Here is a 57,671-nt window from a genome sequence, read left to right on the forward strand (position 1 = left end):
TCGTGCCTGAATATTTTTGCTAATAATTTCGTCAACAGTTTGTGCTTGTGTAGTTAAGGAAAAACAAAACAAAATTAATGTGAATAAGAAAAGTTTCTTTAACATAGAAACAATTACCTTTTACCTTTCAATTAGTTAATGGATTATCTTGGATGAAATATTATCTTGCTCTACGTTCTCTAACAAGTGCTAGTTCATCAACATTAGCAGGATGTTTGCAGCTTTTAAGTTGTTTGTCTAGGTACATAAGAAAAGCTTTTTGATGTAAAATTACCAAACATTTCTAATTAAAACTTATAGGTTGACTAAAATAATGATAAAAAAGAGGTTACCAGTACAGCTAATTTTACTATTTGCTATTTTATTTAGTTTTAATAGTTTAGTAACTAGTAAAGTTGTATTAAGTAGTCAAAACAAAACTGCTAATAAAACCTCTAATCAGGCAGCAAAAAAAGCTAGTGCTATTCCTAAGCTAACAGTATTACTTGTTGTTGATCAGTTTCGTGCTGACTATTTAACTAGACTTAAAGGCTTATTTGGACAAAAAGGCTTTAATCGATTAATTGATCAAGGTGCTAATTTTACTAACGCACATTATGCTTACTCTAATACTTATACGGCAGTAGGACACACAACAATAGTTACAGGATCTCTTCCATCAATACATGGAATTGTTGCTAATAAATGGTTTGATAGAAAAGAAAATAGATTAGTGCGTGCCTCAGAAGATGATAAAACTACCCCTTTAGGTGGTAAAGAAGGCGCATCACCCCAACAATTATTAACTACTACTTTTGGTGATCAGCTAAGATTAAGTAATAATTACCAATCTAAAAGCATAGGTATTTCAATTAAGGAGCGTTCAGCCGTTTTTATAGCTGGTCGTCGTGCAACAGGAGCTTACTGGTTTGATGGTAGCCAAGGAAATATGAGTTCAAGTTCTTACTTTATGAAGGAATTACCAGAATGGGTAATAAAATTTAATAAAGAAGGCTTTGCTGATGAGTATTTTCAAAAAAACTGGGATCGGAAATTACCTATAGAAGCTTATAATATTGCTGATAAAGATGATGCTAGTTATGAAGCTACATGGAAAGGTAACACAATAACCTTTCCTCATATTATGGACGGAAACAGCAAAGAAAAAGGCCAAGCTTTTATCGACAATTTGGAGATACTCCTTTTCTAATGATATGTTGACAAAATTTGCTTTGGCTGCAATTGATAATGAAAATTTAGGCAAAGATGAATATCCAGATTTTTTAGCTGTTAGTTTTTCTGCTCCTGATTTAATTGGACATATGTTTGGCCCCTATAGCCATGAAGCTCAAGACATAATGCTTAGGCTAGATGACACAATAGGAAATTTTTTAGATCAATTAGATAAAAGATTTGGGTTAAATAATCTATTAATTGTACTTACTGCTGATCATGGAGTATCGCCCATACCAGAATATGCCCAAGCCCATAATTTAGGTGGTGGACGTATAGATGGGCTTGCACTAAAAGCAGAAATGGAAAAGCTACTTGTTAAAGAATTTGGAAAAGTGGGAAATGATAAATATATCTTAGCTTTAATTAACCACCAGTTTTATCTTAACGAAGAATTAATTAAGGAAAAGAAGCTAAGTTTAACACAAATTTCTGAATTTTTAGGACAAGAGGCAGCAAAAACTAAAGGTATTTCTGCCTTTTACACCAAAGAGCGAATTTTAACAGGCCGAATGCCTGACACAGATATTAGCCGTCGAATTATGGCAGGTTATAGTAATGAAAGATGTGGAAATGTATTTTTACTAGTAGAACCTTTTGTTTTAATTGCTGAAGCAGAAGATGAATATATGGGAACTAGTCATGGCACACCATATCATTATGATACTCATGTACCTATTCTAATAATGGGAAATCAAATAAAACCAGGTGTTTATAAAGAAGCTTGTACACCTAGTGATATAGCTCCAACTCTAGCTAATTTGCTTTCTGTTGAAGCACCTAGCGGATCAGTAGGACGTATTTTAACCGAAGCCTTAAAATAAAATGTAACAATAGACTAGGAAAATAAATTTTGTTTTTCTAGTCTATTCATCCACTTGTAAGATTATGTCTTTAGCTACTTTTAATAGACGCGCTCTCATTAAGTCCCACATTATATTTTGTAAATAAATAAGTTCACGCCCATAAGCAGCAATTTTCTTTTTTAGTACCATATCTTCGATTTGATCTTGATCTAAATTATATTCTCTGCGAATAGGTTTATTTTCTATTTCTGATCGTCGGTTAATATTAGGCGGTGGCAGGTATTTATCAGCCTTAAGTGTAGAGCTATCAATAAAACATTTAAGCGGTTTATCCGATTTTGCTGCTTTTGAGCCTTTAAAAATATGTAAGCCTGCCTCAGTGCTAAAGTATAAATAGCTTAAAGCTCCATCTATTGCTAATAAAATAGTAAAAGTATCTTCTGATGGAGTGTCAAGAAACTTTTCTACTTTAATTACTCTTTCTCTAATCAAAGGTAATGCAAAGGTTTTATCTGGATTAGTAGCGGGTTCAGCCGTTTCAGGTGGCTCACTTTGCTTAGACTCTTTATTAGCAGGCTTTTCAATAGATTTATCTCTTTTTTGCTGTTCTTTATCAATCTTAAGGTTAAATACTTCTACTTTAGCTCCATTATTAGTAGCAAGATTGTAGTAAATTTTAGCTACTTCAAATAAAATTTTATGATTTTCACCATAAAAGGCTAAAGTAACAAAATTAGGGTTAGAAAACTTAAGCCCATAAACATTTAATAAAGCTGTTTGCCATTCTTGTGAGTAGGCCATTATTTTAGAACCTGCCAGGCGATCTACAGGCTCTTTACCGTAAAATGCTAATAGCAAATTATTTTCTAGCAGTTCAGCATTTTCTAAAATGGTTTTACAGTCTTCTACAACTTTTTTAATAAAGGTAATCGAGTTAACTTAATTAGATCTGCTGGTTTTTTCCAAGTTTTTTCTTTTAGTTTTGCTTCTAAACGAATAAGACGAAAAATTTCATTCTGAATGTCTGTAAGGTCTGAGCTAATTGCTAAATAATGAGCATTGCGACGTAGAGCAGTACAAAGTTTTACTTGATCCAATAAATTAAGGTCGTTGGATAGCAAAGAAATAGGCCGACCATCTTTACCAACTCTAGGGCGAACAGTTACTTGTAGGGTTTTATTAGGTTCTAAAAGGCTAATTTCTGCTGCTAAAGTTGTTTCTCCTGTATAGCTATTAAGACGTTCTGCTAAAGGTACTAATAATTCTTTTTCAATTGCACGTTTAAGCGGACGTGCGCCATAACGAGGGTTATAACCTTTTTGAGCAAGCAAATTAGACGCTTCAGTAGAATATTGTAAAGTTACTCCCCGATATAAAATGCCGTTTCGTTGAGTAATTTTATCTAACTCTCTATTAGTAATTTGCTTAATAATTTCTGGAGGTAGAGGAGTAAAAGGAACTATTCGGTCAATTCGGTTATATAATTCAGGACGTAAAAATTCACGCACAGCAGTAGCAAAATGTTTATTAGCCGTCAGTAAATCATCTTGTTGAAATCCAACCGTACCTTTTTGAAAAGATTCTGCTCCTAAATTAGAAGTCATAATTACAACTGAGTTACGAAAATCAGCTAATTTACCTCCTGAATCAGTTAATCGACCTTCTCCTAAAACCTGTAATAATAAGTCAAAGAAGCTAGAATGAGCTTTTTCAAATTCATCAAATAAAATAACAGAAAAAGGTTGTTCTCTAACTTTAGCTGTTAGTAAACCTTCTGACGCAAAAACCCCACCAATTAAACGTGTAACTGAAATAGGATCAGAATATTCACTCATATCAAAGCGGGAAAGACGTTCTTTGTTTTGAAAGAGAAATTCTGCAAGGGATTTTGCCATTTCGGTTTTCCCTACACCAGTTGGGCCAATAAATAAAAATGAGGCAATAGGTTTATTGGGACGTGTTAGCTCAGCTTTTACCATTGCTAAAACATCAATTACACAATTAACAGCCTCTTGTTGACCAATAACACGCTCGGAAAACCATTTATGTGTATTTTCTAGGTCAAATTTAACTTTGTCGTCTAATAGAAATAAAGGTAGTCCAGTTTCACGAGAAAATGCAGAAATTATGTCTGCTTCTATTATTTGTTGGTCTGGAGCTAAAGTAATATGGTGTTCTGGTGATAGCTGAGAAATTAGGTTCTTAAAAAACCTAATAGGACGGCCAGGATAGGCCGAATAAGTAGCATAACGACGGTGTAACTTGTCTAGTAGTTCTAAAGCTTCAATAGTGATGATAGGTTTATTTTTTCTTGCTGCAATAGCATAACTTAGTAAAATTGCTCGACCTTTTTCTAAATCAGGTTCGGCAATTTTAATTTGTTGAAAAGCTGATAATAAATGAGGGTCTTCTTTTTCTATTAATGGTAATTGTTCTGGAGTGCATTCAACTACAGCAGTAAGATCTCCACGTACTAAGTAGGGGCGGAAAAAAGAAGCAATACCTTGGTTATTATGTTCGCTTTTACCTACATTCATTAGCTCTACTAAATTGCCAAAAAATAAAACGGCTTTTTGTTTAGAGGCTTCTTGCCAAACTTCTTTGCAGCGTTCTTGCCACATTCCAAAACCTGACATTCCAGCAACTAATTTTGCTCCACTAGTAGCCCAAAAAGGGGTGTTAGTAAGCTGAAATTTAGCTCTATCCTTAACTAGTTGATGAAAAATAGCTGTTTTACCAACACCAGAATTACCAACCAACAAAACGCTTTTAGCCATTCGACCTGTTAAAGCATCAGCTAAACGCTTTACTTCTGACTCAACTTCATAAGCTATTGGCAATGGCTGATTATTAAGAGAAGTTCCTATCTCTTTTAATATTGATGGTTTATCAAGTTCATTTTTTTCTATTTGAAGAGCAATTTGTTTTGGGCTACGAATATCTGTAGAAAGAGATATTTCCTTTAGTTCAAGCTGTTCAATACGTTGAAGCCAAGTTAGCTGTTTGAGTGAGTTTACTGCTTTACGTCTAAGCAATTCAGCTTTAATTTCTGCTAAAACTTTTTCTGCTAATTTATCTCTATCTTTTTGTTTATTAATAATTTCAATTTCTAAAGCTGGAACATAAACTATGTCTAGGGTTTCGCTATGTTGCCATTCAACTGTATGAAAAGTAAGCTCTAAGGGTTCTTGCCATTCAAAAACTTCTTTATTTGGCGATAAAGTTAAAGAAACTTTTTTGACTAGGGCTGAACTACTAAGTTGACGGCGATGGATGTCTATTAAAGGCAGTTTGGGCAGAATATATTTTAAGCTAGCAACTAAATTTGTTTCAGCTTTTTCTAAATTTGTATGATAGGCAAGCACTTCTGGAAAGAATAGGGCTTCAGTTAAAAATGTCTCGTTTTCTAAAACTTGACCAATAGACGATATTTTAATTTCTAATTTCATAAAATTAATATTTTGTTTTAGAAGAAATTTTTTAATTGTTTATAATCTTTTGCAATGATAATCTGGTGTGAGGTAAAAAGCTATGTCAGCAAAACATTTATTTTTACTGGGTTTTATTAACTTTTTTTTGATTATTGGAGTTTCTATGGCACAAGACGAGTATTTTGCAGTAAACAAAAGCACTAATCTTAAAGAACATGTAGATAAAAAAATAAAAATATCAGGTAAAAAAACAAAATTTGTCGCACAACACCCAATTGTAACTGTACCTGCTGTATTAGCAAAAGATGGTAAAAAAGAGTTACAAAGTTATTTAGATACAGACTTTGGGCAACTAATAGTCGTTTCTCAAGAAAACATAGATTGCCCAAATGAGGAAATTACTTTGTTTGGAAAGCTAAAACACTTTTCTATGGGTGGTAAAAAAGATACAAAAGGTTCTTATAGTAATTACATTGTTTATGTTGACAAATACGAATGTAAGTAATATTTAATAGACAAACCTTAAAGAATTTGTCTATTATCAATAAACCTTACAAAAGTTAAATTAAACATTTTATTATTTTTAGTCTTTTAAAATTGAATTTATGTCCCAACCCTTACGTCTGATACTAAAAAAGATTACTCTAACGCCTAAAAGCGATGGAAAACAACATATTTTAATTTGGCTGTCTGCTCGTGAAGAAATTTATGTTGGAGAAGCCATTGTTAGCGAAGATGAAGATGATTTACTTGCAGGAATTGTTGAAGCTACACTTCAAGCTATTAATAAAGCTTTGACTAAGCCTGTCACCTTAAAACTTGTTCATTGTCGGCAAATTTTTCTAGCAGAAATAGCTAGTATTATATTCTTGGTAGTTATTCGAGTAGAAGCAGAAAATGATACTAAGCTTTTACCAGGAATTTCTTTATTTGGTCGATTTACTGCTGAAGTAGCAGCAAAAGCCGCGCTAAAAGCATTAAATCGAACTATTACACAATATTTCTAAAAACTTTAAATTTCTCCTAAACCTTCTTTAAGTTTGGGGTGCAGTTGAGTTGCTAGTTTTGCGACCAGGTAACGTCTACTAGTAAAAAGTAATGTAGTAGCATGAGAAAGGTATTTACTAGCTGCTTGGTTATCTGTTGCAAGTACAGCTAATATTCCTAGTCCATGTAAGGCTAATATATCATCTGCATTTAGTATTATTGCCTGACGAAAATACCTTTCAGCATCCATCAAACTATTTTGCTCTAAATAAAGTAGGGCTAAAGCTGTGTGGTAATCGCTACGGTAAGATTCACAGTTAATAGCTAGGCCGAGATTACGTTCTGTTAGTGTTAAATTATGCTCATATTGCCAATAAAAATTGGCAATTCGGAAATAATTATGAGCCATTCTTGGGCTAGTGCGAACAACACGATCAAAATCAGCCTCACCTTCTGAATGTTGCTTATTTATATGTCTGATAATACCTCTATTAATTAAAGCTATAGAGTTTTTTTGATCATAAGTTAAGGCAAGACGAATATAATCTAAAGCCTCTTCATAGCGTTTTTCCATTATTCGTACAGAACTAAGTCCCCCATAGGCTTCTGAATAATCATCTTCTAATGTTATTGCACGTTGATAACGACGCTCAGCACTACTTAAACGGCGGTCTGATAAAGCAATATGACCTAGAAAACAATGAAATGCTACTTCACTGCTATTAAATTTTAAGCCTAGTTTTAGAACGTCTTCTGCGGCTTTATAATTATTTCTTTCACAAAGCATTGCCGCATAGGTAAGACGGGCTTGCAAAAGTGTTCCATCTAGCTTTAATGCTTGATTAAGATGATTTTCCGCTTCAGTACGTCTACCTAAATACCTGTATACATCTCCTAGTGCTTCAGGAACTAACGGCCAGTTAGGTAAAAGTTCAGCGGCTCTTTTATAGTGGTCTAAGGCTTGTTCATAGAATTCTTGTTTACGTGCTGCTTGACCTTGGCAAAAGGCTTCTGCTGCAATTAATTCGGCTAATTCTCCATGACGCGACCTTAATTGGTTAAATTCTTCTACTGCTGCTTGCCACTCTTGATAACTTTGTTTAAGCCAAGATTTTGCTTTAGAGCGATATGCTTTTATTAAAGGTTGTTGGTTGATTTCATTAAACATAGTATTACCAATAAGTTGAAAGTTTCTTGTTCTAAGTTTTTACCTAAATGACAGTCAAAAGTTAAAGCAATTTTAAGCAATGTTCAAATCATTATTGCAAGCCTGGAAATATTTTGACGCAATGCGTTATTTTTTGTTGACACATTTGACGCAGCGCGTTATATTTTATTTATCAAGGAGATAAACAAATGGCACATGTAATCAAGCGATATGCTAACCGTAAGTTATATGATTGCACTGCCAAGCGTTATATAAAGCTAGAAGAGTTAGCAGAATTAGTTAAATCAGGTAAAGAAGTTAAGATAATTGATAATCTAACAGGTGAAGATATTACTAGTGTAACTTTGTCTAAAGTTTTATCAGAAGTAATATCTGATACTAAACAAAATGGTCATATAAATGCTTCAATGCTAAGAGAAGTATTGCAAAAGCAATCGGACGCTGTAGTTGATTATGTAAAACAAGGTATTGAAGCAAGCGTTCGGACAGTAAAGGGTGTAGAACAACAATTACAACAACAAATACAACAAGTTCAGCAAGGTTGGAAGCGTGTTACAGGCCAAGAAGAAGCAAGTAGTGCAGAAGACTTTAAGTTTGTATTTCAAAGAATGATAGAAGAAAGTGTACATTTTTTAATTACTAAGATGAATTTGCCAACTAGGGCAGAAATTAGCCAACTTAATCAACGTTTAGATGAAATAGAAGAATTAATAAAAGAAAGTCATAAGAAAGTTGATAAAAAAGTTACTAAAAAAACTAAAAATTCTCAAAAAAATATTAAACAAGATTAACTTTAATAAATAGCAATATAAGGAGATAAGCATATGTCAAAAACTACAGAAAAAACCACTAAAACTACCAAAACTAGTAAAGCCACTAAAAAAGTTCAACCAAACACAACTAAGACTGCTAAAACTAATAATAGCTTTAGCTTTATTAACACAGCCCAAGCTCCTATTGAATTATTTAAAGATGTTGCTACTAAGAGTATTTATTTTAGTTTAGGATTAGGTTCTTATCTTTTAAGTGGTCGTGAAAACCTACAAACCTTACAAAATTTTAAGTTTGAATCTTTAAAAGGTGATTTAAGAAAGAATGTAGATAAATTTATCACCACTACAATTAATAAAGGTGAAAAGCTAGAAGCTGACACTACAAAATCACTAAAAAGTTTTGAAGAAGCTCAAAGAAATAGAGTAAAAGAATTTTTTACTACACCAAAACCAACCATAGAAACTAATGAAAATATTGAAGAAAAAATTGAAGAAGTTATTTCTTCTCTAGATCTTCCAACACGTAATGAAATTCATCAACTTAATCGTCGTCTAAATGAGCTTTCAAAAGAGTTATCTCGTCAACGTACTAGCAGCACAAGCCGCAAAGCTACAAAAACCAACAAAACCGAAATTGCAGAAGAAAAAGTAACAGAAGTTGCTGAAGTAGTAGCAGTAGAAAATACCAATGTAGAAAAGACTGCTAGCGTTTAATACAGCGTAACTTAAGTAAGTTAATATTTTTTGAATTTCTTGAGTCCTGAAGGGACGAAATAATTGTAGCCTAGGTCGTAAAACCTAAGCTTAGTGATTATACATAATTAGAGTCGCGTAGCGGCGACATAATAAACCTAATTAACACAATATTTTAATTATGTCGTCACTACGTGACTCTATAAATACTATACTACTATACGTAGGGTTAAAACCCTGTACTACAAATATGTCGCCCCGTTGGGGCTTTAAGAAATAAAACCTCAGAAAACTTTGTTTACAGAGTATTTAATTAAGTTTAATTAAGTTTTTTTAAGTTTAAGCCAAGGGTAAATCCAATAGCTTAAACCTCCTCTCCAACGTGTAACAAAAATAGGGCCAATAGTTTATGCCACTGCTAAAAACAGTGGCATTTTTATTTTTTAAATATTTTTATTATTTGGGGTTAAACAAACTTTCATAGTATTATTAACCAGGAAAGGGTAGAAATTTATGATAGCTACTTTTGGCTTGACAAAGTATTATGAGACAATTTCAGCAGTAAAAAATGTAGATCTTTTTATAGGCCATAGTGAAATTTGCGGACTAATCGGCCCAAATGGAGCAGGCAAAACCACTCTCTTAAAAATGCTTGCAGGGCTTTTACTTCCTACTAGTGGACGTATTGAAATTGCTGGAGAAGAAGTAGGAGCAGAACCAAAAAAACTTCATTCCTTTGTAGGCTATTTACCAGATAATTTTGGCCTTTATGATGAACTAACTGTTTGGCAATTCTTAGACTATTTTGCTAATGCCCAAAACGTTGAGCATCTATCAATTCCTAGGCGTATTGAAAAAGTTTTGGATGTAACCCGACTTGTCTCTAAACGAAATGCTTTAGTTGGAACTCTATCACGAGGAATGAGACAACGTGTTTTAGTTGCAAAAACTCTCTTATCTCATCCTAAAGTTTTACTTTTTGATGAGCCTGCTTCTGGACTAGATCCTCTAGCAAGACGCGAACTTTGCGAGTTAATTAAAATGCTTGGTTCAATGGGGCAAACTATTATTGTTAGCTCTCATATTTTAAGCGAGTTAGCCGACTTTTGCACTTCTGTTGCAATTATGGAACAAGGGCGACTAGTTAGATCTGGAAGAATTAATGATATAGTAGAAACACTAGCAACAGGTATTAATGTAATTATAGAAATAATAGAAGATTTAGCAGAATTTGATAGACTAGCTGCTAGACTAAGAGAATTACCTGTAGTACAAAAACTTACTTTATCAAATTATAAATTAAGCTTTACTTTTTTGGGTACACGTTCAGACCTGGCACAACTACATAGGGATGTAGTATTAAGCCATCCAGGGATAGTATCTTTTTATGAGAAACAATTAACAGTTGAAGATGTATTTATGGCTGTTAGTAGTCATCAAACTTCTTAATTATTTAGAGGCACCCGCCTATTTTTAGAGAGGTGATTATGTTTAATAATGCAGAATTTTTGCGTAATGTACGGGTTCAACTAACCCCTAGACGCTTGATGTTTACTTCAGGTTTAACTCTAGGGTTAATTATTATCAGTGAACTACTGATTTGGACTGCTACTGCAAAAACAGAATATTCGCCTGTGGGTTATGACAGATGGGCAGAATTTGGTATAGCTAGTTTTAATTTACTATTTTTTGCTCAAATTATTCTTTTAACTGCAATGGCCCCTAGTGTGGTAGGGGGTTCAGTTGTCCAAGAACGTTTACGTAATACATTAGTTTTTCAACAAATGACCTTGCTTTCTTCTCATGAAGTTTTACTTGGCAAAATGTTTGGCTCAACTATTGTTTACTATGTTTTAGCTGCACTAATAATGCCTTTTGCTATTTTAGGGGGGCTTGTAGCAAGAATTCCTATAGATAGCTTAGTAGGAATTTATTTGGTTTTACTTGTAGGTGCTTTGTCTTGGCAAGCAGTAAGTTTATTTATTTCTAGCTCGATTGTTAATGCTCAAGAGGCGGCAGGACGTAATTTAGCAGGTCTAAGCTATAGTATAGGTGGGTTAGCTGTATTTTTTATGATGATATTTTTTAATATCTTTTGGCGACATAATTGGGAAATGCAGCAAGGCAACACTTATTTTTTTGGACAACCTATTTTAGCTTTGACTTTTGCTGTTATGGTGGTCTCATTTATCGGGGTTTGGGCCTATATTGGAGCAGTAAGAGCATTTAAGGATTTACAATTAATTAGATTATCTCCTCGCACAGTTTGGTATTTCTTTATTGCTTTAGAAGTTATTCTAGTTGGTTGGTTTTGGGGTGGAACAATTAGTTCAGAAGGATATGCAGATGTTTCTCAAGAATACTTTAAAAGAAATATAGGCGCTTTATTTGTAGCTTATCTATTTATAAATTGGATTTTCTTAGCTGCTTTAGCTGGTATTTCTGTAATTTCTCGTAATCAACTTCGTGAATGGTGGAGTGGTAGTTTAGATGCTATTTCTTTGCTTAAACGGTCAGAAATTAAAAATTCAATTATTAATTTCCCAATTTCGATAGCTATTGTTTTAGCTGGATCTATTGCTTTATGGGGAAGTATGTATGTAGGATTACCAGGCAGAGAAAACTTGCTACTACCTTTTAGTTCACTAATTGCAATGATGATTGCTTTTATAGTTACAATGCTATCAATGGCTAGTTTTATACAGTTTTGTGCTATGTACAGGTTTCGTGTAGCTAATCGTGCTGGCTTAGTGCTTTGGATAATGTTAATGGTTATTGCTGCAATTGCTACAGGGGTTTTAGGCCCAGAAAGCGTTCCAGGACTTTTTAATCCAATGGTATTTTCTGTTTTATTAATAGAAAAAAGTGAAAAGGCACTTTCAACTATTAGTGTTGGATTACTAGTTGAAATAATTTTTGCATTACTTTCTATAGGGATGATGTATTGGAAATGGCGACGTACAAGAGATGAAATGCTAAAAGATAAAGATTAAATCAAGACTCATATTAATCTAAAAAGAAAATTAAAATAGCCCAAGCTGTGGGCTATTTTAATTTTTGTCTTTCTTCTTCAGTTAAAATTCTTTGCTTAGGCATGTTTTTTTCTTTAGGTAAACGAGGGGCCAAATCAAGTTTTAGAGTAACTTCTTCATTGTTACGGGTGACAACAATCTCACATTCAGTAATTGCTGCCGCTTCTCGAATAGAAAGTAACATATTGCTAAAGTTTTCTTTATTGTCTATCAAGTAACTTGACATTTGTACTAATACATCCCCTACTTTAATACCACTACGCTCTGCCAATGAATTAGGTAAAATAGACACTACCAAAACTCCATGAGGAAATTTCTGTGCTTTTGTAGGATCTGGATTCTTTGGAGGTTCTGGTAAATCAGAGAGCTTAACACCTAAAAATTTTTCTGGAAGATTTTGTTCTAAATTATAATTAAACCTCTTTAATTGCTTCATTAATTTAAGACGTTCAGATTTTAGTAAAGAAATTTGACTGGATAGATTTTTTTGAGCTTCTAAATTATTTGCTAAAGAAGTTTCGTTTTTGTTATTTGCTAAGGAAGCTTCGTTTGCTTTTGAGTAAGCAGATTGGAAGTTTTGTAACGCAGTATCAATAGATTTTAAGTCCTGTTGTATCGAATACATATAAGCCTGCTTGCCAATACTATCTTCTACAAAAGGAGACTTATAACCTCGCTCACCTAAGATTACTTTTATATTTTCTAGCTTTTTATTACGTAAAACATCAAATGTAATAGTTTCTCCAGCAGGTTGTAGAGCAATAAAAGAATATAGCTGAGAATCAGATTCTACTGCCCTACCATTAAGATTAATTATTACATCATTTTCTTGTAGGCCAGAAATTGATGCAGGGCTATTAGGAATTATATTACGGACGTAAAATCCTTTAGGATTATCTAATATTCCCAATTCTTTTAATTGATCTATAGGTAATTTATTGCAATCAAACCCATTAACGCCCAACCATCCGCGAGGTATATTTCCTTGACGATCAATAATTCTTTTTGCTATTCGGCGTGCTTGTATAGCACTAAAAACTTCTACTACATTATTTTCTAAACTATTAGGTATTCCTACAACTTCTTTATTATTATTTATTACTACCCCAAAACTTAAAGATGTAGCACCAGCAACATTATTACTAAAATCAATGCTAAAAAATTCCTGGTTAGGGAATTGAAGTATTTTAGCGTTTTGTGCCAAAATACTTCGATTAAATTGAGGTATGTTATTAGATTTATCTTCTTCAAATTCAACATTTAAGAGTGTTACTAAGTCATTAGAAACTAAACTAATATTATTAGCCAAAGGTACAGGTTTAATGTTAAGGTTATCAACTGCCAATAAACAAAAACCACTAGGCCCATCTAAACCAACAAAACGAGCCTGCTTTTGTTCTCCTGAAGGTAAAACAACATTAATAGTACCAATAGCTTGTTCTCCTGCTTCAGGGATTAGATTTACTAATTTAGTTAAAATATGGCCTTTTTGGTCAACTACAATGCCTGTTGTAACATTAGTGGGTTGAAACTTTGTTAGTTTTTCACTAGGAAGCTTAGTTTTTATACCTCGCTTTAATAAAGAACTTCGTATTTCTGACAAATTTATTTCATGAACAATTGTAACTAACCAAGGCTGATCCTTAATTACTTGTAGTTGATTTGTAGTGGGTTGGGATTGATTAGTATTTGCTGCTTGAGCAAATACATTAGGTATTAAACAAGCAATTAATATTGCAGAAATAGATATTCTAGAAAAATACTTACTTAGTTTGAACATAGTTACTTTTACCAACCAATTTAGAAAATTTTTGATTCTGGAATAATTCCAGAACTTCTAATTTCGCTAGTATCTGGGTTATCAATAGTTACTACAGGTTTTGCTCCATAAATTATTGCTGAAACAGGTAAAGTGCTAGAAGAATTGTCACCGTAGTGTATTTCTATATTAATTTTTTCTGGCCTATTTCGAGGCTGTATTAAGTAAGTACGACCATTGGATTTGACTAATCGTTTATTGGCTAAAATTCGTTGTGTTGCTAGCACATTATAATTATTAATTTTATTTGTTGGTGATATTGGTACAGCTATTTTAGGAGTATCTGAGTTTTTACTGGTTAAAATCTCATCATTATTTAGTAGGTTATTGAACTCTTTTTTTGCAACTGGGGTTGAAAAAGCTATAGGAGTTGAAATAGTTGCTTCACTAGGTTTAGCCCAGGCATAAAATAAAAATAATCTGCTCCTATTAAAATACCAACTATTGTTAATGCTGTTGCTGTAGCCGCTAAAGCGGGTTGTGACATCCACTTCCACCAAGGAACATTTAAGCTAGCATGCTTATGAGCAGCTATTTTTTGTCTTAATTTAATATCAAAGTTTATAGGAGTTTGAACTTGCATTTGACTACGTAAGAGCTTACGTAGATTAGATAGTTGATGAGAATAGCTTTGGCAAGTCAAGCATTTTTTACAATGGCTTATGATAGCAATTGGTATTACAACATCAAAGTCAGCACTTTCTAAAGTTTCCCGTACCATACGGCACTCAGTTAGTGTTAAAGGAAGTTCTTTATTTGAAATCATAGTTTGTTCCCTAAAACTTAGACATATTTTTGTAATTTATCTTTTAGTAAATTACGAGCGCGATTAATACGTGATTTTACTGTACCTTCTGATAGACCAGTAATATCAACAATTTGTTCATAACTCAAGCCTTCAACATCTCGCATGACTAATGTTAATCGGTATTTTTCTGGTAAGGATTGAATTGCAGTTGTAACGGCTTTGCGTCTTTCTGTGTCAATCATCACTTCGTCTTGCAGTGGTGCTTGTGCAGGAAAATCCATTTCTTGTTCTTGTTCATCATCTTTACCACGAAAGGGGAAAAAAATGAGATCCAACGTCGGCGTTTACGTTGCCTTAATTCGCTTATAGCCAAATTAGAAGCAATACGATAAATATAAGTTGAAAAACTATAAGTTGCTTGATAACGATTGGCACTAGTATAAATACGTAAAAATGTTTCTTGAGAAAGATCTATAGCACGGTCATAATCATTTATCATACGGTAGATAAAATTAATAATTTGACTGCGATAGCGTTGCACAATTTCTTGAAAAGCAGCCTCATCTCCCTGCCCAACAGCAAGCACTAGTTCATGATCAGTTGCTGAAGAAACCGTATGAGTTAAGTCTAGCTCTGCGCTATAGCTCAGTGCGCTCATTAACAAATCCTAATTAGTTATTGATTATTGTTACTTCGTTTGCTAACACGCCAAAAAATGGAAAAGGTTCCCAGATAAGATTAATTGTTAAGATATTTTTTCCTAAAACTATTGCCAACTATTATTTAGAAGTAGAAGAAGAAAATAGAACTAGTAATATATACTAGTTTTTAAGTAAATTAACTGTCCCAAGGTTCTTGCTTATGATGTTTATTTAGTTAAATTATAACTCTCCACCTTCATATTTATCTTTGCGATCAATAAATGTTGGTATTTGAACTTCAGGTTTTATTTCTTTTTTAGTAGGTCGATCTGTTTGTTGTGTTTGATCAGTTTTAATTGTAGTAAATGGTTCTGAAATTTGAAAAGTTTTCATCTCAGAGGCAAGAGTATAATCTCCAGTAAAACCTACAGGTAAAATCACTCTCCATCTATATTTATGATCTGGTTGAAGTAAGGCAAGTTGCTCAGCTTTAAGGCTATAAGAGGTTTCTTTAGTAAATTCTTTTATAATAAACTTATCTTCTTCATATACTTCTAAAACAAATTGAGCTACTTTTTTGTCGCAAAGCCACTCAAATTTAATGTCTTTTGCTGTTAAAGTTACATTTTCTTTTGGCCCAATTAAGGATACTGTGGGTCTTATAGTTAGTTGGTATCCAAAAGCAGCAAAAGTAATTAAAAAGATAAATAATATTGTTAAACTTTTAGTTCTAGAAATAAACTTTGGCTTAGTAGTTTCACTAGAAATATATTTAGTGTTTCCAAATTTAGTTCTATCTAATTTTTTAGTTTTATCTAAATTGGTTGTGTTGTTTTCTAATGATGCAGTCTCTGTTAATTTTCTAGTATTGTTTGTTTTTAGTGTTGTAGTTAATGATTTAGTCTCTAAATCATTAATTTCTTTTAATATATCGTTAGGGTTGTCACTAGTATTTGGCTTATTATTTGTTGTAATTTCTGTTAAATTTTTCGTAGATTTCTTTTTAGATAACTGGCTAGTAATAGCAGATGTTTTAGCCTCAAGTTCATCTATCTCTTTTAATATAGCATTGGGGTCATTTGCTATATATGCTTTTTCTTCTTTAATAGCAGGTTTTAATGGTTCTAAAGGTTTTGTATCCTTTGATAATTTCTTTTTAGATAATGAAGCAGTAACATTAGATTTAGATTCAAGTTCATCTATTTCTTTTAGTATGCTTGCAGCGTCTTGAGTAATTGCAATCTGACCAGCAGCCTTTTCTAAATCAACTCCCATAGCAGTGGCAGCAGCTTTAATATCTTCTTTCATAACTTTTTGTGTAGTTATTTCAGATGAATTTAAGGCATTTTGTAAATCTTTAGTCATACCAGATTTACTTTTGAAAAATTTATTTTTTAAGTCATTTAATCTAACATTTAATTCTAAATTATTTGGGAATATTTCTAGTGTTTTGTTTAATATTTGTTCTGCTTCTTTGTAGGTATTAATTTCTTCAGCCAATAAATCTACTAATTTTAAGCAATAATTAATTTTTTTTGGGGCATACTTATAAGCTTGTTGATAACTACTAATTGCTCCGCTACGATCTCCACGAGATAATAAATCTTCTGCTTCTAAAAAACACATTTCAGCTAAAATTTCATTGGTATTTCCAATTTGTTCTTCAGCAATAGAAGAAATGCCTTCAGGCGATAAAGAATCTTCTAGGGGTTCGAGTTCTATTTCATCAAATTGAGGATTAATATCTATCATAAATCACTTCCATATCCTTAAATAAAATCACTCAATGGATCTGATCCCATTGAGTGATTTTATTAATAAAGGTTAATCTCTTTGTTGTACGGAGCTTTCTTGGAAGCCCTTAAAGTCAACTAACTGCAAGAATGGTGTTGCAGGTGGCAGAGTACAAGGACGAGTAAAATCTAAATCAAATACCCAATCACGGGTAGGAGGTACGTAAACATAATCAACCGCAGTTTGTGCTTGCACTAGAGACACGCTTAAAAGCTCCATTACCTTGTTGGCTCTTAAATGCTCTGATCAGAGAACCTCCATAAGTAGCATTTGTACCTCCCCAATCTTCTAAAAATCTTGGGAAGTTATTTAATGCACCAGAACCATGCTCTGATTCTGGGCCTTGATTCCAATTGGAATTACCCCAAAAACCAGGATACCAACTAGGACTAAAACCAGTGATCAAAGCAAATCTATATACAGTATTTCTAGCTGTTCTAACTTGAACAGATTGATAAGGGCTAACAAAAGAACGAGCATCTAACCAACCATTTCTGCCATTAGTTCCACTCCATCTATCACTAGTAACAGTCCCAGTGCCAACTAATGGGCGGATAATAATGTCATAGCATCAGATACAATTGAAGAAGGAACATGGCAGTATTGACCACAATTAGTAAAGCTTTGTCCATTGTATCTAGTAAGGCGTGTAGGTGATTCAGGGTTATTGTTAAGACCTGGATATATATCACCAACATCACCTGCATTTTGTCCTGCTGGAGCATTAAAGTTACCAAAAATATAGATTGGATTTTCTGTAGCAAAAGAAACTCCCAACATAGCACTAGTACAAGTTGGATTAGGACGTGGGCCTGTAGGAAATAAATTGCTAGCATTAACTAATCTTACTCCACGGCGAAATAGTTCAACTTTTCGATCATTAGCATTATCTCGATAAGCAACAGGGGGTTTATAACTCCAAGATATTTTTGTAATTGTAGGAACTTGAGTCATTGCTACTAAATTACCTCTTCTATTTCCACCATTTATACTAGGACTATAAACAACTAAATCTCCAATAGATTGATCTTCATTGCACATTGCACTATAAGGCGAGGTTTCATTATAGGCGTTTTTGGCTACTCCACTTTCATCTTCATCTTCATTGAAAATCCAACAATCGTTATTGCCATCTTGAGGGGATTTACCAGTGTCTTGGTTATCAGATTTAGTTCCTGTTGCAACATTTGTTTCACAACCATATTTAACAGCACCATCTATTTTAGGTGCTAAACCAACCGCCTTACCAGTTGTAACATTACCTCCTGCACTCCAAATTACATTTTCACGACCATATGAACCATCACCAATAACACTTTGCAAATTATTAAAGTCAGGTATATTTGGGTGTTGGGAGAGAGGCTTTTTCAAATTGATGTTGGTAGAAACTACAGGCTCATCACCACGACGGTCAGAAATATAAACTACCCAACCATTATCTTGATTAACATTTATATTTTCATGAATTAAATCATTAGCAAGATTTGCTGCTCTTAAAGGCACACCAGTAGCAGTTCTGTAAGGGGGATTTCCCATTTGTGAAAATAAGCTGTCAAAATCACCCCTAAATAAACGTCCTAAGTTACCAGCATCTATTTCTACTAAGTTCATAACACCAGGTTTATTAACGGAATCTTGTTCTAGGCCCGGAACAGGTTTTCTTTTGTTAGTAGAACTAGTACCTGTATCAGCTTGATGTGGTAAACCTTCACGAGAATCATAAATATTAATTGGAAAAGGTACTAAAGAAATATCTGTGGTATTATTTCTTAGAACCCAAGTATTTTCACCTCTAAAGGTTGGAATAGTGACATCAACCACTTTTTCTGTTTTGGTTTTTGGTAAATTAACATTTTCACTTAAAGCAAATTTTGTAGTGTTATTTTGCCAATTAACATAAGCAGTTGTAGAACCTGTCTTTATAGGGTTATAAACATTATTTGCTTCATTTCCTTGTCTAGTAGTTTGTGCTGTACCAGTAAAATCAATTTCTGTTCGTGTAGGATTCATTGAAGGAATAGCTGCTCTAGTTATATCTAAGTAGTAACCACCTGGATCTGGCTGAGGTTCAGCATAAGGAGCAGGATTAGTATTTCCTGAAGTAGTATCGCTAGAAGCTGTAGAAGCAAATCTTGTTGTAAAGCGTTTACGAAGATATCCGGTAGCACAACTGCTACAAGGTCTAGTATCCTCATCATCTCTAATACCAAACATCTTAATACTACTATTATTATAGGATTGCATTGCCATGCTAGAGTAATAGTCAAAGTTAAGAGTTGGACTAACTTCATCTAAGGTTGAGTTAAATTCACCACCATCATCTAAGTCAGGTAGTTGATCATCTCCAGTATTATCTATATTTTGGTCATCTTCAACTTCACGTCTATAAGGAACAGCCATACGTTGAAGGTGAAGGATAGAATTCTCATCTAAATATGGCCCGTTTGAGGTATTAACATCTATAGGTAAAGCTATTGGAAAACCTACAGTTGAACGTGGGTAGTAAAAGCTAACTCCAGTACCACTGGTTTTGCTTGGAAAGGAACTGTCGTTCCTAGATTAAGAATTTCTTCTGTTATATCTAATGTTTGACCATTGGCTCTAACTAATTCTACTTTAATCCATCCATGAATACGTGCGCCGTTAACACGCGCGCCTGTTGGACGAGGGTTTCCAGAAGTAGGACTTTTACTTTTGGTTGATAACCTCGTGGAATAGGCCATTTATCATTAGTTATACCAGAAGTTTCTTCATTCATGTAATACCAAAGTGGGTTAGCAGGATTTGGGCCAACAGCAATTAATTTACTTGTACCTGTACCGACATTTTGAGCTAACCAGGGATCTGGGCCATCTAATTGGATACCTCCAAAATCACCATTTCCTTGTGCTGGATTGTCGCCTGCTAGTACAGTTCTAGGGAGTTGATTTTGATAGTTAGCTAAAGTAACACGAATACCAGGTTTATAGTAATAACGTGCTGCAACTAGTGGAGAAGCAATTGCTGGAGCAAAGTCACTAGGCAATCCACGTTTAATAATTTCAATAGCATTAAGGCCCAATAAATTTTGGATAGGCAATTTCAAAGGTCGGACACCAACTTTTATAGCGGAAGGAAAGTTAGTGTTACCAGTACAAACAGCATCAGGAGTATCTTCAGAAGAAGGAAGTTCACCACAATCTTGATCATTAGGGGGATTTTTTGCTCCACCTGTAGAAGTTCCTTGACTACTATCTACATTTACAGAGTTTGTTCCATCAGTAAATACTTTAATAAAATTCGTACCAGAGTTTTGAAAACCGCTTTTTTCTCTACCAATTATTAAATGTTTAGCAATAGTAATTCTTGCAGCGATTGGTATCATTTGACCACTTGTATTAAAAGCATATTGACGGAAATGTATTTCTTGTCGCCACTTGTTGCTCCACCTGTAGCATAAAAATTACCATTAGTATGTACCCAACCACCAAAATTCCAAGGTGGAGGAATATAAAGCTCAAAGTCAGAATCGCTAAAAATTCCAAATTGGAAAGTAGGAATCAAATAGTTATTAAAATCACGGGTAACTTGAACATCTGTACCAGCAGAACTTGATGCTCTAGCTGTAGCAACCATACGAAAACGGCGTGCAAAGCCTTGTAGTCCAGCATAATCGCCACGTGGAATTGTAACTAAATTAGTAGGTCTTAAAGGATAATTACATACAGGTACTGCACTTGGATTACAAACATCTACCAAGCAAAAACCTCCTGGTGGAAGTGGATCACCTTCCCAACCTAAATCAAAAAGGTTTGTTCCAGCCATAAACTTACCAGAGTACATGTTAGAGCAAGGGCTATTAGGAGGACAATTAACTTTAGGTAATTTTAAGTCATAACCATTAACATTAGTTGGTTGGTTGATAATGACCCGACACATTGAATCATAGGTTGGAGAGAGTGATGTTAAAAATAGGTTACTAAAATCACCTGTCATTTGTTCTAATTTTGAATAAGCTGAAAAGAAGGCTCTCTTTTTTCCTACTTCAAAACTTGATGAAATTGCATCAGAAGTAGCATTCATTAGAGATGCGCTAACATAAATAGTAAGTAGTGCTAAAACTAATGTGACAATTATAAGAGCAGAGCCTTTTTCTTGACTTTTTCTTAATTTCTTAAAGATTTTTCTTAGCAAATTTCTTTGTTTTCTCATATATCCTCCTAGCCTTCAATTAATTTATCCAAGTGGCTTAGGCTTGTAACTATTTCCGTAAAAGTTTCTAGTATTAAAAGTACCTTCTAAAGAAAAACGATAAAGGTATCCATTATTACTGTTATAGGGATCTCTAACTTTTGTATCTCTTTCTTGTGCGCGAGCTTTTATAGAGACATTTACGCGGCGAATATCTAATAATCGATAATCAGTACCTTGAATTCCTTGATTGATACTAGCTCCATAAAACCAGGATCATCAACAGGAGCAGTAGTAAGAGGCACTCTTGTATTGGGATTTTTTCTTTCTGATAAAAATAAGTAAATTGTAAATCTTCTATTCCTGTAGCAATAATATTATCACGATAACATTTATTACCTGGCCCACAATCATAGTCTTGTGTGTTTGCTGTAACGGAGGCGGGAGTCATATTGTTAGGAGAAGTGCTAGCAGTATGAGGTGGTGCAAAACGTTCTCGACGAACTAAATTACCATTTCTATCAACAAAATAGGTGACAAAGTAAAAAGTGTATAAAGTGATAAGTCGGTTAACTTGTTGAGGGTCAAGTTTTGATAAAGGGCCTGTACCAGGTCGGTTGATGTTGTAAGTATCTGCTCCACCAGATTGAAAATTAATTTTATTTGGGAGAGTTGTGCTAGTGACTATGCCTACGGCACTTTCTTGTCCTGCATTTAGAACACAAAAGTTTCCGTCATAAAGTGTAGCCTGTCCTGTTAAGGAAAGACCTGGTATTAGAGTAAATTGACTTCCTGTTGAATTTACAGTTCCTGTTAATGGCAAACCATTATTAAAAATTTGGTTTGTATAAACCATAGTGATTTGGTCAGTAGCATTTGTTACTGTTGCACCAGTAGAGCTAAAAGTTTCTACTAGGTTTATGTTATTTCCAGGAATTATAGGGTAAAGATTACTAACAGCTTGTGTACCTGTTCCAAGTAAAGGAGTTAAAAGGTTTGAACCTGAAGTATCTATTGCAGGAGTAAAATTATAACCAGCGTTTTGTAAGTCGCGTCCAATTAAAACTAAAGCTGCACGGGCATTTTGTTCAACATCTGTCAATTTATAAGAAGTAGAGCGTAGTAGTTGTGCAGATCTCATAAAGGAAAGCAAAGGCCCTAGTATTACAAGTAATAAAGCTGTAGCGACTAATAATTCTACTAAGGAAAAACCAGATTCTTTAGTTTTACTCATTTTGCTTACCTCCGCTATTTATAAGGTCTTAAAATTAGTTAGCCTACAAATTAGCGTAATAGTTTCAGACGTTCCTATAGGTGTTTGGTAGCTAACTTTAACTTCTACTTCTTTGACTGCAACTGGTGCTGGTGTTAAATTTCGGATAATTATTTCTCTTGAATAATTAAGCATTTGCACCTTTTTATTATTACTAACTGTATCATACCTACCATCTGGGCCAGGATCTAAAGTAAATTCACGTAAGTTTACTCCTAGGCTACCTGAGCCAGAACCAGCACAATTAACAAAGCCTTCTGATTCTGATCTACCATCATCGCAAGTTCCATAAACACCATCAGGGCCAGCCGTAAGCATTTTAGTTGTATTTGGATTAGCTGTAGGAGAAACAAAACGTCCTTCAGGGGCATCACCCCCATAACTTAGAGCGTTAAAAGTAGCAAAGCCTGTTGGGGCTGCTTCTTTGGCAAAGATAATGCTTTCCATTATTTCATTAGCTAGTTGTTTGGCAATTTCTTGTTGTTTGGCTTTTTGTGGTAGCGTTATGCCTACTACCAAAATGCCTGCTAATGCTACTAAGCCTATAGCCATAATTATTATTGCAATTACTATTTCAACTAATGAAAAACCTTGTTCTTTGTGTTTTTTCATAATTACTCCTAAAATTATTGGCGGTTATTTTTCCATTGATTTTGTTCATAACGCCAAAAACTTACTCCACCTGTTGCCCCATAAAGTGTAATGGCTCTAGTCAAAGCATTCATCCCTTGTGCATTTGAATTTGACTCTTTTTGTGGAGAAAAATAAAAAGTCCGATAAAGCTGGTTAGCTGATTCGGTTGCTGCATTTAATGCTCTGCCTGCGGGGTCAAAATAAAAAACATAAGTATTGCTAGAAAAAATATCATCAGTAAAAGTACGTTCTAAAGGAGGGAATTTAGTAGTTTTATCAGGAATAAAATAATCAGTTTTAACAGGATTTATAATTACATCTCTTGGATAAATATTGACATTTTGTATTCGCTCATCTGTTTGAGAACTAAGCGATCCCATATCCACTAGTGAAACGCTATTACCAGGAAACCTAAGACTTAAAGTAGAGTTACTAAGGGTTAAGGGTTGTTCTGTTTCTGCTGTGTTTATTACTACAGCATAGTAAGTACGTCTGGTTATAGAAAGTATTCTGGCCTGTCTTGCAGTATTATAAAAAGCACGCGCCGCGTCATCTGCCTTGAGTTGGCGACGCTGAGGAGCTAGATACAAAACAGTCATCGTGGTAAGAGTTGCTAAAATAATTACAACTATCAACAGTTCTACTAAACTAAATCCTTTTGTTTTATACATATTTACTCCTTACAACTCCTTGAATCTAAAAGTTTGCTTAAAGAATTTAGTTAAAACTTGTTCTATTTGTTAGATTAAAATCTGTAAAAGATTGTAATTTTTAGGTTTAGTTTATGGTTAATAATTAATAACCAATTAACGAATTATTAACGAATTGTTAACGTTTAATATTAACTCATTGTTTTATTGGTTAGGTTTATCAAAGTTTTGACAAACTTTACGAAGTTTATCAAGATTTTATTTTTTTTTCATTAAAATTTTTATTAATAAGTAGAATTTTCAGAAAGTTAGTAAAAATTTAGGTTTTTCTAAGAAGTTGCACCTAAAAATTAAGATTTAATTGTGAAGGGGGTTAGTTTCCATAGAGGTTAATAATTCTGATATGGTTAGTGTGGCTGTTCCACGTTTCATAACTACAATAGCACCAGCGTGATTAGCTATTTTTGCTGCCTGTAAAAAACTGGCCCCACTAGCCAAAGCCAAAGTAAATGTAGCTATAACTGTATCTCCTGCACCAGTTACATCTACAGGCTCTTTACTACCTACTACAGGAATTAAAATAGCAGGATGTTTTTTTTGAAATAAGATCATTCCATCACTTCCACGAGTAAGAAGTAATACTTCGAGTGCTAGTTTACTACGCAGATCTTCTCCAGCTTCAATTAATTCTGTTTCTGTAGATAAATTTTTATCTACAAGTGCTTCTAGTTCTGCTTGATTGGGTGTTGCTGCTGTAAAGTTAAGACAGTTTTTTAAGTGAAAGCGCGAATCTATTATTATTGGAATTTTTGGATGTTTAACAAAGGTATTTTTTAATACTGTTAATAGACTTTTAGTTACTACACCATAGTTATAATCAGAAACAATTACAGCGTCAATTTTCCCTAAATAATTTTCTAGTTTTTTAGTTAATTTATTAGTAGTTTTTTTAGTTAATGGTAGAGAAGGTTCACGATCTAAGCGAATTACTTGTTGACGTGTTGAGTGAAAAGAACCTGCTAAAATTCTACTTTTTGTAGGTGTTTGATAGTCAGATAATGTTAGCACAGCTTCGGTATTAACATTGTTAGAATTTAGTTTTAGTAATAATTGCTCCCCAGATAAGTCCTTACCAACAACACCTAGTACAGTAGCTTGACCAGCTAATGATGCAACGTTAGAAGCAGCATTTCCCGCGCCTCCTGGCATTGTTTCTGTTCTCTCATGTCGCAAAATCATGACAGGGGCTTCTCTTGATATGCCAGTTATTTCTCCATAAACAAATTCATCAGCAATTAAATCTCCAATTATTAGTAGTCGGCATTTGGAAAAATTTTTAACGATTTCTGATAATGGCATAGTTAAGTAGATAGTTTTTAACGTGCTGGGTAAAGATGATAGAGCATAAAGTAAACTATTACTCCTGTAACAGATACATAAAGCCAAATAGGAAAAGTCCAACGAGCTATGCGAACATGACGTTGAAAATTGCTTTTCCAGCCACGATAAAAAGTAGTTATAACTAAAGGTAAGACTACTACAGCTAAAGTAGTGTGTGTTAGTAGGATTGTTAAATAGATATTTCGGACTAGTCCTACGCCAGTAAACTTAGTAGAACCATGAAAAGCGTGATAAATTAAGTAGGAGATTAAAAATAAACTAGATGACATCATCGCGCCTATCATACAATTGCGATGTGCTGTTTTGTTATTACGACGAATAAAAATATAACCAGCAATCATAAAAATTGAGCTAGTTGCATTAAGAATAGCATTAAATGTAGGTGTAGAAATAGGTAACATCTTTTTTTACAACATTTTACTAAAATTTTTAAGTCTCTTTCTGCTAGTTTAGCTTAGTTTTTTAGTTCAATCAAAACTAACTGGCTATTTTTAAGCTAAACACAAACAGTTTATTAAAAATACAATTATTTAAGAGGTTAAATAATCAATAAATGGAAAAAGCGAAAAAATTAATTATTCTTTCTATGTTGTTAATGTTTGTATGCGTTTCTTTGGGCTATGGTCAAACTAGCAAAAGAAAAAGATCTCGACCTAGCAAATCAGCTAAACCATCTGTAAGCAAAACTAAAACACCTGTAACAACCACTGCAAACTTAAATTCTAATGCGGTAACTACTGAAAGTGGACTTACATATATAATTACCCAACAAAAGGATAAAGAAGCCCGTAAAGCGGCTATTGGCGAAACCGTGTTAGTACACTATACTGGCACATTAACGGATGGTACTAAGTTTGATAGCTCACATGATCGCAATCAACCTATAGCTTTTAAGTTAGGTGTAGGACAAGTAATAAAGGGTTGGGACGAAGGAATTGCTAAATTAGGTATAGGAGATCAAGCTATATTGGTTATTCCTTCTAACTTAGGCTATGGTGAACGTGGTGCAGGAGGAGTGATACCACCTAATGCAACACTAATTTTTATTGTTGAACTTGTAGAAATAAAACAATAACTTTAATAATCTGAATATTTTCCATGAAAGAAAACTTAGAATCTAGTAATTTTGCTAAAACAGAAAATTACTACAAGGTAGTTGCTGATTTATTAGAAAAAATAGCAAAAAAAGATGCTGCTGCTTTAAGTAGTTTGTATGATTTAACTAGTGCGCAAATTTATGGAATTATTTATCAGTTAATTAAAGATCCTACTATAGCTGAAGAAGTTCTTTCTGATACTTATCTTTATATTTGGCATAATGCAGAAAACTATGATCAGCAAAGAGGTAAACCTATTACTTGGCTATTTATCCTAGCTCGTTCTCGTGCTGTTGACGAAATACGTCGGTATAAATGGAAAAATTTAGTTACTCAAGATATCTCATTAATAGATAGTTTTACCCTAATATCAGTATTTAATAAACAGCCTTCCCCAGAAGAAAGTTTTTTTGATAATGAAAGACAAAAATCCATACAAAATGCCCTAAAAAAACTACCAGATGAGCAAAGGAAAGTAATTGAGCTTGCTTATTATGGAGGTTTTAGTCACCGGGAAATTGCCGTAGAAACTAATCAACCTATTGGCACAGTTAAAACACGTATTAGAAGTGGTACTGATAAACTCAGAGAACTACTTAAGCCTTTAATAGAGGATAAAGTATGAAGCATTGCGTGGATGAAATTAAAGAACTTATTGCACTACATTCTTTTAGTATGTTGGCAGAAGAAGAAGCTAATCAAATAAATCAACATTTGTCTTTTTGTGATGAATGTAAAAGAGATTTTTTAGAGTTAGAAATTTTAAGTGGTATTTTATCGTACAACACTAAACCTATTTTACCAGCACCATCTGTAAAAAGTTTAATACTTGCTACCATAGAAAAATCGTCTAATAAGAGTTCTTATAAAAATAGTGAAGCTTTTATTACTGTTAGAGCTAGTGAAGGCGAATGGCAAGAAATTTCTGCTGGTGTATTTAGTAAAACACTTTTTAGTAATTTACAAACTGGAACTATTACTAGTGTAATGAAAATGCTTCCTGGAGCAAAAGCCGAGCTTCATTATCATACATCTATAGAAGAGTGTTATGTTATTTCTGGGGATTTTCATGTAGGTGATAGTCAAGAAACAGAAATTGCTCTCGGGCCTGGTGATTATCACTGTGCGCAAGCTGGAAGCACTCATGCTATTGCTTATACTAATCAAGGTACAGAACTACTTGTAATAATGCCGTTAAATTGTGAAATTGCTTGTGAAATGCCTAATAAGTAAAATAAATTATTTTGAACAGGGAAAAAATATGATTATTAAAGATAATGAATTTGTAGATTTAGAAACTTTAGCTGGGTCAATGCGGACACATATTTTTCGTCCAGCAGCGACGGGACGCTACCCAGGAATTGTTTTATTTTCTGAGATTTTTCAAGTAACTGGCCCTATACACCGTACAGCGGCCCGGCTTGCTGGCAATGGCTTTATTGTTGCCGTTCCAGAAATATTTCATGAACTAGAAGACACACCTGGAACAGTAATAGCTTATGATGATGCTGGCGCGGCAAGAGGAAATAGCCATAAAATTACTAAAGAGCTTGCAAGTTATGATAGTGATGCCCGAGCCGCATTAGATTATCTTAAAACACATCCTGCTTGTACTGGAAAACTTGGAGTTATGGGAATTTGCATTGGAGGACACTTATCTTTTCGTGCAGCAATGAATGCAGATGTTTTAGCTGGAGTTTGTTTTTATGCTACAGATATTCATAAACGTAGTTTAGCTAAAGGACAAAACGATAATACAATTGACCGTATGGGTGAAATTAAAGGGGAAATGTTGATGATTTGGGGACGACAAGACCCGCATGTTCCTCGTGAAGGTCGAATGCTAATTTATAATGCAATGAGCGATGCCAATATACATTTTCAATGGCATGAATTTAATGCAGCACATGCTTTTATTCGGGATGAAGGTTATCGTTATGACCCAGCAGCAGCAGACCTATGCTTTGCAATGGTTTTTGAGCTATTTAAGCGAAAACTAGCTGAAGGCGATATCTTGGGTGATACTTCAACAGACAAAGAAAGTAAATGCTAATCTTATTCTAGAAATTAAAAAATCAAACCTTGAATGCTACATAGTAGCATCTGACAATAGCCTTTAGCCTAGCTCTGAAGGGCAGGTCTATTGTCAAAAGCCCCGCTGGGGCTTAAGAAATGAAAATTAAACCTTGAATGCTGCGTAGTAGCATTTGATAATAGCCAAGCCCTTTAGGGCTTGGCTATTATTTGGCAGGTTGTATGAAAAAGATACATTTATTAGTAGCTACAATTACAATTTTTGTTTTTCTACTTTCTGGAATTTATATGCGAACGCAGTTTCCTGCTCTTTATGCTGGTAATGAAACAACTAGGATGATGTTTCGTGCCAACCATATCTATATTTTGTTTATTGGGTTATGTAACTTATTATTAGGTCGATATTTAGTTACTTATCAAAACAAAGCTTATTACTTACAATTAGTTAGCTCTGCTATTATTTTTATAGCAACCGTTTTGTCTATAATTGCTTTTTCTTTGAGGCTGGAAAAGGGCAAATGGGGCGCAGTTTTTTCATCAATAGCAATTATATTGACTACTTTTGGCGTTTTAGGTCATTCACTAGCAAGTGCTAGACAAGAAGCAAAAAATGAAGAGTAAAATAATCTTATTAACTTGGAATATTTTATTACTACTTTTATTTCTTGTTCCTAACATTAAATTAAAGGCACAGGAAATAAATATTTCTTCTAGTGAAATCAAAGAACTAAAAGAAGAAATGCTAAAACTAATAAATGAAAGCCGACAAAGCGAGGGACTAAAGCCGCTTGAACTTGATGAGCTAGCTAGTCAGGTTGGAGATAAACATTGCCAAGAAATGATCTCAGAATTTTATTTTAGCCATTGGAATGGTCAGGGATTAAAGCCTTATATGCGTTACTCTTATGCTGGTGGCAAAGATGCTTTGATGGAAAATCTTTCTTTAACTGAAGGTGGAACTTACTTTAATAGCAAAGAAAAATTAATAAATGTCTTGACAGCAATGCACCTTCGTATGTTTAATGAAAAACCGCCTTATGATGGTCATCGACAAGCTATTATTCATCCTCAACACACACATGTTGGTGTAGGAATAGCTTTTAGTGAGTCACAAGTTAGATTAGCTCAAGAGTTTATTGCCCGTTATGTTGAAATAAAAACATTTGCTAACAAAGCTAAACCGGGTGATACAGTTAATATTGTTGGACGAATACTTAAAAGCAAAATATATGAACTTGCTGGAATTAGCATTTTTTATGAACCAATACCAGTAAATTTAACTAGGGATGAACTTAATAGCCGGGGAAGTTATTCTTTTCCTGAAGAAGAGAAAATTTTAAGACCTAAGTTGCTAAATCAGTATACTTATAAAGATGGCTCAAAAGGTGAAGTTGTTTATCAAAAATCTAGCGGTGAATTTAGCAGCCAATTTAGCTTTGAAAAAAATAAAACAGGTGTTTACACAATAACGGTTTGGTTAAAAGAAGAATTAAACAAGTTTCCCGTAACAAATATTTGTGTGGAAGTTAAATAATTTATGCGACAAGTAATTTTAATTTTCTTACTAACAATTTTGGTTTTTTCTGGTTGTACAGGGGTTTTTTCTCGTGATGAAGAGCCAGGAAAAATTCGAGTTGGAATTGTTTATGATATTGGTGGCAAAGATGATCGTTCATTTAATGCAGCAGCCTGGGAAGGTGTAAAACGCGCTCGTGATGAAATGGGAATAAAACTGCGGGATGCTGAACCAGGCGACCCAACATCTATTGAACCATCGCTAAGAGCCTTTGCAGAATTAAAATATGATCTAGTAATTGCAGTTGGGTTTGCTCAATCTCCAATTATTGAACAAGTCGCAAAAGATTATCCAAATGTTAATTTTGCTATTATTGATGGATTTGTTTTGCTTCCTAATGTCTCACCGCTACTATTTAAAGAGCATGAAGGGTCGTTTTTAGTAGGAATGATAGCTGCAAGTAAAAGCCAAAATGGAAAAATAGGTTTTGTTGGAGGAATGGATATTCCATTAATTCATAAATTTGCTGTTGGCTATCAAGAGGGTGCTAAATATGTTAACCCTGATATTAAAGTAACAGAAAATTATGTGGGAATTACTGATTCTGCTTGGAATAATCCATCTAAAGGTAAAGAGCTAGCTAAAAATCAATATGAAAATGGATGCGATGTAGTTTTTCATGCTGCTGGTAATTCTGGAATGGGTGTTTTTGATGCAGCAGAGGAAACTAAAAAACTTGCTATTGGCGTAGACTCTAACCAAAACGGTATTAAGCCCGGCTTTGTGCTAACTAGTATGCTAAAACGGGTAGATGTTGCAGTTTATAGCATCATTAAGGATTTAGTAGAAAAACGCTTTAAGAGCGGAATACACGTTTATGGACTAGAAAATGAAGGTGTAGATTTTGCAATTGATGAGCATAACCGCGCTTTAATTCCTTTAGATACAATTGAAAAAGTTAAGCAAGCTAAACAAGAAATTATTGATGGTAAGATAAAAGTTACTAATGCTATGGAGAAGTAGAACAATTTGAAAATTCAGACAAAGTTTAGCACTAAGACCGGGCCTCTTGCCTTAAAACAACTTGCTCATCCAGCCGATAAGTTTTTTTGCTCACAACCTTTAGGAGCTATTTACACTCCTGATGCTACTACTTTTCGTGTTTTTGCTCCTACTGCTAGCCAAATTATCTTAAATCTTTATCAATCTCCTACAGGCGCAAAAATTGCTATTTTTTCTATGACTTTTAACCCTACAGATGGGAGTTGGGAAGTCACTATAAATATTGATTGTCTAGGCTTTTACTATACCTTAACTGCATTTGGAGAGGATGAAGGCTTTCATCCTGAACAGGAATTAATAGACCCTTATGCCCGTGCTGTTAGCTCACATGACGGACGTGCAATAGTTGTTTGTGATCAATTTCCTATTGCTCCAAGACCAAATTTCTCTAATCAAGATGCAATTATTTATGAACTACATATTCGGGATTTTACTATAGATCCTGACTGCGGAATCCAAAAACGAGGAAAATATTTAGCTTTTACAGAAAGTGATACACATTTATCAAATCGAGTAGATATAAGCACTGGAATTGCTCATTTAGTTGAACTTGGAATAAACACTGTCCAGTTAATGCCTATAGGAGAATTTCATAGTAATGAAAGTCTAGATCAATATGGTTGGGGTTATGATGTCGTTCATATTAATAGTCCTGATGGATGGTATGCCTCAGAACGTTTTGACAGCAGACGTATTACAGAAGTTAAACAAATGATAGATGCTCTACATCGCCAAGGTATTAGGGTTGTTTTAGATGTGGTTTATAACCATACATTTGAAATTGCCAGTAAAAGAGTTTATAGCTTTGAAGGACTAGTACCAGGTTATTATTATCGTAGAAAACCTGATGGAAGCTATTGGAATGGCTCTGGCGTAGGAAATGAATTTCGATCAGAAGCACCAATGGCACGCCGATTTATTATTGATTCTGTTAAATACTGGGTTACAGAATACCATGTTGATGGTTTTCGATTTGATTTATTAGGACTTATTGATCTTGAAACTATTACATCACTAACAAAAGAGTTACGAGAAATAGATCCTAATTTGTTAATTTATGGTGAACCCTGGGCCGGAGGAGATAGCCCAATAGAAATTACTTACAAAGGAAAACAAAAAGATTTAGGTTTTGCAGTTTTTAATGATCATTTTCGAGATGCTCTAAAGGGTAGCGTTTTTCATGCTCGTGAGCGTGGTTTTATTCAGTCAGGAACAAATATTGAGCGTGTTAAACAGGGAATTAAAGGTGCGATAGATGATTTTGCTCATAGCCCAACGGAATCACTTAATTATCTTGAATGTCATGATAATCATACTTTTGCAGATCGGTTGCTACTGTCTACCTTAGATGATAGCTCTATTAGCGATCAAGATCGTCGGGCTATGAACAAACTAGGGGCAGCAATACTTTTTACTAGTCAAGGAATACCTTTTATTCAAAGTGGTCAAGAATGGGGTCGTTCTAAAAAATATATGGATAACACTTATAACAAACCTGACTCAGTAAATATGCTACGCTGGGAGCAAAAACTAGCTAATAGTGATCTGTTTGAGTATTATCAAGGATTAATAGCTTTACGTAAGGCACATCCAATTTTTAGGCTAAATACAGAAACACAGATAAAAACAGCAATTAAATTTTTAGACACAGATTTAAGATTAACTTTACCAGAAAATACTATTGCTTATCTCTTAGTAGATGTTACAGAAAAAGACACTTGGCTTCATGCCTTGGTTCTTTTTAATGCTAGTTCTAAAAAAGCACAGTTTCCTTTACCACTTGGAGATTGGCAAATTTTTGTTGATAGCCAACAAGTTAGCTTAAACCCAATAAAACATTCATCAGTTAAATTAACCAAAACAATAGCTACAGTTGCTCCATATAGTGCTACAGTGCTAGCGGAAATACGTAGTTGATTTTAAAATTTGATTTAGGCATCAAAAATTTTTTTAACCTACTTATTCTAAGTAGCAACAAAAAATTAGTGATAAAAAAGATAAATTTGCCAAAATTTTGTAAAAATTAGTTAAATGTTGATAAATAATGCAGAAAACGTCTAATCTTCTCTTGACGGATCTTAAAACAGATGGTAGAAATGGCCTGCGAAAGTAGTTTATAAATAAGTTTTCTTAAACACCTATTTAATAATACAAACAACAAAGGAGGAGTCTGCTTGTCAGCGCGAGGATTTGCTGGGACTTATGAAATTGAGGTGCGACTTGGCCCTCAAGAAGTATGCTTCTTAGAATTTGATATGCCGGAGTCTGAAGAAGAATTGCGTAGGGTTAAAGTTGACCCTCCTGGAGCAGAAGCAGAAGAAATTTTTCGTGGGCTATTTGCTACTATTTTTTCTACTGCTAGTGGTGGTCAAACTACTCGGAATATTCAAATTTATGAGCTAATGAACAATGTTGCTTCTGTTCGTGAAGCAGTTCAATCTCAAGAATCATATACAACCATTAAAAATAAAATAGAAAGCTCTACTCAAGATGAAGTATCTAAAATTAGCTTACGTTACTTTTTCTTTATGGTAGAACTAATTAGCAGAGATAAAGTAGTAGAAATGTTAGCACAGTTTTCTAAGTTTCTTTTCACTAAAAAAGAAGCTTTACCTAAAGCTGCTAGCGTATCTCGTGCTAGTAAAGATTCCCCACGTTGGGATCGAGTTGTAAAACAAAATGTTTTAATTAGTGATGAACAATCTTCAGATATAGAAGTTAATCCATTAGAAGAAGAAGTAGTAGAAGATGCAGAACCTTTAGAAGGTGATTGGACAGAAGGCCCGGCTGATTTAGAGCCTCTTGGAGATTCTGAATTAGAAGAAGATGAAGTTGATCGCTCAGAAATTTCTTAAGTATAATTTTTTATAACTTATTAAATACCAAAAAGCATAAAATCAATAATCTATGCCCCTTTTATAGGGGCATTTTTAATTTGCTATCCTGATTATAAACAATAAGTTATAAGAAAAATTCTTATAAGTAAATTTAAAATTTTCTAACTTGACAGCATTACAGTAAATATCTACAATGCTGCTATGATTTTAGAAGATAAAGATCAAAAATATTCTTTAGCAGAACTCTTACAAGCAGTAACTAAGTTATTAGCTGATAATGGTTTACTTGATGCTCAGCAAGATAACCGAGTTTCTGCCGCACCAGATGCCCGGACGATTCGCTATTATACAAGTTTAGGACTTCTAGATCGGCCTAATTTAATAGGAAGGCAAGCTTATTATGGAAAAAGACATTTATTGCAAATAGGAGCAATTAAAGCCCTACAAGGGCTTTCGCTTCCTCTTTCTGAAATACAAGCTAAACTTTATGGATGTAGTGAAAATGAATTAATAGCAATATTAACCAATATTGCTAAAGAACAAGCTAAACGCCCTGTTACAATACATTTAGTACGCTGGCAAGAAGTAAATATTGAACCAGGGCTAAAAATATTAGCGGAAGATGGTTGGACAACTTCTCAAAACCTGGATTCATTGATGGAAAAAATTAAAACCACTTTATCCGCTTTATCTAATATTTCGTTAGAAAAAGAGCCAAAAAACTAAAAAGCCATATTTAACATTATCATTGGCGGTGGAAGAGGTTTAAGTTTTTCTCTAACAACCTTAAATGATGCTTTTGTAGTGCTATTTTTGTTGGTTGTATTGCCTAATTTGATTTTAACAAGTGTTGGTTCAACAAATTTTTCTAGTGGTAAAATATTTCCTGAACGATCAAAATTATTCCATTGTGCATTAGCAAAAAAGTAAAAATTATTATTAATAATTGTTGCTAAGGTTGGATCAGGCATCAGGTTTTTGTTAGCTGCTAGGGTAGTAAAGTTTTCTATCTTATCAAAATTATTGCTTAAGGATAATTTAATTACTCGTCTTGGATTAATTCCATTTTGAACTGCTATCAAAGAATTTTGGTAAAAATAAATCCCATCAATACCTAGCAAAGTAGCATTAGCAGGGCTTTCAAGCTTTGTTATTTTGTTTTTATTTTTTAAGTCAACTTCAAAAATTCCCTGAGAATAATCAGAAACAAAGAGATGATTTCCATCTTCAGAAAGGCTAATCCCTTGTAAAGAAACAAAAGGGCCATTAGCAAGAGTCTCTATTATGTGTCCTGTAGCAGAAATGTAATAAATATTAGGTGAGATACTATCAGTAATAAATACATCTCCTTTGGAATTAAGCGTTAAATCTCCAAAAATATGTTTTTTATTGTCTGATAAAGAGAATTTTTTAAGTAATTTTTTAGTTTTTAGGTCATATTGAAAAATAGCTGCTTGAGAGTCTTCTTCTTTACGAAAATCAGCTATTTCTGGAAGTGAAGATGTTGCAACCCAAAGAACACGGCGTTTAGGGTCTATTTGCATACCAAAAACACCCCAAAGCCCATCTTGTTGACTACTAGTAAAATCACTAACCTTCCCATTTTTATCGATAGTTATGATTTTTCTTTTTCTTATACTGCCTGCATAGAATTTTTCTTCTTGACTGTCATAGGCTAAGCCTTCTGTAATTAAGTCTTTTTCTGGTAAGCTGGCTATAGTTTCTACTTCCCCAATAGGAAGACTATTTTTTTCAATTTTTTTAATAATTTCTTGAAATTCTTTAGAGTCTTTGATTGAGCTAAAATCTTCATCTGCTAGTGGGTTAGCAATTACACCAAAATCAGCAAATTTATTAAGTTCTTTTAAGGCTAGTTCTTTTTTACCTGTTAATGCTAATGCTCCAGCATAGTTATAGGTTAATTCTGGATGATTAGGACGAAGTTTGTTGGCTTTTTCCATATTTTCTAAATAAGCCGGATAGTTTTTTTCTTGATATAGTTTTAGAGCAGCCTTTACAAATTCCCTAGATTGTTGTACTTGGTCTTGAGCAATTAAAAGTTTAGGGAAAAATTGTAGTAAAATGATTATTGTCAACAGATAGAAGAATTTTTTCATTAGAGCCTCAAATATTTATCCACTTAATTTGCGTTTTTTATTAATATTGGCAGAAGTGTTAAAATGCCAACGGGCTAAACGCTGACTTTTTAGAAAATGTTTCCAGCTTTAACTCATAATAAATTCAATAGTTTTGCATTAGAATAAAACCAAAAAAGAGTTGCTTTAATTTATGAACCGTTGTCCAAATCATCATTGTCGTCACGCTTGCGAACCAAACCAAGGCTTTTGCTATCATTGTGGCATTTCTATAAAGCTTTGTAGTAGTTGCCAGCAAAATAGAAAAATAACGCTTAATCGTGCTGATGGTTTTTATTGTCGTCGTTGTGGTAGTGTTTTGCCTGCTCCTAAACGCAGCCAAGAAACCATAGGTATTTTTAATAATAATAAAAAAGCCATTTTATCTAGCTTAAAACTTGCTCTTAATGAGCGTAGCGACTCTTTTTCGTTAATTTCTTCTCAAGCAAAACTTTGGGTATTGACTAGTAATAATAGCTTAAGAATTATATCTAATAAGGCAAAACAGCTAACTTTAGATCAAATAAATACAGGAAGACTAAATGTTGATGAACTCCAAACAGCTATTAAATATCTTGAGCCTATTACCTCACCAGTAATTTTTCGTGATCGATTGATTTTGTTTGGACTAAAAAAATTTCTAAGTTTCTCTATTCATCCTAATGAAAATCGCTGGTTACAAAATCGCGAGGAAATTACTTTACCAGAAAATTGGCAAGCAGTTTTTAGTAGTGATATTACTTGCCGAATTAATTGTGTTGAACTACCTATTAAATTAATGGAAAATAGACAATATGCTTTAGCTAGACTCTCTTATGAAGTAATTCTAGGTAAAATTCCAATAACTCCAAAAATACTTTCTAATGAAACAGAATTTCTTCCTATAGGTGCTTTAGATTCAAATGGTCATTATTATTGGGCAAAAGATCTACAAACAGGCTTAGGTAGAATTTTGTCTTTAACTCGACAAGAAAACAATTTGCTATTAAAACCTATTAATTACTCACCTTTTTATTTTTTTGTTCGTCCAGTAATGATTAATGAAAGACTTTATGCAGTAACAGAGGATTTTCGTTTAGTTGAACTTATCTTGCAACAAGGCGAAGTTACTCGACAACGTAAAATTAACCAAGTTAGTCGAGGAGCGCACTGCTTAGTTGTTACAAAAGATAAAATTGTTGTGGCGGTACATCAATCACTGCTTTTCTTTGATTATCAAACTGGAGAATTACTTAATATTGGTCAAGATATTGACCCTACACATTTATTTGTTGATCCTCAAGGTAATTTATTAGCTATACATCGTACAGGGAAATTACTGATGCTTAACTCTGCACAACCTTTAGAACGTTGGGGAACCGAAGATGCAAGTATAGACGACTCTAGGGTTTATGATGCTTTTGTCTCAGGCAATTCGCTTTATACATTGTCGGAAAATGGGGAGGTTTGCCGCTTTGATTTTAACTAAATTATTAAAAATATCTTTGTTTTTTGTGTTTTTTGCTCTGTGTTTACACCTAAATCTAATTACTGCTAATGCTACTGAGGTTTATTATTTATTTGATAACTCAGCTAGTATGTATGATGGTTATCCTTCGCCGCGTGCAGGTGCAAAGTTTTATTATCAACGAGCGGAATTTCAAGCTTTTATTCGTGATTATATTGCTGCAACCTCTAAATCAGATGACTCTATATCAATAATTACTTTTAACCGTGTAACTAATACAGTACTGCCTCTTACTCCAGTTGGAGATATTAATTGGGAAAGTGTTTTTCCTCCTGTTGGAAAACTAGATGTTGTTGGCTCACAATCTCCACAAGATACAGGCTTTACCCGTATGCCTGACGCACTAAGAGAGCTATTAGCCAAAATAAATGACAAAAAGGCTGTTGTTTGGCTACTTACAGATAATATTGCTGATAGTGGTGCAAGTAATGAAGCGGCTGATACAAGGGAATTTTATAGTCTTCTAGCTACAGATCCTCGTGTTCAAATGGTTTATGCCTATCCTCTTTTACGAGATCCTATTAATAGTAAATCTACGTTAATGATTTATGGTATTGTGCTAGGAGATAAAGAGCCTTTTTCTTTACCAGAATTAAAAGAATGGGATGAAAAATATGTTGGGACAAAAACAATGGTTGATCTTATGGGTCAAGATGCTTTTCAAATGAAACCCCTTAACCGTAATACCTTAGAGCTATCCTTAAAAGAACAATTAAAGCTAGATGCAATTGATGAAGACTCGCCATTAACAGGTAGTGTTGATTTAGTAATAAAATCTTATTTTCATTACCATACTATTACTTCTGCTAAATTAAATTTACGTGCTGATGACTTAAAACCAGAAAGAGCTAGTATTAGTTTAATACCTGGGGATAAATTCCAATTTTCTCCAGAACAACCTTATGAAATTAATAATATTCGTGCTAAATCACAATATAGCTTTAACGTTAAGTTTACTACTCCTCAAGTAACTGTTAGTCCATCACGTAATAAATTTGCTACACTTTTAGCAGATATTTTTGACGAAACTTTCCCAATGCATGGTGTCTTATGGGCAAAAGTTGATGATGTCCAATTAAAACTAGAAGTTCCTCCTACAATGCAAAAAGCCTTTGGAACTCAAGATATACCAGAGATTTTTCGCCCAGAAAAAATTAATATGGATGAACTACGCATGGAAATTAATCCTACTGTGCGTAATAGTGGCGGACGCTTATTATTATTTTTATTAGTTGGCGCACTCTTATTAACTGGACTTATTGCCTTTATTATTTGGTTTTTCTTGCCACAAAATTACTATGTTAGTTTTGATGATAGCTTTGAATTTTATAAACGCTATAGTATGCGCCGTAAAGGTGAAGTTCGCATTAAATCCGATTCAGGAGAAAATTTAGGCCGTCTTTGTAGAGGTTGGGGAACAGATTGGAAGTTTTTCCCTAATCGAAATGAATTTAAGCGAGTGTCTGATAATGTATTAGGGAGTAATGTTGCTTTAGCCCGTGCCGAGGCAGAAGATAGCGATATTGCTTATCGTTTATATATTCGTACTAAACGGCCTACACCAAGAAGAGAAGAGTCTATTTAATTATAATTACTTGTTATAAACAATTATGTATTATATTATAAGTGCCTAAATTTTAATTCTGGAGGTTGGGATGAAAAAATTAATTTTGATTTGCTGTTTTATGTTGATGGCAACGCTTGTAGAAGCTCAACAAGTTCAACAAGAATCTTTGGCAAAACAAGAATATGAAAAATGGAAAAGTGCATTAACCAGTAATGTAGCTAATTTACCTCATTTTTACTTACAAACTACTTCACAACGTCTTGATGATAGTAGTGCGTTAGTAAAATTAGCAATTGCTAGCCCAAATATTTCTCAACAAATTTTAATTAAAACATTAAAGATCGAAAAATCATTAAATAATGAGCCAAATTTAGTAGAAATTGGTAAACCTTCTACAATTTCTAGCCAGTCTAGAAAATCAAATGGTCTAATTAATTTTTCTGAAGTTTCAATAGTGATTCCTGCTGATAGTCAAGCAGATGCTTTGGAAATTATTATTTTTTCTGATAATGATCAAAATAAGAGAAGCCTTGTTATAGACTTAAAAGACTCAATTTCTAGGGCAATGATTACTTCTTTAAGTCATTAATTTCCTATTATTTACAATAAAATTTTTAACAATAAAAAAGGTCTGCTTATTAGGTTAAAGCAGACCTTTTTTATTTGTAAACTAAAAATTAGCTGTTTTACTAGGATTGGCTATTGATGGCTACTTCAGATGTATCAGTATTTGTTTCCGTTGAACGTTTTTTATCAAGCAAAAATTTAATTAAATATAATGTTGCAAGTCCAGCAACAAACACTAAAAGTAATTTTAAGCCATACTTAGTCATAATGTCTCTTGCTGCTTCACCAAAATAAAATGCTAGGACTCCCAAAACTCCAAAGCGAAGGGTACGACCAGCTAAAAGACCCAAAACAAATCTTGAAAGCTTAAAATTAAATACACCAGCACATAAAATAAAAGGCTTAAAAGGAAATGGGGGTGGTAATATAGATGCTATTACTAGAGCTAGAGCATCATAACGACCTAAAAAGTTAGCGATTTTCTTTCTTTTTTCAGGATTGACTTTTTGGAGGACTTTTTCACCACCTTTTTTAGCAATTAAATAAAGTATTGTACAGCCTATAGTTGAGCCAATAGAAGCAGCTAAAACTAGTTGAATGAGTTTTAGGGGGTATTGATAATTTTCTACAGCTAATTTAGTTAGTAAAAGATCTGGGCCGCTTGGTATTGGAACAAAGGTAGAATCAAGAAAAGAGATTACAAACATTCCTAGCACACCATAAGCTGACAACCATTGTGAAAATTTTGTTAATGCCTCTATGATTTTGGACTTCCATAAAAATAGAGCAAATAAAGTAAAATAATAATTAAAAATCATAACAATTTCATAAATCCCATAAATTTAATTTGCTGATAAATTGGTGTTAGGAAAGTAAAACTCTAAAATCTCCAAAAAACTACGATCTTGCCGAGCTTGCTCACTTGCACCAGCCAAACATAACCCAAGGTTATGACCAAAACCTTTTCCTACAAATGTAATTTGTTGGTGTTGAAATTTTACCTGGTAAAAATTACTAAGAACAATATTCCAACCTAGGGTTTTGCCTACTAAATGGCGAAATTTTGCCGCCGAAATTTTTGTTTTGTAGTTATTTTCTTTGATATTAAGTGCAGTTACTACACCTTTGCCATTATATATTGGTATCAATTTTGTTTCGGCACTAGGACGGAAGTTTAACATTGTTTGCAAAGCTTTCCATAGCTGTTTAGCCGCAATAGTACGTTCCCAAACATAAAATCGATCATTTTTGCAATAATCACACTTAATAGAAGAAAAAGGATAAGTGCTATGTTGTTTTCCTGTCCAAACCTCTGTAGGTAAAGCAGTTAATCCACCACAACAAGCTGTAAAATATGTTGGGACAATTTTATCCGTAAATTTTAATACTAATGCTTTAGTTTCTATTACTGCTTGTGTGACAATATTTGCTTGTTTTGAATTAGCCAGGCTATCTTCACCTAAATAAAGTAAACAATGGGTGTTATCGCAAATGTCATAACCTTCTTGGCGATGGCGGCCTTTTTCTGATTCAATATAGCTACGCACAACTACAGCAAATGCCTTAAAAATAGCTAAAGCTTGAGTGGCATTAATATTATTAATTTCAGAAACTTCTGAAGCAAGTGCTATTTTTGTTGTGTCTTCTGGATTTGTTAATAAAGTTGTATAAAGTAGGTCATTTTTGGCATAAAAGCTAATTTGTGCTGGAATTTGCCGTCTTAACCTATTGGCAACAAATAAAGATAAAGAATTATTACCAGATAAGTTAAGTTTGTCTACTTCCCATTTTTTATAACTGTTTTTTGAGAATTTTTTAAGTAACAAGTGATTTTATTTGATTTTGCTACTAAGGTTAAACTTTGTTCCAATAATAAAACTTTTGAATGGTTTTCTTGAGAGCTTTCTTGACTATTAATTGCTACTATTTCATCTGTAACTACTTCAATATCAATAGTTTTTGGTTTAAGCAAGTTAAAAAGTCCTATTTTTAGAATAGCAATTTTAGGCTCTGTTGCTACTACTGAGGAATTAATTAGTAGTAATAGCAACAGAGCAAATAGAACTTGGTAAAAGTAAGATTGCTTAACCATCAATATTTTAAGCTCAAAGAAATTATACTTGAGTAGTTTTAGATAGCTCTTTTTTTATACTCTTAAATAGTTTTTGCATTTCATCAAAGAATGGATCTTGAGGAATAGTTTTAAAATTTGATAGAAAATTTTCTAACAAACCCTGTGCTTCAGCAAATTTATTAGCTTTACATAATGCTAAAGCCAAGTTATAAACAGGTTTTGGATCATCAGCCGTCACCAATTTACAGGCTTGAGAAAATTGACGAATTGCTTCGGCTACATCACCTTTTTTAAGTAATATTACCCCTAAACCATTATGAGGTACATAAGAATTTTTATTTAATTTAATAGCGGCTTTATATTTTTCTATAGCTTTATCAGCTAATCCACTTACATCATAAAGTTCTGCTAAGTAACAATGAGGTTGCCAGGCTCTAGGGTTTTTCTTTATAGCTGTTTGGAAAATTTGTTCTGCACGTTGTACATTACCTGCTACCAAACAAATTTTTCCTAGCTCTAAATAGTCTTCCATAAGTCCACGTTGTGCAATTACTTGTTCCCAAAGATTATAAGCAGACTGAAAATCACCTTTTAATAAAAGAAAATCTTTTAGCATATCTACTGCTTCCCAACAAGTGGGGATTCTTTGAATACACTCTTTTAAGATATTAATAGCTTGATCAATATGATTGTTTTGTTGGTAAAGTCTAGCTAATGCTAGATAAGCACGTTCATATTGAGGATTAATTTTTAAGGTTTCTAAAACTTCATAAATAGAGCTTTCTATCCTCATTTGATAAGCTAGAGTTTGAGCTAATTCATAGTGGAAATGATAGTTTTGAGGATCATATTTTAAGCCTTTTTGTAAAGCTTCTTCAGATTCAGAAAATCTTTCTGTGTCTCTTAAAGCTGTACCTAAATTGGTATAAGCCATTATTAATTCAGGGTTTATAGCTACTGCTTTTTGATAACTTTCAATTGCTTCATTAAGTTTATCTTGGCGGGAAAGCATTATCCCTCTAAAAGTCAAAATATCAGCATTATCAGGAAATGAATTAAAAGCTTGTTCAACAAATTTGTCAAAATCTTCCCACTTTTTCATTAGTCCTAATAGACGCAGTAATTCTACTTGTGCTGTAGCAGATGTTTTATCCATCTCAACAGCTTGACGAAGTGTTTTTTCTGCTTCTAAAGGTTTTTTTTGTATAAGTAAATTTTTTGCTTGATCGATTTTTTCTTCTACAATAGTCATTATTTTTGCCTTCTAATTTAAGTTATTTAGCATTTATTTTATCTCTTAAAAATGCTCGTAAAGATTTTAAGAAAACAGTTTTTTTCAAGTTCTTACTTTGGGTAATAAAATAATTTATATTCTCACTAGTAAGTAAAGGAAATGAAGAACTGTTATTAAGTATTTGGTAATCATTATTTTCTAATTTATAAATAATAACTTTTTTGCCATCATAACGCCAAATTTCTGGAACTGCTAATTGTTTGTAAATAGAGAGTTTATCTATAGAGCTATTAGTAATGTCTATTTCTATTATTAAATCTGGAGGGGGATCAACCTTTAAGTCAAATTTAGTTTTCCCCTTAGCTATAGCTTCATGTTGAATATAAAAGCAAGAATCAGGTTCAAAGCCTTGAACAAAATCTTTATGTTTAAAGGTAGTTGAACCAAAAGCTTCAATATCTATATTTAATTCTTCAGCAACAACCTCAACTATTAATGCTACTATTCGGTTGATTCTTTCATGTTCAGGTAGAGGGGCCATAATTTCTAGCTTTCCTTGATTGTAAGTTAGACGAGCAGCAGTTGTATCAGCTAAATCATTTAGCAAACTTTCATAGGTTGACCAGCTAATATTAGGTAAAACTATATGATTTTCTTTAACTATTTCTTTTGGCTCAAGAATTGGTGTTTCTATTATTGCGCTCATAACTAACTCCAAAAGCGGCTTTTTAAGGGATTTTAGCACAAGATAAAAACGCTTGTTTTTAAATAAACTTGATAAGCTTGATAGTCTAGCAAGATGCTCGCTATCATGACAATAGCTTGTTACACAAGAGAAAAGAAGGAAAAATCTATGTTTGCTGCATTTAAGGTTTTGTTGGTTTCTATATTTTTTCTTATGGTGGCTTGTTCAGAGCCAAAAGAAATTACTAGTAAAACAAATCCAACAGAAACGCCAAAAATAGCGGATACTCCAACTTTGATTAAACCAAAAATGGGAGAAATTTCTGTTGTTTTGCAAAAAGGCTGGATTGTGACTTCACAACCACAACCAAAGGAAACAGAAGTTCTTTCTTATATTCGTAAAGTAGATCAAAAACTTTGGTCTAACCCTGGGCCTGCCGGGACGGGTAATTTACCAGTAATGAGCCTGACTGTTACATTAAGAGATGCTAAAGCGAGCCGGGCTGACCTTGACCCTAAAAAATTAGGCAATGGTCTGGTAAAACAAGGGGTTTTTACTCAGCTAATAAGGGCTGAAGAAATTAAGGTTGCTGACCTTTCAGCTACCATTGTAGTTGGAGACTCTCCCGACCGAGGACGAACTAGCATTATAATGCTTCCACATAATGGTTTTCTTTATAAATGGACATTAGATGGAACAAAAGAAACAGATATGGAAGTAAATGGAGATTTAGAAGCTTTTCTTGATTCAGCTAAACTCAATAAAACTAACTAAAATTTTTAATGATTACACAAACTAATGAGAGCTTTTGCTCACTTTAGAAAGGAAATTTATGAGTGCCAAAACAATTGCTGCCGTTTTTACGATAATTGTAGTTGTTATTACTACGATAATTGTTGCTACTAACATTGAATATACTCAGGAAGGTACTGTGAAAGTATTTACTCAGTGGGGGTCAATTAAACGAGTTTATACACCTTCAGATGGTTGGTTTACTACTATGTTACCAGGTCAACGCGCTTATGAAGTTAATATGCGTTCTTTTACCGAAACTACTACACCTAGAGTAACTTCCAAGGATAATGCTGCGCTACAAGTTCCTGTAAGTGTAACTGCTTCTACATCACCAGATAAGGTTATGGAATATGTCCGCAAATTTGGTTCTGATGAACCAGAGCGACATAAGCGACGCAATGAAATTTTACATGGTATCGTGCAAACTGAAGCTAGAAATGCTTTTTCTACATATAATGCTTATGACATTTATGCTAATCAAGAGGCTATACAAAAAAGAATAGTTGAATCTTTAAGACCTATATTATCTAGTCAACTGCTTTTAACTATGGAAAGTGTTCAAATTGGTAATCCTGAGTTTTTAGATAACCGAATTGAACAAGCTGCAAGTGCTGTAGTTGCTAATGAAAAACAAAAACAAGCTGAAGAAGCTCGCCTTCAAGCAGCCGAAGTTGCTGCTAAAACCAAACAAATTGAAGCTCAAACTTATGCTAACCCTGCACTACTAGAAATTAAAAAACTGGAGTTACAGTTAGAAATTGAAAAGGCGCGTGCAGAAGGCATTAAAGGTCATAACGGGCCACTTACTTTAGTAATCGGAGATGGTAAAACAGGTATTCAACTTCAAACACCAACCCGTTAATTAAAAACCTATTAGCTACCTGGAAAAGATAACAAATAATGATTCCAAGTTTTTTTTCCAGGTAGCCTTATCCAAATAGCTAAAGTTAGCTTTTTTTCTAAAACAGGTTCTTTTGATTGTAAAAGTTGAGAGAAAATTGCTTTTAGAGGAAAGTGGAACAATCGAAAAATTATTATTTTAGAGCTTTCTGCTAGTTTTAACCTAGTAGCTTCATAAATTGCTATTTCTTTGCACCAATCAACAGAATCTGACTTTTTGCTAATAAATTCTGCAAAAGCAATCGCATCATCTCTATGTTTTTTTACTCCTGAAGGTAAATAACCATCAGCAAATTTAAGAAAAAATTTAGCAAATTTTGCTTTTAAGCTTTTTGATGTAAATGGAAGTAAATCTCTTACTTCTCCCATTCGCTTATAATGTAATGACTCAGAAAATTCACGTAAATGAAAAGTAGAAAGTTGGGTAAGCTGCTCTAAATCCTTAGAATTTAGCCCAAGATCTGTTGCAACCACTTTTGGGCTAGCTAAAAACTTTTCTCGCAAATCTCTATCAGTATAAAGCTGTGCAAGCGTTTTTTGAACTTCAGCTAAACCCATAAGAAATCCTCTGAAACTACTAAGGAAGGTTTATTAACTTTTATGGCTCGGCGGGCTTGTTCTAGTTCCGTTAACAACTCATTAAATGGAGGGAAATTTTCATCGCGTTCTAAAATTACACCTTTTAAGCAGGTTCTTTTTGCTACAGTTTCCATAAGTTGCCAAACTTCTCTTGGGGTTGGATGAGAATGACTATCTATCAACAAATTATGATGATAATGTCCCCCAACAAAATGTAATTGAACCACACGCTCTAAGGGAATTGAGTTAAGGAAACTTTCTATATCAAATTTATGATTAACAGAATTAATATGCAAATTAGTTATGTCTAAAAGTAAACCGCAGTCAGTTTGCATTAAAATTTCGCTAATAAATTCTGCTTCGCTCATTTCTGCCCCAGGAATTTCCAACATATAAGTAATATTTTCTAAAATTAATGGAGCATTAATATATTCTTTTACTTGCTTAATATTTTTTACTATTACATCAATTGCTTCCCAGGTAAAAGGAAGTGGAGAAAGATGACCAATATCTATTCCACCAGCTTGAGTAAAGCAAATATGCTCGCTCCACCAAGGCGGGTTTAATTTATTAACTAAATTAGCTAGTTTTTTTAAGTAAGGTTGATTTAATCCTTCAGCACTCCCTAAAGAAAGGTTGATAGCGTGAGGTACTAATGTAAAATGCTCTTTTAAGATGGCTAGCTCTTTTTCTTTATTTGGGTGTGGGTCAATATAATGATCTGCAATAATTTCTAAAAAGCCTACTTTATCTTGATTAAGGAATAGTTCGCCAGCAAACTGTTCCCTAAAACCAATTCCAACTCCTAAGACTGGTAAAGTTACACGACCCATAAATTTTTCCTTAGATTTATTAGTTATAGAAATAAATACACTGTAAACTAAATGTTCTAATATTTTAATCTTAAGCCCCAACGGGGCGACAGCTATGTAGCGTAGGGTTTTAACCCTACGTATGATTATTTTTAGCCGCCGCAACCACCACCGCCACAACCACCACCACAGCCGCCACCACCGCCACAACTACTACTACCACAACTGCTACCACAACCACCATAATTACCAGCAGAAGCAGAACGGTGGAAAGCATGTTCAAAGGAATCAAAGGAAGTCCCTGCTAGTATTCCTACACCAAATATAGCCATCGCCATTGGTGCTATTGCTGGATCAAAAGTAGATGTTGCACTCAAACTTTCCTTATTAGATAAATTGGAAAATACTTGCTTAAGCATTTCTAAATAATTTTTACCTCTTTTACTTAATCTAGGAGGTTTAGCTGCAAAGATTAAAATTACCAAGGAAATAATTGTTAGAAAGATTAGAAAACCTATATTGTGTCGGCCTTGGCTTATGGCAACAGCTATTTTATAACCACTTAAACACATCAGAAGTAATGCTCCTGCTGTGCCTATTCCCCAAGCGGCTTGTTTAACTTCTTGAGATGTTAATAAATGTTTAGTTTCTAAATTTTGTTGATAAGTTTCACAGTATCTTATTGCTATGTTAGATATAGTGGGATTACTAAAAACATCTTTTGCTTCCATCCCATTGTAACAAGCTGCAAATATTTGTTTATCTAGTGTTGAAAGTAGTCCTGGGTCAGGATGATTTGGATTTTTGCTAATTTTGTCACTAACTATTTGTAAATATGCTTGAGAAATTAAATTAAGAATTGAGAGTCGGATAATTTCGTTTTCTTTACCTCGAAGATAAGCAATCTCATAAATATCAGGAGTTTTTGGTACGTGTAAAGGAGGCATTTTATCGGTTTTGTCTTGTCGTCTTACCATTAGCCAAGTAGCAAAAATTGTAGTAGCTGCCACAGAAATATAAAGAAAAAGAAATTGAAATCCGTGTAGGTTTGTAAGGGCATTGTTTGTTAACCATTCCATAAATCACCTCATTAAGTTTTAGGCATGTTAATAGTTATAGTTTTTGTAACTCTTTGTTTATCTTATTGTTACAGTCCCGTTTTATCTACACACATTATGCTTTTACCTATTATCTCAGAACAAGTAAAAATAATGTAACAAAAAATTTAAAATACTTGTAAAAATTATTTATAATCAACAACTTATAGATATTAGACGGACAGTTTATAGAAAAAGCGTCCAAGGTCTATATTTAGTATATTAAATTTTTAATACCACAAAATATAGTATAGCTATCTTTGATTTTAGATATATATTTTAGTGCTATAATTAACGGCTTAATCCATATAACTTAATAAGTTAAAGAAATAATTTTAGGTAATAGTATTATGAAGACAGAATATTATGTTCGCAATGTAAAAATTAAGCCTAATTTAATACTTGCTCCGATGGCTGGAGTAACAGACTCAGCTTTTCGCAAGTTAATTAAGCGTTGTGGCAGTGTTGGTTTAATTGTTACAGAATTTATTAGTGTAGAAGGTTTAACACGAAATAACTTAAAAACACATAAACTTATGCACTTTGAAGCAGAAGAACAGCCTATTTCAATACAATTTTTTGGTCATAATGAAGATAGAATGGCAGCAGCAGCAGAAGTTGCTGAAATGGCTGGGGCTGATATTGTAGACATAAATTGTGGTTGTCCTGCAAAAAAAGTTGTTAATGGTGGAGGTGGCTCTAGTTTACTTAAGGATTTACCTAAGATGGAAAAAATTCTTAAAGCTACCCGAAAAGCAATTAAAATTCCTTTAACTCTTAAATATCGTATTGGTTGGGATGAAAATTCTATTAATGCTATTGAAGTAGGTAAACTTGCAGAAGATTGCGGAATAGAACAACTTGCAATTCATGGACGAACAAGGATGCAAGGCTATAGTGGATTTGCTGATTGGAATATTATTGCTGAAGTTAAACAAGCTGTAAAAATTCCTGTTGTTGGAAGTGGTGATGTTTGCACAGTTGATCAAGCATTAAAAAGATTAAAGGAAACAGACGTTGATGGGGTAATGATTGGACGTGGAGCAATGGCAAATCCTTGGATTTTTCGCCAAATTGATGAGGCAATGCAGGGGCTAGCTAGTTATCAACCAACAATAGAAGATAAACGAGTCTTTTTGATGGAATATTTACAAGTAATGCTTGAAGAAATGCCAACGGAAAAATCTGCTTTAGGTAAAGTAAAACAGCTTTGTGGACATTTTACTCGTGGGTTGCCGGGTGGGGCTACTTTTCGCAATCAAGTTTTTCATTCTCTAGCAGTTAGTGAATTAACAGAAAGAATTAATGAATATTTTTCTAGTATTGAGCCAGAATTAACTTATGCTTGAGGAAAAAATTCAAGAAAATATTTTACTAAGTCCTTTTACAACATTAAAAATAGGCGGGCTAGCACGTTATTTTGTTGATGCCACAGATGAAGAAACTATCTACAAGACTGTAAAATGGGCTAAAAAAGCAAATTTACCACTTTTTGTTTTAGGTGGAGGTAGCAATTTAGTCATTTCTGATGATGGTTTTCCAGGACTAGTCTTACATATAAATAACCTAGGAATAGTAAGTAAAATAGTAGAAAATAAAATAATAGTTTCTGTTGCTGCTGGTGAAATTTGGGACAATTTTGTTTTACAGGCTGTAAATAATGGTTGGTCTGGTATTGAGTGTTTATCTGGGATACCTGGGAAAGTTGGAGCAACTCCTATTCAAAATGTTGGAGCTTATGGTCAAGAAGTAAAAGATACAATTATTAAGGTAAAAGCTTATGACCGGTTCACAGAAAAAATAGTAGAATTTGATGCTTTAGAATGTGAATTTAGCTATCGCCAAAGTTTATTTAAGACAAAAGCGAAAAATAGATATATTGTAATTAATGTTACGTATGCTCTAACTCTTAAAGATGAGTCAACTATAAAATATCCTGAGTTAAAAAAATATTTATCAGAAAAATTTTCTTTAACACCCTCGCTTTTACAAACTCGTGAAGCAGTCATAAATATTCGTTGTAGAAAAGCCATGGTTGTAGATGAAAATGAGCCGGATAGTTTTAGTGTTGGGTCATTTTTTGTTAATCCAATTATTGAATTAGAAAAGCTTGAAGTGCTAAAAGAAAAATTAAGGCTAAAAAATATTAAAGAAACTATTCCAGAGTTTCCTGCTGAATCTGGCAAAGTAAAACTTTCTGCTGCTTGGTTAATTGAAAGGGTAGGATTTAGAAAAGGCTATAGGAAAGGCAATGTAGCAATTTCTAGTAAACATGCTTTAGCTTTAATCAATTCTGGGGATGGAACAGCTAGAGAGATTGGGGATTTAGCTTTAGAGATTCAACAAAAAGTGGTAGAAGATTTTGATATTTGGTTAGAGGTAGAACCAGTTTTTGTTTAAAAAATAAAAGGAGGGATGTTTTCCCTCCTTTTATTTTTTCTAGGTGCTAAATTTTAGAAATTAAATCTAAACCCAAATTGGAATTGACGAGGTGAGAAAGCATTAAGAAAACGTTCTTTTGGAGCAACAAAGCGACCACCATCGTCTTGAGAAGGTAGATTAAATGTACCGCTTGCGGTTCTTGGGAAAATACGATTAATTTCACTGATGTTAACACGGTTAAAGATATTAAAGCATTCTGCAAGTAGTTGAACACGGAATTTATCTTTGAAAACAAAATTACGTGTAAGACGTAGGTCAACATTAGCAAATCCTGGGCTAATACCAGCATTACGAGCTAAAAATGCAGGACGGTCTCCAGCAGGTAGATCTCCATCAAGATTTAAGTCTTGACCAGCTAATAAGTTGTAGGGACGGCCAGAATTTAGAGTCATAATTGTAGACAATTGTAAATCTTTGGTTATAGGACTTTTAACAAAACCAAAATCTACTGTACTTGATAATACAAAACGGCTACGTACATCTTGCAAGGAAAGGCCACGTTCTTGACGGATGTTAAGAGAATTGTTGATTTCGCTTAAGTCAGAACGTATATCAATAAAGTTATCAATTGATTTAGAGAATGTGTAGTTAAGGAAGATAGAAAAGTTATTAGCTAATCTTCTGTTAAGAGTTAAAGTTAAACCATGGAAATAGCTATCAAATGAAGATTCAAATTGGAAGTTAGTTCCATTTGTTGGATCTACACGACCCATAAGCGCGCTATCAATTGGGTTAGCAACTGGGCGAACTATAGGATTAATGTCTCTTTGTGAAAGTAGCTTGATACCTCTTACATAGTTATAACCAGCAGAGAATACAGTATTATTTCCAATAATGTAATCAAAACCTAAGCTGACTTGTTGGGTATAGCTATTTCTAATATTGGGCGCATAGGTAAATCTACGGTTAAGTTGTGGAACAAAATTTATTCCTGGTGGAACGGTTGTTGATTCTGGAAATCCTCTTGTTGGTAAAGTACCAGGAATAATTGAGAATGGGAAAGGTAGAGTTACTTGTAATAACTGACTTGTTACACTACGGCCAATTACAAAAGCTGGGCCGGTGACAGAAGCAGCAAAGAACAAACCATAAGAAGCACGAATGCTTAATTTAGGTAATTGATTTGGACGAAACGCAATTGCTACTCTAGGAGCAATATTACCGCTATTTTCTGGCATAAAACGTAGAGTATTACGGTCATAGCGTGCGCCTAATTTTAAGGTAAAGTTAGGTTTAATTTTGAAATCATTTTGAGCAAAGAAACTAAGTTGTGTAGTGTCAATTTCAATACGTGGTTCGCCAAAACCTTGAATATAGGCAGTTGGTAAAGAAAGTTGAGCTAAAGGTAATACTGGAAAACCAGGTACTAAATTAGGTAGTTGAACAGAAGCAACTTGTAAGAAAGCTAATTGTGCTGGGCTACGTGAACCTGGGTCAAAAGCTTCTAATCCAGTAAAGTTAGGTAGTCCTGGAATACCTGTTAAGGCAGAGAAATTGATTGGGTTATAGAGAGCAAAACCACCACCAAAAACAGGAACAGAGGTTTTAAGATTTGGTGTATTTGTATAGTTAACATCAACACCAAATTTACCAGTATAAATGCCTTTGGTAATAGTTGAAGTGTTAACAAATTGATAAACTCGCAAGTCACGTGGTTGAGGTGAGAAAGTGCTACGACCAGCTTGGAATAAACCTTCTGGGCCTATTACACGAACTTGAGGGCCTTGGTTAAAAGGATCTACTGCTTGGTCACGTTGAGTATAGATAAAACGTGTTTCATTAACAAACCCTAGTTTAGTACCAACATAAGTATTGTTAGCTGCAATGGTATTATCATCTAAGCGTTGTGTACTAGCACCACTTTCAGCTATTAATGCTCCAAATGGTTCAAAAGAACCACTATATGAGCCACCATAGTTGTAGCGTACCCAAAGATTGTCACGGTCATTTACTCTGATATCAGAACGAGCAAGAATAGTTGTGTTACCAATAGAGAAAGGTACTGGGCCATTACGATCACCAGGGAACCCGTTTCTTTGTAATGCTCTGATGGATTGATCAGAAATAGTAACAAAATTATTTTGAGAAATAGTTAATCTTTCAAAAGATAAAAAGTAAAAAGCTTTATCTTTCTTTATTGGGCCACTTAAAAATGAGCCAAATTGATATTGTTTATATTCAGGTTCAAATGGAGCAAATACGTCTCTAGCACTAGTTGAATCATTACGAATTAATCCAAATATATTGCCATGAATGTCATTACCGCCGCCTTTGGTGACAATATTAACTACACCACCTAAAGCACGACCAAATTCTGCTGAGTAGCTATCACTAACTACTTGGAATTCTTGGATTGCATCTTGACTAAATGTTGAACGTACTGAACCAGTTCCAAGGTCATTGTTGTCAAGGCCATCAATGGTAATGTTATTTACACGGCCATTTTGACCATTAAAAGAAAGGCCAGAAGTTGCTGCCGCACCTTGTGCAGGTACACGGTCAGCAGTAACACGTGGAGAAGTTAAAGAAAAATCTAAGAAGTTACGTTTATTGATGGGCAAACTTTGTATACGTTGAGTATCAATATTTGTACTATTTTCTGTCTTAGCTTCTTCTATAACTGTATTGGTGGTTACTTCAATAATTTCTGAAGTGCTACCAATAGTCATACTAAAGTCTAGTTTTAGAACACTTCCTAGAACTAATTGTAATTGAGATGTTTGGGTAGTAAAGCCTTCGGCTGCTGCTGTTATCTCATATTTGCCTGGGGTTAATTGTGAAAGTAAATAACTGCCGCTTTCATCAGTAGTTATTTCACGAACTAAATTAGTCTCGGTATTTCTTGCTTTTACTGTAACTCCTGGGATAACGCCACCTTGTTCATCTGTGACAATACCAGAAAGTCCAGCACTAGTTGCGCCACCTTGGGCTAAGACTAGCATATGCGAGCCAAAACCCAGAGTTACCATTAGCAATATGAGACTAGATAATAGTACTCGCGCTGCTTGGTACATTCTTTCCTCCAATAAATTAAAATAGAGTGATTGTAAACTTACTAAAATGTTTTATTAAAACCTGATCTGTTATTAAATTTATTTATTGATTTAGCTTGAAATACAGCCTTTATCAACAAACAAATAACTGTATTTAGCTTTTTTGATTTACGCTAGTATACTGGTAACAAGAAAGTGGTTCAACCACATTTTGAGATTAAGATAAATTAATTTTAGAGAATAGTTTAAATTTTTATTTAATAGAAATATCAGTCAATAAGCTTAAGCTTATTGACTGATATTAAACTAAAAGTTTAGCCTAAATCCTAATTGGATTTGGCGTGGAGAAAATGCAGAAACAAATTGCTCAGGATTGGTGGTAAAACGATTTCCATCTTTGGCAGGTAAATTAAAGTTGCCTTGGCTATCAGGTGGAAATATTCGTGCTATATCATTGATGTTAGTTCGGTTAAAAAGATTAAAAATTTCTATAAAACCTTGAAAACGAAACTTCTCTTTATAAGAAATATTTCGACTAAATCGCATATCCACATTAGCAAAACCTGGAGTTAATCCAGAATTTCTAGCAATAGGAGTGCCTCCAACTAAAGGACGATCCCCTACAGGATTATCATTATTTCTATTTAAGTCTACACCAGCTAGTAAGTTATAAGGTCTACCAGAATTTAAGTTAACAATCGTAGAAAGTTGATAACCTTTTAGCAATGGATTATTGGTAAAACCTATATCAAATAAGCCTGATAAAACAAATCGACTACGTACATCTTGTAAAGAAAGACCTCTTTCTTGACGAGGATTTAGAGGATCTACGGTTTCTTGTAAGTCAGTACGTACATCAATAAAGTTATCTATTCCTTTAGAGAAAGTATAGTGAGCAAGTATTGCAAATCGATTGGAAAAACGACGATTAACCGATAGTGTTAAAGAGTGAAAATAGCTATCAAAAGCTGATTCAAATTGAAATAAATCTCCACGTGTTGGATCAACACGTCCGACTAAAGCGTTTACGGCTGGATTTGGGGAAAGGGGTCTTACTATTGGATTGATATTACGCACGGAAAATAGTTTAACGCCTCTTACATATTGATAACCAGCAGAAATAATTGTATTTCCACCAACTAAATAATCTGCTCCAAAGCTTACTTGTTGAGTATAGCTATTACGAAGTCCTTTTTGATATTGGAAAGATTGTGTTAGTTGAGGAACAATGGTTAAACCAGGTGGAACATTATTGGAATCAGGGAATTTATTTCCAGGCTGAGAAAATGCCAAAATAGAAAATGGGAAAAATAAATTAGGTAGTACAAGAGAATTTGAACCTGTGGTAGTTTGTACAGCAAAAGCAGCACCAGCAACTTGAATACCTGCAAAGAAAAGTCCATAAGAGCCACGTAGATTTAATTTAGGTAAAGCACCTGGCCTATAATTAAATCCAATACGAGGGCTAAAATTGCCATTGTTATTAGGTTGAAACCTAACTCGGTTTAGGTCATATCTTAAACCAGCTTTAATCAATAAATTTGAGCGAAGCTTAATTTCGTCTTGAACAAATAAAGAAAAGAGTTTTTGAGGTACAACTAAGGAAGTATCACCAAAACCTTGAATATATGCTGCTGGTAAAGAAAGATTTGTTAGAGGTAGAACAGGAAAACCTGGCACCATTTGAGGTAGTAGTCCAGATAAACCTACAAGAAAAGCTTGTTGCTCTGGTGTACGTGAGCTAGGGTCAAAAGCTTGTAGACCACTAAAGACGGGTAAGCCGGGGATACCTGTTAAAGCTGGGAAATCTATTGGGAAAAAGAATGCTAGTCCACCAGGAAATATAGGTACATTAGTTTTTTTATCTGGTAAGTCAGCAAAAATATAATCAAAGCCAAATTTTAGAGTTTGGCGGCCACGTGTCAAAGTTGTATTGTTAAGAATTTGGTAGTTTCTTTGCTCTCTAAATTGAGGTAAAAAAGTACTACGTCCAAATGTTACTTGTCCTTCTGGTGCAATAATACGAACTTGTGGGCCAGGGTCAACTTCCCTAATAGACTGATTACGTCGTCCATATAAAAACCGAGTTTCATTAACTAAATTTAAGCCAGTATTTAAGTAGGTATTAGTGATAGCAATAGAGTTATCATCTAATTGTTGAATACCGCTATTTGATTGTGCTACTAAACCTCCAAAAGGCTCTAATGCACTATTGGCACTTCCACCAAAATTATATCTAATATATAAATTATCATTAGGGTTTAATTGGATGTCACTACGCACTAGTCCTGTAGTAGTACCAAGACTTTGACCTAATGGGCCATTGCTAATGGAAAAACCATTACGCTTAATAGCGTTAATAGTATTGTCACTAATAGTAACAAAATTATTTTGTTGAATAGAAAGTCTTTCAAAAGCAGCAAAATAAAAAGCTTTATTTTTTTTGATAGGCCCACTTAAACTAGCACCAAATTGATATTGCTGAAATTCAGGTTCAAAGGGAGCAAAAACATCTCTAGCACTAGTTGAATCATTACGGTTAAAGAAAAACAAACCGCCACGATATTCATTACCACCACCACGAGTAACAATATTAATTACACCACCTAGAGCGCGGCCAAACTCGGCTGAGTAACTATCTGACACAACTTGAAATTCTTGTACAGCTTCTTGACTAAATGTTGAACGTACTGAGCTAGAAGCTAGGTCATTATTGTCTAGTCCATCAATAGTAATATTATTAGCACGGGCTGTTTGACCATTGACAGAGAAACCAGAGGTTGCAGAAGCTCCTTGTGAAGGGATTCTATCAGTAGTAACACGAGGAGTTGTAAGAGAAAAGTCTAGAAAATTTCTTCTATTGATCGGTAAAGAATCTATTCTACCACGATCAATATTTGTACTATTTTCTGTTCTGCTTGCATCCATTAAATTGCCTGCTTGAACTTCTACTATTTCAGTTGTAGTACCAATACGCATAAGAAAGTTAAATTCTGTATTTGTTCCTAAAGCTAAATTAAGCTGTGTCGTTTGAGTAATAAATCCTTCTACTAGGGCTGACACTTCATAATTGCCGGGAGGAGTTGGATAATTAAATAACGGCCATCTTCTAAAGAAACTACTTCTCTAGAAGCATTAGTTTCTAAATTTTTAGCTGTTATTGTAACTCCACCAACTACCGCACCTTGTTCATCTGTTATTACTCCTGAAATGCTTGCAGTAGTTGAGCTATTTTGCGCCAGACTACTTATAGGTAAAACAACTAGCAACAGTAGCAACACCAGAGATGAGATCAGTTTCTGGAGGATCTGATACATTTTTTTCTCCTTAGTGAATTTTTAGGGCTTGTGATTATTTTTAGGGGATATAATTATTATGGGATTTAGCAAAATAAAGGTCAATTAGTTGTACCATTCCAAATAATTACACTTTATTTAATACTAAAAAAGCTGCTTAAGTAGAGTTTTTATTAGTAGAGGAATTAGGAAAGGCTTTTTCTTTAAGCTTTTCTGCTAGATTTTCAGTTTCTTCAGGATGATGATGAGATTGGCTTAAAAAATTAGCAATACGATCTACCATATCTAAATATTCAGCCTTACAGGAGTGTTTTTCTCCTACCAGTAGCCAAGCTCCGCATATATTACAATGATAACTTTTTATACTCATAAATTAATTGCTAATTTCTTCTAAAAGTTAATTAGGGTTCTCTCTAACTCTTTTTATCATTTCTGCTAAAGGTGTTTCAGATTCTTTTGCTTCTAACATTTCAATAAGTTCCTGGTTTTCATACCAACAACGATTATGTAAGACTTCTGCACGACTATGAAAAGTTAGATTGCGAGTTGAATCTAATGGACGAATTAAATTATTACAAATAGGACAAGGTAAACTACTTTGACGCATTTAATCTTCCTCAAACCATAATAAAATTTTTACGAATGTTTTACAGCATTAAGAAATCGACTGCCAAGAATTTCTGCTACTCTTTGATAAACCATCATTGGGACACGAATAGCAATATTTTCATTATCTTCACACCAAATTGTAGCATTACGTTGATTAGCTTGCGTTAGCATAGAGAGCGAAGCTGTAAAAAACTGTCTTCTAATAGGTACGTTATAGACTAAGTCTTGGAGAATTTCATCATTAGAACGCATATCTGTAGGTGGAACAATGATGGCTAAAGTTGAGCGTTGACCTGAAACAAGTTCAATTTCTACTCTATATCGTCCAGAGACTAACCAATAATGATATTGGGTTTCTGGGCCCTTTTCTCCTTGAAATACAAGTCCATCTCCCTTACGAAATGCTATGTAATCACCATAACGGCCCAGTGACATTAAAGCTAATTTTTGTTGTTCTGTTTCTACAAAATAATCAACCACAGCCATTGCTAACCAGTCTTGATAGGCGGCCTCACGCATTTTTCGCATAGGCTGGGCCTTGGTTTGGGTATCAGGGTTAAACTTTGAAATAACATTAATAGAATTACTTATTGATTCTTGAG

General features: G+C 33.8%; 59 protein-coding genes (2 of these 59 only partly in view). 25 read left to right on the forward strand and 34 right to left on the reverse strand.

All coding sequences use genetic code 11. From position 1 onward, the window contains the following. Positions 1-105 carry the beginning of a hypothetical protein gene (locus tag IPK14_00670; GenBank protein ID MBK7991954.1) on the reverse strand. 630 nt of this gene lie to the left of the window's left edge, so only the first 105 of its 735 coding nucleotides appear in the window; its start codon is at positions 103-105; its stop codon lies beyond the left edge, outside the window. A gap of 208 nt (positions 106-313) precedes the next feature. Here IPK14_00670 and IPK14_00675 point away from each other — a divergent pair, with 208 nt between their 5' ends. Next, positions 314-1,189, forward strand: a complete 876-nt coding sequence (locus tag IPK14_00675) for an alkaline phosphatase family protein (protein ID MBK7991955.1) — start codon at positions 314-316, stop codon at positions 1,187-1,189. Positions 1,190-1,193: 4 nt separating this feature from the next. After that, complete coding sequence (locus IPK14_00680) at positions 1,194-2,036, forward strand: alkaline phosphatase family protein (protein ID MBK7991956.1); 843 nt, start codon at positions 1,194-1,196, stop codon at positions 2,034-2,036. A gap of 42 nt (positions 2,037-2,078) precedes the next feature. Here IPK14_00680 and IPK14_00685 read toward each other — a convergent pair whose 3' ends face one another. Next, positions 2,079-2,876 carry a hypothetical protein gene (locus IPK14_00685; protein ID MBK7991957.1) on the reverse strand — a complete coding sequence of 266 codons (798 nt, stop codon included), beginning with the start codon at positions 2,874-2,876 and terminating at the stop codon, positions 2,079-2,081. 47 nt (positions 2,877-2,923) lie between these two features. After that, a complete protein-coding gene (locus IPK14_00690) occupies positions 2,924-5,467 on the reverse strand; it encodes an ATP-dependent Clp protease ATP-binding subunit (protein ID MBK7991958.1) in 2,544 nt (847 codons plus the stop codon). An 82-nt stretch (positions 5,468-5,549) separates the two neighbouring features. Between IPK14_00690 and IPK14_00695 the strand changes: the two genes are divergently transcribed. Further along, a complete protein-coding gene (locus IPK14_00695; GenBank protein ID MBK7991959.1) occupies positions 5,550-5,954 on the forward strand; it encodes a hypothetical protein in 405 nt (134 codons plus the stop codon). Between the two features lie 100 nt (positions 5,955-6,054). Further along, positions 6,055-6,456: a hypothetical protein gene (locus tag IPK14_00700; GenBank protein ID MBK7991960.1), complete on the forward strand. Its 402-nt coding sequence runs from the start codon at positions 6,055-6,057 to the stop codon at positions 6,454-6,456. Positions 6,457-6,461: 5 nt separating this feature from the next. On the opposite strand, the gene IPK14_00705 is transcribed toward IPK14_00700, so the two are convergent. Further along, on the reverse strand, positions 6,462-7,604 hold the full coding sequence (locus IPK14_00705; protein ID MBK7991961.1) for a tetratricopeptide repeat protein: 1,143 nt from the start codon (positions 7,602-7,604) through the stop codon (positions 6,462-6,464). 188 nt (positions 7,605-7,792) lie between these two features. Here IPK14_00705 and IPK14_00710 point away from each other — a divergent pair, with 188 nt between their 5' ends. The 4 genes from IPK14_00710 (at position 7,793) to IPK14_00725 (ending at position 12,063) form a co-directional block, all read left to right on the forward strand. Beyond that, positions 7,793-8,395, forward strand: coding sequence for a polyhydroxyalkanoate synthesis regulator DNA-binding domain-containing protein (locus tag IPK14_00710; protein ID MBK7991962.1), 603 nt, complete (start codon positions 7,793-7,795; stop codon positions 8,393-8,395). 33 nt (positions 8,396-8,428) lie between these two features. Beyond that, entirely contained in the window at positions 8,429-9,091 is a 663-nt protein-coding gene (locus tag IPK14_00715; protein ID MBK7991963.1) for a phasin family protein, read from the forward strand. Between the two features lie 492 nt (positions 9,092-9,583). Continuing rightward, on the forward strand, positions 9,584-10,519 hold the full coding sequence (locus IPK14_00720) for an ABC transporter ATP-binding protein (GenBank protein MBK7991964.1): 936 nt from the start codon (positions 9,584-9,586) through the stop codon (positions 10,517-10,519). 38 nt (positions 10,520-10,557) lie between these two features. Next, positions 10,558-12,063 (forward strand): hypothetical protein, encoded by a 1,506-nt coding sequence (locus IPK14_00725; protein ID MBK7991965.1) that lies wholly within the window; start codon positions 10,558-10,560, stop codon positions 12,061-12,063. A gap of 52 nt (positions 12,064-12,115) precedes the next feature. Here the strand turns inward: IPK14_00725 and IPK14_00730 are convergent, their stop codons facing one another. The 15 genes from IPK14_00730 to IPK14_00800 form a co-directional block, all read right to left on the reverse strand. Continuing rightward, the gene (locus IPK14_00730; GenBank protein MBK7991966.1) at positions 12,116-13,882 is read right to left on the reverse strand and encodes a PDZ domain-containing protein; all 1,767 of its coding nucleotides are present in this window, start codon (positions 13,880-13,882) and stop codon (positions 12,116-12,118) included. A gap of 20 nt (positions 13,883-13,902) precedes the next feature. Further along, entirely contained in the window at positions 13,903-14,412 is a 510-nt protein-coding gene (locus IPK14_00735; GenBank protein ID MBK7991967.1) for a hypothetical protein, read from the reverse strand. A 292-nt stretch (positions 14,413-14,704) separates the two neighbouring features. After that, positions 14,705-14,950, reverse strand: a complete 246-nt coding sequence (locus IPK14_00740) for a sigma-70 family RNA polymerase sigma factor (GenBank protein ID MBK7991968.1) — start codon at positions 14,948-14,950, stop codon at positions 14,705-14,707. Next, positions 14,911-15,327, reverse strand: a complete 417-nt coding sequence (locus tag IPK14_00745) for a sigma-70 family RNA polymerase sigma factor (protein ID MBK7991969.1) — start codon at positions 15,325-15,327, stop codon at positions 14,911-14,913. Before IPK14_00745 ends, IPK14_00740 begins: the two co-directional genes overlap by 40 nt. Before the next feature lie 223 nt (positions 15,328-15,550). Continuing rightward, entirely contained in the window at positions 15,551-17,062 is a 1,512-nt protein-coding gene (locus IPK14_00750) for a tetratricopeptide repeat protein (protein MBK7991970.1), read from the reverse strand. Between the two features lie 72 nt (positions 17,063-17,134). After that, positions 17,135-17,308 carry a hypothetical protein gene (locus IPK14_00755; protein MBK7991971.1) on the reverse strand — a complete coding sequence of 58 codons (174 nt, stop codon included), beginning with the start codon at positions 17,306-17,308 and terminating at the stop codon, positions 17,135-17,137. Then, positions 17,277-17,510, reverse strand: a complete 234-nt coding sequence (locus IPK14_00760; protein MBK7991972.1) for a hypothetical protein — start codon at positions 17,508-17,510, stop codon at positions 17,277-17,279. The genes IPK14_00755 and IPK14_00760 overlap by 32 nt, the downstream gene beginning before the upstream one ends. Positions 17,511-17,647: 137 nt before the next feature. Beyond that, positions 17,648-19,504 (reverse strand): hypothetical protein, encoded by a 1,857-nt coding sequence (locus IPK14_00765; protein MBK7991973.1) that lies wholly within the window; start codon positions 19,502-19,504, stop codon positions 17,648-17,650. A 211-nt stretch (positions 19,505-19,715) separates the two neighbouring features. After that, positions 19,716-20,468 carry a hypothetical protein gene (locus tag IPK14_00770; protein ID MBK7991974.1) on the reverse strand — a complete coding sequence of 251 codons (753 nt, stop codon included), beginning with the start codon at positions 20,466-20,468 and terminating at the stop codon, positions 19,716-19,718. Then, positions 20,465-21,295 carry a pilus assembly PilX N-terminal domain-containing protein gene (locus IPK14_00775; protein ID MBK7991975.1) on the reverse strand — a complete coding sequence of 277 codons (831 nt, stop codon included), beginning with the start codon at positions 21,293-21,295 and terminating at the stop codon, positions 20,465-20,467. The genes IPK14_00770 and IPK14_00775 overlap by 4 nt, the downstream gene beginning before the upstream one ends. A 235-nt stretch (positions 21,296-21,530) precedes the next feature. Continuing rightward, entirely contained in the window at positions 21,531-22,508 is a 978-nt protein-coding gene (locus IPK14_00780) for a prepilin-type N-terminal cleavage/methylation domain-containing protein (GenBank protein MBK7991976.1), read from the reverse strand. Between the two features lie 18 nt (positions 22,509-22,526). Beyond that, a complete protein-coding gene (locus tag IPK14_00785) occupies positions 22,527-23,159 on the reverse strand; it encodes a prepilin-type N-terminal cleavage/methylation domain-containing protein (protein ID MBK7991977.1) in 633 nt (210 codons plus the stop codon). 14 nt (positions 23,160-23,173) lie between these two features. Further along, the gene (locus tag IPK14_00790; protein MBK7991978.1) at positions 23,174-23,851 is read right to left on the reverse strand and encodes a prepilin-type N-terminal cleavage/methylation domain-containing protein; all 678 of its coding nucleotides are present in this window, start codon (positions 23,849-23,851) and stop codon (positions 23,174-23,176) included. 336 nt (positions 23,852-24,187) lie between these two features. Further along, positions 24,188-25,189 carry a sugar kinase gene (locus IPK14_00795; GenBank protein ID MBK7991979.1) on the reverse strand — a complete coding sequence of 334 codons (1,002 nt, stop codon included), beginning with the start codon at positions 25,187-25,189 and terminating at the stop codon, positions 24,188-24,190. A gap of 17 nt (positions 25,190-25,206) precedes the next feature. After that, positions 25,207-25,632, reverse strand: a complete 426-nt coding sequence (locus tag IPK14_00800; protein MBK7991980.1) for a DUF420 domain-containing protein — start codon at positions 25,630-25,632, stop codon at positions 25,207-25,209. Positions 25,633-25,784: 152 nt separating this feature from the next. On the opposite strand from IPK14_00800, the gene IPK14_00805 reads away from it, so the two are divergent. From IPK14_00805 to IPK14_00850, 10 genes are all read left to right on the forward strand, one after another. After that, positions 25,785-26,306 carry an FKBP-type peptidyl-prolyl cis-trans isomerase gene (locus IPK14_00805; GenBank protein MBK7991981.1) on the forward strand — a complete coding sequence of 174 codons (522 nt, stop codon included), beginning with the start codon at positions 25,785-25,787 and terminating at the stop codon, positions 26,304-26,306. Between the two features lie 23 nt (positions 26,307-26,329). Further along, a complete protein-coding gene (locus IPK14_00810) occupies positions 26,330-26,953 on the forward strand; it encodes a sigma-70 family RNA polymerase sigma factor (protein MBK7991982.1) in 624 nt (207 codons plus the stop codon). Further along, positions 26,950-27,561, forward strand: a complete 612-nt coding sequence (locus tag IPK14_00815; protein MBK7991983.1) for a cupin domain-containing protein — start codon at positions 26,950-26,952, stop codon at positions 27,559-27,561. Before IPK14_00810 ends, IPK14_00815 begins: the two co-directional genes overlap by 4 nt. Before the next feature lie 28 nt (positions 27,562-27,589). After that, the gene (locus IPK14_00820; protein ID MBK7991984.1) at positions 27,590-28,381 is read left to right on the forward strand and encodes a dienelactone hydrolase family protein; all 792 of its coding nucleotides are present in this window, start codon (positions 27,590-27,592) and stop codon (positions 28,379-28,381) included. A gap of 203 nt (positions 28,382-28,584) precedes the next feature. Then, positions 28,585-28,983, forward strand: coding sequence for a hypothetical protein (locus IPK14_00825; GenBank protein ID MBK7991985.1), 399 nt, complete (start codon positions 28,585-28,587; stop codon positions 28,981-28,983). Further along, positions 28,973-29,896 carry a CAP domain-containing protein gene (locus tag IPK14_00830; GenBank protein MBK7991986.1) on the forward strand — a complete coding sequence of 308 codons (924 nt, stop codon included), beginning with the start codon at positions 28,973-28,975 and terminating at the stop codon, positions 29,894-29,896. The genes IPK14_00825 and IPK14_00830 overlap by 11 nt, the downstream gene beginning before the upstream one ends. A gap of 3 nt (positions 29,897-29,899) precedes the next feature. Beyond that, positions 29,900-30,901 (forward strand): BMP family ABC transporter substrate-binding protein, encoded by a 1,002-nt coding sequence (locus IPK14_00835; GenBank protein MBK7991987.1) that lies wholly within the window; start codon positions 29,900-29,902, stop codon positions 30,899-30,901. 6 nt (positions 30,902-30,907) lie between these two features. Beyond that, positions 30,908-32,857, forward strand: a complete 1,950-nt coding sequence (pulA, locus tag IPK14_00840) for a type I pullulanase (protein ID MBK7991988.1) — start codon at positions 30,908-30,910, stop codon at positions 32,855-32,857. 257 nt (positions 32,858-33,114) lie between these two features. Then, a complete protein-coding gene (locus IPK14_00845) occupies positions 33,115-33,795 on the forward strand; it encodes a hypothetical protein (protein MBK7991989.1) in 681 nt (226 codons plus the stop codon). A 183-nt stretch (positions 33,796-33,978) separates the two neighbouring features. Next, positions 33,979-34,503: a MerR family transcriptional regulator gene (locus IPK14_00850; protein MBK7991990.1), complete on the forward strand. Its 525-nt coding sequence runs from the start codon at positions 33,979-33,981 to the stop codon at positions 34,501-34,503. Here the strand turns inward: IPK14_00850 and IPK14_00855 are convergent. Next, positions 34,500-35,894: a hypothetical protein gene (locus tag IPK14_00855; GenBank protein ID MBK7991991.1), complete on the reverse strand. Its 1,395-nt coding sequence runs from the start codon at positions 35,892-35,894 to the stop codon at positions 34,500-34,502. The genes IPK14_00850 and IPK14_00855 overlap by 4 nt on opposite strands. A gap of 172 nt (positions 35,895-36,066) precedes the next feature. Between IPK14_00855 and IPK14_00860 the strand changes: the two genes are divergently transcribed. The 3 genes from IPK14_00860 to IPK14_00870 all read left to right on the forward strand — a co-directional run bounded on the left by IPK14_00860 (position 36,067) and on the right by IPK14_00870 (position 39,575). Next, positions 36,067-37,380 carry a zinc ribbon domain-containing protein gene (locus tag IPK14_00860; protein ID MBK7991992.1) on the forward strand — a complete coding sequence of 438 codons (1,314 nt, stop codon included), beginning with the start codon at positions 36,067-36,069 and terminating at the stop codon, positions 37,378-37,380. Next, positions 37,367-39,004, forward strand: coding sequence for a VWA domain-containing protein (locus IPK14_00865; GenBank protein MBK7991993.1), 1,638 nt, complete (start codon positions 37,367-37,369; stop codon positions 39,002-39,004). The genes IPK14_00860 and IPK14_00865 overlap by 14 nt, the downstream gene beginning before the upstream one ends. 70 nt (positions 39,005-39,074) lie before the next feature. Then, on the forward strand, positions 39,075-39,575 hold the full coding sequence (locus tag IPK14_00870; GenBank protein ID MBK7991994.1) for a hypothetical protein: 501 nt from the start codon (positions 39,075-39,077) through the stop codon (positions 39,573-39,575). Between the two features lie 100 nt (positions 39,576-39,675). On the opposite strand, the gene IPK14_00875 is transcribed toward IPK14_00870, so the two are convergent. The 5 genes from IPK14_00875 to IPK14_00895 are packed head-to-tail and all read right to left on the reverse strand — an operon-like array spanning position 39,676 to position 43,567. Continuing rightward, on the reverse strand, positions 39,676-40,371 hold the full coding sequence (locus IPK14_00875) for a DedA family protein (GenBank protein MBK7991995.1): 696 nt from the start codon (positions 40,369-40,371) through the stop codon (positions 39,676-39,678). A 24-nt stretch (positions 40,372-40,395) separates the two neighbouring features. Continuing rightward, entirely contained in the window at positions 40,396-41,379 is a 984-nt protein-coding gene (locus IPK14_00880) for a SpoIID/LytB domain-containing protein (GenBank protein MBK7991996.1), read from the reverse strand. After that, positions 41,331-41,645, reverse strand: coding sequence for a hypothetical protein (locus IPK14_00885; GenBank protein MBK7991997.1), 315 nt, complete (start codon positions 41,643-41,645; stop codon positions 41,331-41,333). The genes IPK14_00880 and IPK14_00885 overlap by 49 nt, the downstream gene beginning before the upstream one ends. Positions 41,646-41,667: 22 nt before the next feature. After that, the gene (locus IPK14_00890; GenBank protein MBK7991998.1) at positions 41,668-42,879 is read right to left on the reverse strand and encodes a tetratricopeptide repeat protein; all 1,212 of its coding nucleotides are present in this window, start codon (positions 42,877-42,879) and stop codon (positions 41,668-41,670) included. A gap of 22 nt (positions 42,880-42,901) precedes the next feature. Continuing rightward, complete coding sequence (locus IPK14_00895; GenBank protein MBK7991999.1) at positions 42,902-43,567, reverse strand: Uma2 family endonuclease; 666 nt, start codon at positions 43,565-43,567, stop codon at positions 42,902-42,904. Between the two features lie 105 nt (positions 43,568-43,672). Here IPK14_00895 and IPK14_00900 point away from each other — a divergent pair, with 105 nt between their 5' ends. Both IPK14_00900 and IPK14_00905 read left to right on the forward strand, forming a co-directional pair. Then, complete coding sequence (locus IPK14_00900) at positions 43,673-44,320, forward strand: hypothetical protein (protein ID MBK7992000.1); 648 nt, start codon at positions 43,673-43,675, stop codon at positions 44,318-44,320. A gap of 58 nt (positions 44,321-44,378) precedes the next feature. Continuing rightward, positions 44,379-45,203: a hypothetical protein gene (locus IPK14_00905; GenBank protein MBK7992001.1), complete on the forward strand. Its 825-nt coding sequence runs from the start codon at positions 44,379-44,381 to the stop codon at positions 45,201-45,203. Positions 45,204-45,214: 11 nt separating this feature from the next. Here IPK14_00905 and IPK14_00910 read toward each other — a convergent pair whose 3' ends face one another. The 3 genes from IPK14_00910 to IPK14_00920 all read right to left on the reverse strand — a co-directional run bounded on the left by IPK14_00910 (position 45,215) and on the right by IPK14_00920 (position 47,711). Further along, the gene (locus IPK14_00910; GenBank protein ID MBK7992002.1) at positions 45,215-45,799 is read right to left on the reverse strand and encodes a hypothetical protein; all 585 of its coding nucleotides are present in this window, start codon (positions 45,797-45,799) and stop codon (positions 45,215-45,217) included. After that, entirely contained in the window at positions 45,790-46,653 is an 864-nt protein-coding gene (locus IPK14_00915; protein MBK7992003.1) for a DUF692 domain-containing protein, read from the reverse strand. Before IPK14_00915 ends, IPK14_00910 begins: the two co-directional genes overlap by 10 nt. A 131-nt stretch (positions 46,654-46,784) precedes the next feature. Next, complete coding sequence (locus IPK14_00920) at positions 46,785-47,711, reverse strand: TIGR04222 domain-containing membrane protein (protein MBK7992004.1); 927 nt, start codon at positions 47,709-47,711, stop codon at positions 46,785-46,787. A gap of 368 nt (positions 47,712-48,079) precedes the next feature. On the opposite strand from IPK14_00920, the gene dusB reads away from it, so the two are divergent. Beyond that, complete coding sequence (gene dusB, locus IPK14_00925) at positions 48,080-49,078, forward strand: tRNA dihydrouridine synthase DusB (protein MBK7992005.1); 999 nt, start codon at positions 48,080-48,082, stop codon at positions 49,076-49,078. Then, positions 49,071-50,129 carry a UDP-N-acetylmuramate dehydrogenase gene (locus IPK14_00930; protein ID MBK7992006.1) on the forward strand — a complete coding sequence of 353 codons (1,059 nt, stop codon included), beginning with the start codon at positions 49,071-49,073 and terminating at the stop codon, positions 50,127-50,129. Before dusB ends, IPK14_00930 begins: the two co-directional genes overlap by 8 nt. Before the next feature lie 53 nt (positions 50,130-50,182). Here IPK14_00930 and IPK14_00935 read toward each other — a convergent pair whose 3' ends face one another. From IPK14_00935 to IPK14_00960, 6 genes are all read right to left on the reverse strand, one after another. Beyond that, positions 50,183-53,113 (reverse strand): TonB-dependent receptor, encoded by a 2,931-nt coding sequence (locus IPK14_00935; protein ID MBK7992007.1) that lies wholly within the window; start codon positions 53,111-53,113, stop codon positions 50,183-50,185. Positions 53,114-53,470: 357 nt separating this feature from the next. Then, on the reverse strand, positions 53,471-56,227 hold the full coding sequence (locus IPK14_00940) for a TonB-dependent receptor plug domain-containing protein (GenBank protein ID MBK7992008.1): 2,757 nt from the start codon (positions 56,225-56,227) through the stop codon (positions 53,471-53,473). Beyond that, entirely contained in the window at positions 56,215-56,481 is a 267-nt protein-coding gene (locus tag IPK14_00945) for a carboxypeptidase regulatory-like domain-containing protein (GenBank protein MBK7992009.1), read from the reverse strand. The genes IPK14_00940 and IPK14_00945 overlap by 13 nt, the downstream gene beginning before the upstream one ends. Positions 56,482-56,617: 136 nt before the next feature. Continuing rightward, complete coding sequence (locus IPK14_00950) at positions 56,618-56,830, reverse strand: hypothetical protein (protein ID MBK7992010.1); 213 nt, start codon at positions 56,828-56,830, stop codon at positions 56,618-56,620. A gap of 27 nt (positions 56,831-56,857) precedes the next feature. After that, positions 56,858-57,067 (reverse strand): hypothetical protein, encoded by a 210-nt coding sequence (locus IPK14_00955; GenBank protein ID MBK7992011.1) that lies wholly within the window; start codon positions 57,065-57,067, stop codon positions 56,858-56,860. A gap of 29 nt (positions 57,068-57,096) precedes the next feature. Then, positions 57,097-57,671 carry the 3' end of a serine/threonine-protein phosphatase gene (locus IPK14_00960; protein ID MBK7992012.1) on the reverse strand. Its footprint extends 805 nt past the window's final position, so only the last 575 of its 1,380 coding nucleotides appear in the window; its start codon lies off the right edge, out of view; it ends in the stop codon at positions 57,097-57,099.

Source organism: Blastocatellia bacterium (assembly GCA_016713405.1).
Classification (GTDB): Bacteria; Acidobacteriota; Blastocatellia; order Chloracidobacteriales; family JADJPF01; genus JADJPF01.

What these genes read in the sequence shown, in the direction of transcription:
- IPK14_00675 (MBK7991955.1), top strand. Translation starts at nt 314, where the DNA reads ATGATAAAAAAGAGGTTACCAGTACAGCTAATTTTACTATTTGCTATT.
- IPK14_00680 (MBK7991956.1), top strand. Translation starts at nt 1,194, where the DNA reads ATGTTGACAAAATTTGCTTTGGCTGCAATTGATAATGAAAATTTAGGC.
- IPK14_00690 (MBK7991958.1), bottom strand. Translation starts at nt 5,467, where the DNA reads ATGAAATTAGAAATTAAAATATCGTCTATTGGTCAAGTTTTAGAAAAC.
- IPK14_00695 (MBK7991959.1), top strand. Translation starts at nt 5,550, where the DNA reads ATGTCAGCAAAACATTTATTTTTACTGGGTTTTATTAACTTTTTTTTG.
- IPK14_00700 (MBK7991960.1), top strand. Translation starts at nt 6,055, where the DNA reads ATGTCCCAACCCTTACGTCTGATACTAAAAAAGATTACTCTAACGCCT.
- IPK14_00705 (MBK7991961.1), bottom strand. Translation starts at nt 7,604, where the DNA reads ATGTTTAATGAAATCAACCAACAACCTTTAATAAAAGCATATCGCTCT.
- IPK14_00710 (MBK7991962.1), top strand. Translation starts at nt 7,793, where the DNA reads ATGGCACATGTAATCAAGCGATATGCTAACCGTAAGTTATATGATTGC.
- IPK14_00715 (MBK7991963.1), top strand. Translation starts at nt 8,429, where the DNA reads ATGTCAAAAACTACAGAAAAAACCACTAAAACTACCAAAACTAGTAAA.
- IPK14_00720 (MBK7991964.1), top strand. Translation starts at nt 9,584, where the DNA reads ATGATAGCTACTTTTGGCTTGACAAAGTATTATGAGACAATTTCAGCA.
- IPK14_00725 (MBK7991965.1), top strand. Translation starts at nt 10,558, where the DNA reads ATGTTTAATAATGCAGAATTTTTGCGTAATGTACGGGTTCAACTAACC.
- IPK14_00730 (MBK7991966.1), bottom strand. Translation starts at nt 13,882, where the DNA reads ATGTTCAAACTAAGTAAGTATTTTTCTAGAATATCTATTTCTGCAATA.
- IPK14_00740 (MBK7991968.1), bottom strand. Translation starts at nt 14,950, where the DNA reads ATGGATTTTCCTGCACAAGCACCACTGCAAGACGAAGTGATGATTGAC.
- IPK14_00745 (MBK7991969.1), bottom strand. Translation starts at nt 15,327, where the DNA reads ATGAGCGCACTGAGCTATAGCGCAGAGCTAGACTTAACTCATACGGTT.
- IPK14_00750 (MBK7991970.1), bottom strand. Translation starts at nt 17,062, where the DNA reads ATGATAGATATTAATCCTCAATTTGATGAAATAGAACTCGAACCCCTA.
- IPK14_00765 (MBK7991973.1), bottom strand. Translation starts at nt 19,504, where the DNA reads ATGGCTGTTCCTTATAGACGTGAAGTTGAAGATGACCAAAATATAGAT.
- IPK14_00770 (MBK7991974.1), bottom strand. Translation starts at nt 20,468, where the DNA reads ATGATACCAATCGCTGCAAGAATTACTATTGCTAAACATTTAATAATT.
- IPK14_00775 (MBK7991975.1), bottom strand. Translation starts at nt 21,295, where the DNA reads ATGAGAAAACAAAGAAATTTGCTAAGAAAAATCTTTAAGAAATTAAGA.
- IPK14_00780 (MBK7991976.1), bottom strand. Translation starts at nt 22,508, where the DNA reads ATGAGTAAAACTAAAGAATCTGGTTTTTCCTTAGTAGAATTATTAGTC.
- IPK14_00785 (MBK7991977.1), bottom strand. Translation starts at nt 23,159, where the DNA reads ATGAAAAAACACAAAGAACAAGGTTTTTCATTAGTTGAAATAGTAATT.
- IPK14_00790 (MBK7991978.1), bottom strand. Translation starts at nt 23,851, where the DNA reads ATGTATAAAACAAAAGGATTTAGTTTAGTAGAACTGTTGATAGTTGTA.
- IPK14_00795 (MBK7991979.1), bottom strand. Translation starts at nt 25,189, where the DNA reads ATGCCATTATCAGAAATCGTTAAAAATTTTTCCAAATGCCGACTACTA.
- IPK14_00800 (MBK7991980.1), bottom strand. Translation starts at nt 25,632, where the DNA reads ATGTTACCTATTTCTACACCTACATTTAATGCTATTCTTAATGCAACT.
- IPK14_00805 (MBK7991981.1), top strand. Translation starts at nt 25,785, where the DNA reads ATGGAAAAAGCGAAAAAATTAATTATTCTTTCTATGTTGTTAATGTTT.
- IPK14_00810 (MBK7991982.1), top strand. Translation starts at nt 26,330, where the DNA reads ATGAAAGAAAACTTAGAATCTAGTAATTTTGCTAAAACAGAAAATTAC.
- IPK14_00815 (MBK7991983.1), top strand. Translation starts at nt 26,950, where the DNA reads ATGAAGCATTGCGTGGATGAAATTAAAGAACTTATTGCACTACATTCT.
- IPK14_00820 (MBK7991984.1), top strand. Translation starts at nt 27,590, where the DNA reads ATGATTATTAAAGATAATGAATTTGTAGATTTAGAAACTTTAGCTGGG.
- IPK14_00825 (MBK7991985.1), top strand. Translation starts at nt 28,585, where the DNA reads ATGAAAAAGATACATTTATTAGTAGCTACAATTACAATTTTTGTTTTT.
- IPK14_00830 (MBK7991986.1), top strand. Translation starts at nt 28,973, where the DNA reads ATGAAGAGTAAAATAATCTTATTAACTTGGAATATTTTATTACTACTT.
- IPK14_00835 (MBK7991987.1), top strand. Translation starts at nt 29,900, where the DNA reads ATGCGACAAGTAATTTTAATTTTCTTACTAACAATTTTGGTTTTTTCT.
- IPK14_00850 (MBK7991990.1), top strand. Translation starts at nt 33,979, where the DNA reads ATGATTTTAGAAGATAAAGATCAAAAATATTCTTTAGCAGAACTCTTA.
- IPK14_00855 (MBK7991991.1), bottom strand. Translation starts at nt 35,894, where the DNA reads ATGAAAAAATTCTTCTATCTGTTGACAATAATCATTTTACTACAATTT.
- IPK14_00860 (MBK7991992.1), top strand. Translation starts at nt 36,067, where the DNA reads ATGAACCGTTGTCCAAATCATCATTGTCGTCACGCTTGCGAACCAAAC.
- IPK14_00870 (MBK7991994.1), top strand. Translation starts at nt 39,075, where the DNA reads ATGAAAAAATTAATTTTGATTTGCTGTTTTATGTTGATGGCAACGCTT.
- IPK14_00875 (MBK7991995.1), bottom strand. Translation starts at nt 40,371, where the DNA reads ATGATTTTTAATTATTATTTTACTTTATTTGCTCTATTTTTATGGAAG.
- IPK14_00885 (MBK7991997.1), bottom strand. Translation starts at nt 41,645, where the DNA reads ATGGTTAAGCAATCTTACTTTTACCAAGTTCTATTTGCTCTGTTGCTA.
- IPK14_00890 (MBK7991998.1), bottom strand. Translation starts at nt 42,879, where the DNA reads ATGACTATTGTAGAAGAAAAAATCGATCAAGCAAAAAATTTACTTATA.
- IPK14_00895 (MBK7991999.1), bottom strand. Translation starts at nt 43,567, where the DNA reads ATGAGCGCAATAATAGAAACACCAATTCTTGAGCCAAAAGAAATAGTT.
- IPK14_00900 (MBK7992000.1), top strand. Translation starts at nt 43,673, where the DNA reads ATGACAATAGCTTGTTACACAAGAGAAAAGAAGGAAAAATCTATGTTT.
- IPK14_00905 (MBK7992001.1), top strand. Translation starts at nt 44,379, where the DNA reads ATGAGTGCCAAAACAATTGCTGCCGTTTTTACGATAATTGTAGTTGTT.
- IPK14_00910 (MBK7992002.1), bottom strand. Translation starts at nt 45,799, where the DNA reads ATGGGTTTAGCTGAAGTTCAAAAAACGCTTGCACAGCTTTATACTGAT.
- IPK14_00915 (MBK7992003.1), bottom strand. Translation starts at nt 46,653, where the DNA reads ATGGGTCGTGTAACTTTACCAGTCTTAGGAGTTGGAATTGGTTTTAGG.
- IPK14_00920 (MBK7992004.1), bottom strand. Translation starts at nt 47,711, where the DNA reads ATGGAATGGTTAACAAACAATGCCCTTACAAACCTACACGGATTTCAA.
- dusB (MBK7992005.1), top strand. Translation starts at nt 48,080, where the DNA reads ATGAAGACAGAATATTATGTTCGCAATGTAAAAATTAAGCCTAATTTA.
- IPK14_00930 (MBK7992006.1), top strand. Translation starts at nt 49,071, where the DNA reads ATGCTTGAGGAAAAAATTCAAGAAAATATTTTACTAAGTCCTTTTACA.
- IPK14_00935 (MBK7992007.1), bottom strand. Translation starts at nt 53,113, where the DNA reads ATGCTAGTCTTAGCCCAAGGTGGCGCAACTAGTGCTGGACTTTCTGGT.
- IPK14_00945 (MBK7992009.1), bottom strand. Translation starts at nt 56,481, where the DNA reads ATGTATCAGATCCTCCAGAAACTGATCTCATCTCTGGTGTTGCTACTG.
- IPK14_00950 (MBK7992010.1), bottom strand. Translation starts at nt 56,830, where the DNA reads ATGAGTATAAAAAGTTATCATTGTAATATATGCGGAGCTTGGCTACTG.
- IPK14_00955 (MBK7992011.1), bottom strand. Translation starts at nt 57,067, where the DNA reads ATGCGTCAAAGTAGTTTACCTTGTCCTATTTGTAATAATTTAATTCGT.